The 54,850-nt window shown below is 65.3% G+C and carries 59 protein-coding genes and 1 riboswitch (2 of these 60 only partly in view); of the genes, 22 read left to right on the top strand and 37 right to left on the bottom strand.

Features of this window, described 5'->3' with window-relative positions; all coding sequences use genetic code 11:
* The 4 genes from ACODTA_RS21250 to ACODTA_RS21265 all read right to left on the bottom strand — a co-directional run.
* Positions 1 to 397, bottom strand: partial view of an RNA polymerase sigma factor gene (locus ACODTA_RS21250; protein WP_489068351.1) — the start only. The gene continues 824 nt to the left of window position 1, outside the view; 397 of the gene's 1,221 nt are visible here — the first part of the coding sequence; it begins with the start codon at positions 395 to 397; its stop codon lies off the left edge, out of view.
* Positions 382 to 723 carry a YciI family protein gene (locus tag ACODTA_RS21255; RefSeq protein ID WP_489068353.1) on the bottom strand — a complete coding sequence of 114 codons (342 nt, stop codon included), beginning with the start codon at positions 721 to 723 and terminating at the stop codon, positions 382 to 384. Before ACODTA_RS21255 ends, ACODTA_RS21250 begins: the two co-directional genes overlap by 16 nt.
* Before the next feature lie 110 nt (positions 724 to 833).
* The gene (locus ACODTA_RS21260; RefSeq protein WP_489068355.1) at positions 834 to 2,411 is read right to left on the bottom strand and encodes a cisplatin damage response ATP-dependent DNA ligase; all 1,578 of its coding nucleotides are present in this window, start codon (positions 2,409 to 2,411) and stop codon (positions 834 to 836) included.
* 56 nt (positions 2,412 to 2,467) lie between these two features.
* On the bottom strand, positions 2,468 to 2,641 hold the full coding sequence (locus tag ACODTA_RS21265; protein ID WP_489068357.1) for a DUF1328 family protein: 174 nt from the start codon (positions 2,639 to 2,641) through the stop codon (positions 2,468 to 2,470).
* Positions 2,642 to 2,714: 73 nt separating this feature from the next.
* Here ACODTA_RS21265 and ACODTA_RS21270 point away from each other — a divergent pair, with 73 nt between their 5' ends.
* Positions 2,715 to 3,536 (top strand): metallophosphoesterase, encoded by an 822-nt coding sequence (locus ACODTA_RS21270; protein ID WP_489068359.1) that lies wholly within the window; start codon positions 2,715 to 2,717, stop codon positions 3,534 to 3,536.
* A gap of 7 nt (positions 3,537 to 3,543) precedes the next feature.
* Here ACODTA_RS21270 and ACODTA_RS21275 read toward each other — a convergent pair whose 3' ends face one another.
* Positions 3,544 to 4,110, bottom strand: a complete 567-nt coding sequence (locus ACODTA_RS21275) for a TMEM165/GDT1 family protein (protein WP_489068361.1) — start codon at positions 4,108 to 4,110, stop codon at positions 3,544 to 3,546.
* 93 nt (positions 4,111 to 4,203) lie between these two features.
* Positions 4,204 to 4,322, bottom strand: a riboswitch (yybP-ykoY riboswitch).
* Between the two features lie 68 nt (positions 4,323 to 4,390).
* Entirely contained in the window at positions 4,391 to 4,888 is a 498-nt protein-coding gene (locus tag ACODTA_RS21280) for a Dps family protein (RefSeq protein WP_489068363.1), read from the bottom strand.
* Positions 4,889 to 5,075: 187 nt separating this feature from the next.
* Between ACODTA_RS21280 and ACODTA_RS21285 the strand changes: the two genes are divergently transcribed.
* Positions 5,076 to 6,335 (top strand): cysteine desulfurase-like protein, encoded by a 1,260-nt coding sequence (locus tag ACODTA_RS21285; RefSeq protein WP_489068365.1) that lies wholly within the window; start codon positions 5,076 to 5,078, stop codon positions 6,333 to 6,335.
* Here the strand turns inward: ACODTA_RS21285 and ACODTA_RS21290 are convergent.
* The 4 genes from ACODTA_RS21290 to ACODTA_RS21305 form a co-directional block, all read right to left on the bottom strand.
* Positions 6,313 to 6,882 carry a TMEM165/GDT1 family protein gene (locus ACODTA_RS21290; protein ID WP_489068366.1) on the bottom strand — a complete coding sequence of 190 codons (570 nt, stop codon included), beginning with the start codon at positions 6,880 to 6,882 and terminating at the stop codon, positions 6,313 to 6,315. The genes ACODTA_RS21285 and ACODTA_RS21290 overlap by 23 nt on opposite strands.
* A gap of 17 nt (positions 6,883 to 6,899) precedes the next feature.
* The gene (locus tag ACODTA_RS21295; protein ID WP_489068367.1) at positions 6,900 to 7,223 is read right to left on the bottom strand and encodes a hypothetical protein; all 324 of its coding nucleotides are present in this window, start codon (positions 7,221 to 7,223) and stop codon (positions 6,900 to 6,902) included.
* A 76-nt stretch (positions 7,224 to 7,299) separates the two neighbouring features.
* A complete protein-coding gene (locus ACODTA_RS21300) occupies positions 7,300 to 8,709 on the bottom strand; it encodes a M20/M25/M40 family metallo-hydrolase (protein ID WP_489068369.1) in 1,410 nt (469 codons plus the stop codon).
* Between the two features lie 60 nt (positions 8,710 to 8,769).
* Positions 8,770 to 11,157, bottom strand: coding sequence for a ligase-associated DNA damage response DEXH box helicase (locus ACODTA_RS21305; protein WP_489068524.1), 2,388 nt, complete (start codon positions 11,155 to 11,157; stop codon positions 8,770 to 8,772).
* 90 nt (positions 11,158 to 11,247) lie between these two features.
* On the opposite strand from ACODTA_RS21305, the gene ACODTA_RS21310 reads away from it, so the two are divergent.
* Positions 11,248 to 12,246 (top strand): ligase-associated DNA damage response exonuclease, encoded by a 999-nt coding sequence (locus tag ACODTA_RS21310; RefSeq protein WP_489068371.1) that lies wholly within the window; start codon positions 11,248 to 11,250, stop codon positions 12,244 to 12,246.
* A gap of 6 nt (positions 12,247 to 12,252) precedes the next feature.
* On the opposite strand, the gene ACODTA_RS21315 is transcribed toward ACODTA_RS21310, so the two are convergent.
* On the bottom strand, positions 12,253 to 14,616 hold the full coding sequence (locus ACODTA_RS21315; RefSeq protein ID WP_489068373.1) for a TonB-dependent receptor: 2,364 nt from the start codon (positions 14,614 to 14,616) through the stop codon (positions 12,253 to 12,255).
* Positions 14,617 to 14,820: 204 nt separating this feature from the next.
* Between ACODTA_RS21315 and ACODTA_RS21320 the strand changes: the two genes are divergently transcribed.
* Positions 14,821 to 15,723 (top strand): MurR/RpiR family transcriptional regulator, encoded by a 903-nt coding sequence (locus ACODTA_RS21320; protein WP_489068375.1) that lies wholly within the window; start codon positions 14,821 to 14,823, stop codon positions 15,721 to 15,723.
* Here ACODTA_RS21320 and ACODTA_RS21325 read toward each other — a convergent pair whose 3' ends face one another.
* Positions 15,724 to 17,163: an amino acid permease gene (locus tag ACODTA_RS21325; protein ID WP_489068377.1), complete on the bottom strand. Its 1,440-nt coding sequence runs from the start codon at positions 17,161 to 17,163 to the stop codon at positions 15,724 to 15,726.
* A 214-nt stretch (positions 17,164 to 17,377) separates the two neighbouring features.
* On the opposite strand from ACODTA_RS21325, the gene dgcN (ACODTA_RS21330) reads away from it, so the two are divergent.
* The 4 genes from dgcN (ACODTA_RS21330) to ACODTA_RS21345 are packed head-to-tail and all read left to right on the top strand — an operon-like array spanning position 17,378 to position 22,471.
* Positions 17,378 to 18,388: an N-acetyltransferase DgcN gene (dgcN, locus tag ACODTA_RS21330; RefSeq protein WP_489068379.1), complete on the top strand. Its 1,011-nt coding sequence runs from the start codon at positions 17,378 to 17,380 to the stop codon at positions 18,386 to 18,388.
* 8 nt (positions 18,389 to 18,396) lie between these two features.
* Positions 18,397 to 19,401 (top strand): dipeptide epimerase, encoded by a 1,005-nt coding sequence (locus ACODTA_RS21335; protein ID WP_489068381.1) that lies wholly within the window; start codon positions 18,397 to 18,399, stop codon positions 19,399 to 19,401.
* A 34-nt stretch (positions 19,402 to 19,435) separates the two neighbouring features.
* Entirely contained in the window at positions 19,436 to 20,845 is a 1,410-nt protein-coding gene (locus tag ACODTA_RS21340; protein ID WP_489068383.1) for a serine hydrolase domain-containing protein, read from the top strand.
* A gap of 27 nt (positions 20,846 to 20,872) precedes the next feature.
* A complete protein-coding gene (locus ACODTA_RS21345; protein WP_489068385.1) occupies positions 20,873 to 22,471 on the top strand; it encodes an N-acyl-D-amino-acid deacylase family protein in 1,599 nt (532 codons plus the stop codon).
* A 4-nt stretch (positions 22,472 to 22,475) separates the two neighbouring features.
* On the opposite strand, the gene ACODTA_RS21350 is transcribed toward ACODTA_RS21345, so the two are convergent.
* The 5 genes from ACODTA_RS21350 to ACODTA_RS21370 form a co-directional block, all read right to left on the bottom strand.
* Positions 22,476 to 23,144: a prolyl hydroxylase family protein gene (locus ACODTA_RS21350; RefSeq protein WP_489068387.1), complete on the bottom strand. Its 669-nt coding sequence runs from the start codon at positions 23,142 to 23,144 to the stop codon at positions 22,476 to 22,478.
* Between the two features lie 5 nt (positions 23,145 to 23,149).
* On the bottom strand, positions 23,150 to 25,648 hold the full coding sequence (gene gyrB, locus ACODTA_RS21355) for a DNA topoisomerase (ATP-hydrolyzing) subunit B (RefSeq protein ID WP_489068389.1): 2,499 nt from the start codon (positions 25,646 to 25,648) through the stop codon (positions 23,150 to 23,152).
* Positions 25,649 to 25,712: 64 nt separating this feature from the next.
* On the bottom strand, positions 25,713 to 26,792 hold the full coding sequence (gene recF, locus ACODTA_RS21360; protein ID WP_489068391.1) for a DNA replication/repair protein RecF: 1,080 nt from the start codon (positions 26,790 to 26,792) through the stop codon (positions 25,713 to 25,715).
* A gap of 37 nt (positions 26,793 to 26,829) precedes the next feature.
* Positions 26,830 to 27,942, bottom strand: coding sequence for a DNA polymerase III subunit beta (dnaN, locus tag ACODTA_RS21365; RefSeq protein ID WP_489068393.1), 1,113 nt, complete (start codon positions 27,940 to 27,942; stop codon positions 26,830 to 26,832).
* A gap of 135 nt (positions 27,943 to 28,077) precedes the next feature.
* Positions 28,078 to 28,647, bottom strand: coding sequence for an outer membrane protein (locus ACODTA_RS21370; RefSeq protein ID WP_489068395.1), 570 nt, complete (start codon positions 28,645 to 28,647; stop codon positions 28,078 to 28,080).
* A 134-nt stretch (positions 28,648 to 28,781) separates the two neighbouring features.
* On the opposite strand from ACODTA_RS21370, the gene ACODTA_RS21375 reads away from it, so the two are divergent.
* From ACODTA_RS21375 to ACODTA_RS21405, 7 genes are all read left to right on the top strand, one after another.
* Positions 28,782 to 29,423: a histidine phosphatase family protein gene (locus ACODTA_RS21375; RefSeq protein ID WP_489068397.1), complete on the top strand. Its 642-nt coding sequence runs from the start codon at positions 28,782 to 28,784 to the stop codon at positions 29,421 to 29,423.
* Positions 29,420 to 29,908 carry a hypothetical protein gene (locus ACODTA_RS21380; protein WP_489068399.1) on the top strand — a complete coding sequence of 163 codons (489 nt, stop codon included), beginning with the start codon at positions 29,420 to 29,422 and terminating at the stop codon, positions 29,906 to 29,908. Before ACODTA_RS21375 ends, ACODTA_RS21380 begins: the two co-directional genes overlap by 4 nt.
* 110 nt (positions 29,909 to 30,018) lie before the next feature.
* Positions 30,019 to 31,227, top strand: a complete 1,209-nt coding sequence (gene rlmN, locus ACODTA_RS21385; protein ID WP_489068401.1) for a dual-specificity RNA methyltransferase RlmN — start codon at positions 30,019 to 30,021, stop codon at positions 31,225 to 31,227.
* Positions 31,220 to 31,981, top strand: coding sequence for a sulfite exporter TauE/SafE family protein (locus tag ACODTA_RS21390; RefSeq protein WP_489068403.1), 762 nt, complete (start codon positions 31,220 to 31,222; stop codon positions 31,979 to 31,981). The genes rlmN and ACODTA_RS21390 overlap by 8 nt, the downstream gene beginning before the upstream one ends.
* A gap of 42 nt (positions 31,982 to 32,023) precedes the next feature.
* Positions 32,024 to 32,851, top strand: coding sequence for a cytochrome b/b6 domain-containing protein (locus ACODTA_RS21395; protein ID WP_489068405.1), 828 nt, complete (start codon positions 32,024 to 32,026; stop codon positions 32,849 to 32,851).
* Positions 32,848 to 33,612 carry a molybdopterin-binding protein gene (locus tag ACODTA_RS21400; protein ID WP_489068407.1) on the top strand — a complete coding sequence of 255 codons (765 nt, stop codon included), beginning with the start codon at positions 32,848 to 32,850 and terminating at the stop codon, positions 33,610 to 33,612. The genes ACODTA_RS21395 and ACODTA_RS21400 overlap by 4 nt, the downstream gene beginning before the upstream one ends.
* Before the next feature lie 90 nt (positions 33,613 to 33,702).
* The gene (locus ACODTA_RS21405) at positions 33,703 to 34,935 is read left to right on the top strand and encodes a class I SAM-dependent methyltransferase (protein WP_489068409.1); all 1,233 of its coding nucleotides are present in this window, start codon (positions 33,703 to 33,705) and stop codon (positions 34,933 to 34,935) included.
* Between the two features lie 57 nt (positions 34,936 to 34,992).
* Here ACODTA_RS21405 and bdcA read toward each other — a convergent pair whose 3' ends face one another.
* Positions 34,993 to 35,706 carry an SDR family oxidoreductase gene (gene bdcA, locus ACODTA_RS21410; protein WP_489068411.1) on the bottom strand — a complete coding sequence of 238 codons (714 nt, stop codon included), beginning with the start codon at positions 35,704 to 35,706 and terminating at the stop codon, positions 34,993 to 34,995.
* A gap of 164 nt (positions 35,707 to 35,870) precedes the next feature.
* Here bdcA and ACODTA_RS21415 point away from each other — a divergent pair, with 164 nt between their 5' ends.
* Positions 35,871 to 36,398, top strand: a complete 528-nt coding sequence (locus ACODTA_RS21415) for a TetR/AcrR family transcriptional regulator (protein ID WP_489068413.1) — start codon at positions 35,871 to 35,873, stop codon at positions 36,396 to 36,398.
* On the opposite strand, the gene ACODTA_RS21420 is transcribed toward ACODTA_RS21415, so the two are convergent.
* A complete protein-coding gene (locus tag ACODTA_RS21420) occupies positions 36,386 to 36,811 on the bottom strand; it encodes a DUF1801 domain-containing protein (protein WP_489068526.1) in 426 nt (141 codons plus the stop codon). The two genes, ACODTA_RS21415 and ACODTA_RS21420, sit on opposite strands and share 13 nt — an antisense overlap.
* An 86-nt stretch (positions 36,812 to 36,897) precedes the next feature.
* On the opposite strand from ACODTA_RS21420, the gene ACODTA_RS21425 reads away from it, so the two are divergent.
* On the top strand, positions 36,898 to 38,115 hold the full coding sequence (locus tag ACODTA_RS21425; RefSeq protein ID WP_489068415.1) for an argininosuccinate synthase: 1,218 nt from the start codon (positions 36,898 to 36,900) through the stop codon (positions 38,113 to 38,115).
* Positions 38,116 to 38,157: 42 nt separating this feature from the next.
* Here the strand turns inward: ACODTA_RS21425 and ACODTA_RS21430 are convergent, their stop codons facing one another.
* Genes ACODTA_RS21430 through ACODTA_RS21440 form a run of 3 tightly spaced genes read right to left on the bottom strand, consistent with a single transcriptional unit; the run spans position 38,158 to position 40,475 of the window.
* Entirely contained in the window at positions 38,158 to 38,559 is a 402-nt protein-coding gene (locus tag ACODTA_RS21430; RefSeq protein WP_489068417.1) for a GtrA family protein, read from the bottom strand.
* Positions 38,556 to 39,773, bottom strand: coding sequence for a glycosyltransferase family 87 protein (locus tag ACODTA_RS21435; RefSeq protein WP_489068419.1), 1,218 nt, complete (start codon positions 39,771 to 39,773; stop codon positions 38,556 to 38,558). Before ACODTA_RS21435 ends, ACODTA_RS21430 begins: the two co-directional genes overlap by 4 nt.
* Before the next feature lie 3 nt (positions 39,774 to 39,776).
* Positions 39,777 to 40,475, bottom strand: coding sequence for a class I SAM-dependent methyltransferase (locus ACODTA_RS21440; protein ID WP_489068421.1), 699 nt, complete (start codon positions 40,473 to 40,475; stop codon positions 39,777 to 39,779).
* Between the two features lie 198 nt (positions 40,476 to 40,673).
* Here ACODTA_RS21440 and ACODTA_RS21445 point away from each other — a divergent pair, with 198 nt between their 5' ends.
* The gene (locus ACODTA_RS21445; protein WP_489068423.1) at positions 40,674 to 42,464 is read left to right on the top strand and encodes an AcrB/AcrD/AcrF family protein; all 1,791 of its coding nucleotides are present in this window, start codon (positions 40,674 to 40,676) and stop codon (positions 42,462 to 42,464) included.
* A 10-nt stretch (positions 42,465 to 42,474) separates the two neighbouring features.
* On the opposite strand, the gene ACODTA_RS21450 is transcribed toward ACODTA_RS21445, so the two are convergent.
* From ACODTA_RS21450 to yfiR, 11 genes are all read right to left on the bottom strand, one after another.
* Positions 42,475 to 43,092, bottom strand: a complete 618-nt coding sequence (locus ACODTA_RS21450; RefSeq protein WP_489068425.1) for a MarC family protein — start codon at positions 43,090 to 43,092, stop codon at positions 42,475 to 42,477.
* Entirely contained in the window at positions 43,089 to 43,832 is a 744-nt protein-coding gene (locus tag ACODTA_RS21455; RefSeq protein WP_489068427.1) for a hypothetical protein, read from the bottom strand. The genes ACODTA_RS21450 and ACODTA_RS21455 overlap by 4 nt, the downstream gene beginning before the upstream one ends.
* On the bottom strand, positions 43,829 to 44,704 hold the full coding sequence (folD, locus tag ACODTA_RS21460) for a bifunctional methylenetetrahydrofolate dehydrogenase/methenyltetrahydrofolate cyclohydrolase FolD (protein WP_489068429.1): 876 nt from the start codon (positions 44,702 to 44,704) through the stop codon (positions 43,829 to 43,831). Before folD ends, ACODTA_RS21455 begins: the two co-directional genes overlap by 4 nt.
* 10 nt (positions 44,705 to 44,714) lie before the next feature.
* Positions 44,715 to 45,002 (bottom strand): DUF167 domain-containing protein, encoded by a 288-nt coding sequence (locus ACODTA_RS21465; protein ID WP_489068431.1) that lies wholly within the window; start codon positions 45,000 to 45,002, stop codon positions 44,715 to 44,717.
* The gene (locus ACODTA_RS21470) at positions 45,003 to 45,293 is read right to left on the bottom strand and encodes a YggT family protein (RefSeq protein WP_489068433.1); all 291 of its coding nucleotides are present in this window, start codon (positions 45,291 to 45,293) and stop codon (positions 45,003 to 45,005) included. It abuts the gene before it with no gap.
* 96 nt (positions 45,294 to 45,389) lie between these two features.
* The gene (gene argB, locus ACODTA_RS21475) at positions 45,390 to 46,292 is read right to left on the bottom strand and encodes an acetylglutamate kinase (RefSeq protein WP_489068435.1); all 903 of its coding nucleotides are present in this window, start codon (positions 46,290 to 46,292) and stop codon (positions 45,390 to 45,392) included.
* On the bottom strand, positions 46,289 to 46,924 hold the full coding sequence (locus ACODTA_RS21480) for a queuosine precursor transporter (protein WP_489068438.1): 636 nt from the start codon (positions 46,922 to 46,924) through the stop codon (positions 46,289 to 46,291). The genes argB and ACODTA_RS21480 overlap by 4 nt, the downstream gene beginning before the upstream one ends.
* Positions 46,925 to 47,112: 188 nt before the next feature.
* Entirely contained in the window at positions 47,113 to 47,982 is an 870-nt protein-coding gene (locus tag ACODTA_RS21485) for a 3-hydroxyacyl-CoA dehydrogenase NAD-binding domain-containing protein (RefSeq protein ID WP_489068440.1), read from the bottom strand.
* A 162-nt stretch (positions 47,983 to 48,144) separates the two neighbouring features.
* A complete protein-coding gene (gene yfiB / locus ACODTA_RS21490; RefSeq protein WP_489068442.1) occupies positions 48,145 to 48,648 on the bottom strand; it encodes an outer membrane lipoprotein YfiB in 504 nt (167 codons plus the stop codon).
* A 22-nt stretch (positions 48,649 to 48,670) separates the two neighbouring features.
* Entirely contained in the window at positions 48,671 to 49,933 is a 1,263-nt protein-coding gene (gene dgcN, locus ACODTA_RS21495) for a diguanylate cyclase DgcN/YfiN (protein ID WP_489068444.1), read from the bottom strand.
* Entirely contained in the window at positions 49,930 to 50,502 is a 573-nt protein-coding gene (yfiR, locus tag ACODTA_RS21500; RefSeq protein ID WP_489068446.1) for a regulatory sequestration protein YfiR, read from the bottom strand. The genes dgcN (ACODTA_RS21495) and yfiR overlap by 4 nt, the downstream gene beginning before the upstream one ends.
* 138 nt (positions 50,503 to 50,640) lie before the next feature.
* Here yfiR and ACODTA_RS21505 point away from each other — a divergent pair, with 138 nt between their 5' ends.
* The gene (locus ACODTA_RS21505) at positions 50,641 to 50,865 is read left to right on the top strand and encodes a hypothetical protein (protein WP_489068448.1); all 225 of its coding nucleotides are present in this window, start codon (positions 50,641 to 50,643) and stop codon (positions 50,863 to 50,865) included.
* A gap of 7 nt (positions 50,866 to 50,872) precedes the next feature.
* On the opposite strand, the gene ACODTA_RS21510 is transcribed toward ACODTA_RS21505, so the two are convergent.
* From ACODTA_RS21510 to ACODTA_RS21520, 3 genes are read right to left on the bottom strand one after another with little or no spacing between them, the layout of a single operon-like run.
* A complete protein-coding gene (locus tag ACODTA_RS21510) occupies positions 50,873 to 51,841 on the bottom strand; it encodes a cation diffusion facilitator family transporter (RefSeq protein WP_489068450.1) in 969 nt (322 codons plus the stop codon).
* Between the two features lie 54 nt (positions 51,842 to 51,895).
* Complete coding sequence (locus tag ACODTA_RS21515; protein ID WP_489068452.1) at positions 51,896 to 52,471, bottom strand: DUF2585 domain-containing protein; 576 nt, start codon at positions 52,469 to 52,471, stop codon at positions 51,896 to 51,898.
* A complete protein-coding gene (locus tag ACODTA_RS21520) occupies positions 52,468 to 53,013 on the bottom strand; it encodes a DUF1697 domain-containing protein (protein ID WP_489068454.1) in 546 nt (181 codons plus the stop codon). Before ACODTA_RS21520 ends, ACODTA_RS21515 begins: the two co-directional genes overlap by 4 nt.
* Before the next feature lie 62 nt (positions 53,014 to 53,075).
* On the opposite strand from ACODTA_RS21520, the gene gmk reads away from it, so the two are divergent.
* The 3 genes from gmk to ACODTA_RS21535 all read left to right on the top strand — a co-directional run bounded on the left by gmk (position 53,076) and on the right by ACODTA_RS21535 (position 54,619).
* A complete protein-coding gene (gene gmk, locus ACODTA_RS21525) occupies positions 53,076 to 53,726 on the top strand; it encodes a guanylate kinase (RefSeq protein WP_489068456.1) in 651 nt (216 codons plus the stop codon).
* 108 nt (positions 53,727 to 53,834) lie between these two features.
* Complete coding sequence (locus tag ACODTA_RS21530) at positions 53,835 to 54,398, top strand: hypothetical protein (RefSeq protein ID WP_489068458.1); 564 nt, start codon at positions 53,835 to 53,837, stop codon at positions 54,396 to 54,398.
* Complete coding sequence (locus ACODTA_RS21535) at positions 54,398 to 54,619, top strand: hypothetical protein (RefSeq protein WP_489068460.1); 222 nt, start codon at positions 54,398 to 54,400, stop codon at positions 54,617 to 54,619. Before ACODTA_RS21530 ends, ACODTA_RS21535 begins: the two co-directional genes overlap by 1 nt.
* Before the next feature lies 1 nt (position 54,620).
* Here ACODTA_RS21535 and ACODTA_RS21540 read toward each other — a convergent pair whose 3' ends face one another.
* Positions 54,621 to 54,850, bottom strand: the 3' portion of a protein-coding gene (locus ACODTA_RS21540) for an extensin-like domain-containing protein (protein WP_489068462.1). The gene runs 433 nt beyond the window's last position; the window shows 230 of its 663 coding nt (coding positions 434-663); its start codon lies beyond the right edge, outside the window — the gene reads right to left on this strand; it ends in the stop codon at positions 54,621 to 54,623.

The following is a 54,850-nucleotide window of genomic DNA, read 5'->3' on the forward strand; positions in this document are numbered from 1 at the left end:
GCAGCGTCAACGCCACCTGCGCTTCCCGCGCCAATGCGGGATGGCAGCAGGTGAAGATCAGCGCCAGCCGCTCGTCGGGCAGAGTGTCGGGATCCACGGTATCCATGCATCCGTCCTCTGCGTCGATCACCAGCCGCCGCCGGGCATCGCTGGCGGTGGCGCGACGGCGCAGCCGGTCGATCGCCTTGCGGATCGCCGCGCGCATCAGCCATGCGGAGGGGCGCTCGGGAACGCCGCCAACGCCCCAGGCCCGCGCCGCCGAAGCGAAGGCATCCGCCAGCGCGTCCTCTGCCAGATCGAGATCGTCGAAGCGGCGCGCAAGCAATGCGAGCAAACGTGCCCAGTCCGCCCGATAGGCCGCTTCGATTTCCCGCGCGGCGTTCAGGGCGTGCCGCAATGGTTGACGACCGGCCGAACCTCGACCGTGCCCGACAGCATCCTGGCGAAGCCCAGCGCCTCGTCGAGATCCGCGGCCTCGATCAGGTAGAAGCCGCCCAGATGTTCGACAGTTTCAGCAAAGGGGCCGTCAGTGACGATGCTCTGGCCGTTCGTCGTGCGCACCGTCGTCGCGGTCGCGGTGAGATCGAGTTCCTCTCCGGCGAGATGGCGTGAACCCAGCGCCTCACCGAGTCGGCCATGCTCGGCGAAGATCGCGGTCATCTCGTCCGGGCTGGCATTCGCCCAGTCCGATTCCTTGCCGTAGATCAGCAGCGCATATTTCATCGTCGGTCCTCCTCATGGATCATGAAACCGTATCGCCGTGTGCGCGGCAATCCGGTTTCACGCCCCATGACGCGCGGCATTTCACCGAATCGACAGGCTGGCCGAAAAAATCATGTGATCATCGCCGTCAGCGTGCTGATCCGGTCGGCTTCCTCGGCGGGCTTGTCGGTGCGGATGCGCGCGATCCGGGGAAAACGCATCGCGACCCCGGATTTGTGCCGCTTGGAGGCGTGGATCGAATCGAACGCCACTTCCAGCACCAGCGTCTTCTCCACCTCGCGCACCGGGCCGAAGCGGTTGACGGTGTGCTGGCGGACGAAGCGGTCCAGCCATTTCAGCTCCTCATCTGTGAAACCGAAATAGGCCTTGCCGACCGGCAGCAATTCGCCCGCATCGGTCCAGCAGCCGAACGTATAGTCGGAATAGAAGCTGGATCGTTTGCCCGAGCCGCGCTGGGCATACATCATCACGCAATCGGCGATCAGCGGGTCGCGCTTCCATTTGTACCACAGCCCCACGCGGCGGCCGGCGACATAGGCGCTGTCGCGGCGCTTGAGCATCACCCCTTCGATCGCGGCATCGCGGGCGCCGGCACGGATCTGCGCGAGCGCCTCGAAACTGTCGGCGTCTATCACGCGCGAAAGGTCGAACCTGCCGGGCGCGAGCCTTGCCACAAAGGCTTCGAGACGGATGCGGCGATCCTGCCAGGGCAAGGCGCGTATGTCCTCGGTTCCGTCGATCAACATGTCGTAGAGGCGGACAAAGGCGGGATAATCGGCCAGCATCCGCGCGGAAACCTGCTTGCGCCCGAGCCGCTGCTGGAGCGCATTGAAGCTTGCCGCTTCCCCGCCCTGGGCATCGCCCTTCACCAACAGTTCGCCGTCGAGCACGCCGTCCGCATCGAAATCGGCCGCCACCTCGGGAAAGCTGTGGGTGATGTCGTCGCCCGCGCGGCTGTAGAGCCGGATCTGGCCCGCGACGCGGACGATCTGCACGCGGATGCCGTCCCATTTCCATTCGGCTGCATAGTCATCGAGCGAGACCGCCGTGTCGTCCAGCGGATGAGCCAGCATGAAGGGGCGGAAGACCGGAACGTCCGCAGCGGTCGGTTGCTCGCCTCGGCCCTCCGCCCAGTCGAACAGTGGGGCATAGGGCGGGCGGATGCCGTGCCACACTTCCTCTACCGCATCGACGTCGAGGCCGAAGCCCTGCGCGAGCGCGGTCTTGGCCAATCGGGCGGACACGCCGATGCGCAATGCGCCGGTCGCCATTTTGAGCAGAGCGAAGCGCTCCTCGGGATTCAACCGGTCGAGCAGATCGGCGAGTACCGCCGGCGCATCCGATCGCGACAATGTGGAGAGCTGATCGACGATGCCACTCAGGCTGAGATCGACCTCGCCCGCAGGCGATGCCGGCGGATCGGGCCAGATCAGCGAGACCGTCTCCGCCGAATCACCGACATAGTCCCGGCTCATCCGGAACAGCACCGGATCGACGCGAGCATCGACCATCGCGCGGATGATTGCCGGCTTCACCGCAGGCAGATCGAGATCGCCGGTGAGCGCCGCCATCGCCCAACCGCGGTCGGGGTCGGGCGTAGCGATCAGATAGTCGGCGATAAGCTTGAGCTTGGCGTTGCGCGAACGCGTGTAGATCAAGCGATCGAGGAGCGCGGCGAAGGCGTGCATTATCGCTCAGACTAGGCGGGATCGTCCGGCGGCGCCATCACCTCGCGCGCGCCGGTTCAGGTAACTTTCTTCACGGCCGTGAGGCCGAGGACCAGGAAGATCAGGAAGACGGCAATGGCGACGAAGAACAGGATTTTGGCGATTCCGACGAACGCGCCGCCGACCCCGCCGAAGCCGAGCGCGCCGAGAACGAGGCCCGCGATGAGGAATATTAGGGCAGCCTTGAGCATTTTCCGTCTCCTTTCGGTGCAGACATGATCAACAAATTGCCTCGGCCGGCGGTTCCGTTAGGACGCGGCGGTGATGAAACTCCGTCTTGCCCTGATCTTGTCGTCCCTGGTCGGAATCGGGTTGATCGCGTCCGGCTATTGGCAGGCGACACGCGATCCGATCATGCGCTCCACCTATGTGTCGCTGCCTGGCTGGCCGGTGGGGCAGCCGCCTATCCGGGCCGTGCTGATGTCGGATCTCCATGTCGCCGGGCCGGACATGCCACCCGAACGGCTCGCGCGGATCGTTGGGCAGGTGAACGCGCTTTCCCCCGATATCGTGATGATCGCGGGCGATCTGGTGAGCGACAAACCCTTCGCCACGCGGCACTATGCCGTCGAAGCGGCGGTGGCGCCGTTTCGCGGGTTGCGTGCGCCGCTGGGCGCGATCGCCGTGCTCGGGAATCACGATCATGCACGCGACACCGCCGCCTTCCGCCGCGCGATACCCGCAACGGGCGTCACCTTGCTCACCAACCAGGCCGTCCGGCGCGGGCCGTTGACGATCGGCGGGATCGACGATGAGATCACGCGCAATGCCGATGTGGCGAAGACGATGCGCGCGATGGACGCGTTGTCCGGACCACGACTGGTGCTCAGCCATAGCCCGGACATTGTTCCGCTACTCCCCGAGCGTATCCCCCTGGTGCTGGCCGGGCACACCCATTGCGGACAGATTCGCTTGCCGTTGATCGGCCGCATCTCCACGGCATCGCGCCATGGTGAACGCTATGCCTGCGGCCGGATCGAGGAAGCAGGGCGCACGATCATGGTGACGGCTGGCCTCGGCACCAGCGTCGTGCCGCTACGCTACGGCGTGCCTCCCGATCTCTGGATCGTCACGCTCGGCCCATGAAGGTGAGTCAGCCGAACAGATCGAGCAGCGCCCAGATGCCGAGGATCGCGAAGATCGTGGCGGCGGCGATGCGGATAGCGGCCATCGGCAGGACGCGGGTGATGCGATCGCCCAGGAAGACGGCGGGCACATTCGCGATCATCATACCCAATGTCGTGCCCATCGCGACCAGGGTCACCGCCTGATATTGCGCGCCGAGCGCGACGGTCGCGATCTGCGTCTTATCGCCCATCTCGGCGAAGAAGAAGGCGATGGTGGTGGTCAGGAACGCGCCATAGCCGGATTTGGGCTCGGCTTCCTCCTCGTCGATCGAATCGGGCACCAGTGTCCATGCCGCCATTGCGATGAATCCGAGCGCCACCGCCATGCGGAACCAATAGCCATCGAGCAGGCCGGCGATGGCGGCGCCGGCCCATGCCGCCAGCGCATGATTGATGATGGTAGCGGCCAGGATGCCGGCGACGATCGGCCATGGCCGGCGGAACCGGCAGGCGAGCACGATGGCGAGCAGCATGGTCTTGTCGCCGATCTCGGCAAAGGCGACCAGCAGCGTCGAGGAAAGCAGGACTTCCATGGAAACGAGACTCCGGCCGGACGGAAGGCACTACCAACGACGCATGACCACCCCGCCCGGCATGTGCGGAGGTCAGGCGTCATCGGTCTTGCCGATCCCAGCCCAGGCTGGGATTCGCCGCGCCATGGCCTCTCGGCCAAGTATGTTGACACGGCATCCGCGCTTTCGCCCGATGGGCTGGCGCGGCCGGCTACTCCCCGGATGACCGGGAGGCTCTATAATGAGACGGGCGGACCGTCAACGGCCCGCCCCATCTGGTGCTTCAATCGGAAGTGCGGAATCAGGTCCGGCTGGCTTCGAACAGGAACCAGGCGCGCTGCTCGGCCTGGTCGGTCCAGTCGTCGAGAATGCCCGAGGTCGCGTTGTCCTTGGCCTCGTCAACAATGTCCTTGGCCTCGCGCAGGCTGGCGACCAGGGCCAGATTGTCCTCGCGAAGTTCGGCCAGCATGTTCGCGGCCGAAACGAACTCCGCGTCATTGTCCTTGATCGACTGGCGACGGGCAATGTCGCCGATCGAACGCAACGTGGTGTTGCCGGTCTTGCGCACGCGTTCAGCGATCTCGTCGGTGGTGGCCAGGATCTGCGTCGCCTGTTCATCGAGCATCAGGTGATAGTCGCGGAAATGCGGACCCGAGACGTGCCAGTGGAAATTCTTGGTCTTGATATACAACGCATAGCTGTCGGCGAGGATACCGTTCAGCGCGTCCGCGACGGTCTTCGCGGCGTTGCTGCCGATGTCGGTGGGTGTCTTGAGTTTCGCTTTGCCGCCCTTGGCCATGATATCCTCCTTGGATGTCCAATTTCGAGTCGGAAGCATAACGAAAGAGCGGACAAAAAGTCGCAGCTCTTTTGGTATAAGCGCCCGGAAAAATTCGCTTTCGGTGATCGATTATATCGATCGATGGCGAATCTTTATGGCGTGCGGTTGCTGAGGTAGAGGCTGTCGTTCCAGGCCGGAGAACCCCATGACCGATTTTCCCATCGACGATGTGCGTGCCCAGTTTCCCGCACTGGCGGCGCAAGAGCCCGGTGATGCACGCATCTATCTGGACGGACCCGGCGGAACGCAGATCTGCGCACCCGCGCTCGCGGCGATGGTGCGGCATCTGGAGGCGGGAACGGCGAATAGCGGTGGCGCTTTTCGAACCTCGGTCGAAACCGATGCGATGAGCGAGGCGGCGCACGCCGCGATGGCCGACCTGCTCGGCGGTTCGCCCGACGAGATCGCCTTCGGCCCCAATATGACGTCGCTGACCTTCTCCGTATCGCGGGCCTTGTCGCGCGATTGGCGTGAAGGCGACGAACTCGTCGTCACGCGGCTCGATCACGACGCCAATGTCTCGCCATGGCTGATGGTCGCACAGGATCGCGGAATGACGGTGCGCTGGATCGATTTCGATCCGGAAACGGGGCAGCTCGAGATAGATGCGCTGCCAGAGATGTTGGGGCCGCGCACGCGGCTCGTGGCGATTGGCGGCGCAAGCAACGCCATCGGCACGCTCAACGATGTCGGCGCGATCGTAAGGATCGTGCGTGCGCATTGCGAAGCGCTGGTCTTCGTCGATGCGGTCCAGTCGGTGCCGCATATCGCGACCGACGTGCGCGCGCTCGACTGCGATCTGCTTGTCTGCTCGCCCTATAAATTCTTCGGGCCGCATCAGGGTGTGCTGTGGGGCAAGGACGACGTTCTCGAGCGCCTCCACGCCTATAAGGTGCGCCCGGCGTCGATCCGGCCGTCGGCGCGGCGCTTCGAGACCGGAACACCCTCGTTCGAGGGGCAGGCGGCGGTGTCGGGGACCATCGACTATCTCGAAGCGCTGGGCGCCCGCTTCGCGCCGGACGCCACCACGCGCGGCGCGCGCCTGCGTGCCGCGATGCTCGGCTGCCATGCCTATGAGGACATGTTGGGCGAGCGCCTGTTGGCCGGGCTCGGCACGATCGACGGGTTGAAACTGTGGGGGCCGCAGACCGTGAAGGGGCGCGTGCCGACCTTCGGCGTCACCATCGCCGGCCATGATCCGCATGCGCTGTCCGAAGCCCTGGCCCAGTGCAATATTTTCGCGTGGGCGGGCAATTTCTACGCGGTGGAAGCGGTGGCCCGGTTCGGCCTCGCCGAAAGCGGTGGTCTGCTTCGCCTTGGGCTATGCCACTATAATACGGCTGACGAGGTCGATCGTGTCATCGACATGTTGGCGCATATCGTCAGACCAGCTGGAGCGCGTTGACCGCAGCGATCGCGCCCAGCAGCAGGAACAGCGCGGCGCCAACGCGGCGGAGCACGCCAAGCGGTAGCGCGTCGAGCGCGGTGCGTCCTCCAGCCACCGCGAGCGCGCTCATCGCGAACACGCCAGCCGCCGTGCCCGCCGCGGTCAGCACCGGCATGCCGGTGCGCGTCGCGATCGCGAAGGTGAGGAACTGCGTCTTGTCCCCCAGTTCGGCGATGCCGAAGGCGGCGAAACTGGTCAGGAAGGCGCCGATCCGCCAGCCTTCGAGCCCCGGTGCGGGCCTGGCCTTGAGCATCATGGTGACGCCGGCTGAAACCAGCGCGAATGCCAGCATCAATGTCGTCGCCTCGCGGGTGAGCATCGCGCTGACCGCGATGCCGGCAGCACTGGCGATCGCGGCGTTGACGATCGCCGCCAGCGCGATCCCCGCGAGCACGGCACCGCCCTGATCGCGAAATCGGAGCGCCAGCGCGAGCGCGAGCCACTGGGTCTTGTCGCCCAGCTCGGCCAGCGCGGCCGCGAGCAAGGCGGACAGCAGGGCTTCCATCGATCAGCCGATTGGGTTCAGCCGGCCATGCGGACGTTGATCGCGGCGAGATAGATCGCGCCGGCCTCGGCATCGAGCCGTTCGCAGCCGACGGCATCGCGCATGGTGTCGAGCCAGGGCAGCACCATCGCGCCACGCCCGGCATCGGCCAGCGCCGCTTCCAGTCCGCGCGCGAGCTGCACCAGCGGATCGAGGCCGTGGTCGAGAGCGGTACGGCGGATATCGTCCACCCCGTTGCAGAGTTGATCGAGCGTCAGATGCGGAAGCTCATTCGCGATCCGGTCTATCCGGTCGCACAATCCTCCGCGCACCTGCATCATGGCTTCGACGGCGATGCCCATTTTGGCCCCCTGTTCCCGCTTTGGAAACAGGATGCGCCAGCATGGTTAAATATTGGTTGCAGTCGTTTCTCGCGGGTTATTTCCCATCTGCATAGGCCATCACCAGATCGTGGAGATAGTCGCGGCCAACCATCACCGACTTCACTTCCATCCGCTCGTTCAGGCCGTGCGCGCCATTGCCGTCCGGGTCGCCCCAGGGGCCGGGCACGCCATAGACGGGAATGCCGATCGCGCCGAGGAAGATGCCGTCGGTTCCGCCCGTGGACATCACGGGCACGACGGGCACGCCGGGGAAATATTTGGCGGCGAGCTTCGTCGCCGGCCCCATGATCTTCGGATCGAGCGGCGGCGGCACGGCGGCGGGCCGGATCGGCGGAACCACGGTGACCGTCATCTTGGGATTCCCGATCACGGAAACGAGCGCGGCCCGCGTCTCCTCGATCGAACGGCCGGGGAAGATGCGGCAGTTGATGTTCGCGCCGGCGCGTTGCGGCAGCGCGTTGTTGGCATGGCCGCCATCGATCAGCGTCGCGACGCACGTGGTGCGCAGCATCGAATGATAGACGCGGTCCTTCGATACGATGGCGTCAGCCGCCTTGTCGTCGGGATTGGCGGCGATCGCGAGCAGCGCAGCCCCTTCCTCGCCGCCCTTCGCCTTGCCGACCGCCTGGAAATAGGCGCGGGTGGTGTCGGTCAACTGCGCCGGGAATTCATAGGCGCGGATCTTCGCCAGCGCGTCCGCCAGATCGTAGATCGCATTGTCGCGTACCGGGATCGAGCTGTGGCCGCCGGGATTGGTTGCCTCGATGCGGAAATTCTGCACTGCCTTTTCGCCGACCTGCATCGATTGGCTGACGAGCTTGCCCTTGCCGTCGCTGTCGCCGCCGCCGCCTTCGTTCAGCGCGAACTCGGCCGCGATCAGCTCGGGTCGGTTCTGCGCCAGCCATTGCGCGCCGTTGAATGCGTAGGTGGTTTCCTCGCCGCAGGTGAGCGCGACCTTGATCGTGCGTTTCGGCTTATATCCGCTTTCCTTGAAGCGGATCATGCTGTCGGTCCACATCGCCGCCATCGCCTTGTCGTCGGCGGTGCCGCGTGCGTAATAATAGCCGTTCTCCTCGACCATCACGAAGGGATCGCGCGTCCAGTCCTCGCGCTTGGCCTCCACCACGTCGATATGCGCGAGCAGCAGCATCGGCTTCAGTCTGGGATCGCTGCCTTTCAGCACGGCGACCAGCCCACCCTCCTTGGGATGCTCGGGTGTCGCGAACAGCGTGATGTCCTGATCGGTGTAACCCGCCGCCTTGAGCCGCGCCGCCATCTTCTCCGCCGCGAGCGTGCAGCTTCCCACGGACAGCGTCGTATTGGTCTCGACCAGCTCCTTGTAGAGGTCGCGGAACTTCACCTGATCGGGGCGAAGCGTGCCCTGTGCGGCGAGTGGCTGGGTGGAAAGGGCAAGACCAAGGCAGGACAGGACAAAAGCGCGCATCGCGGACCCCCGTGAACGGAAGGCGCGACTAGATCGCAGATTCGCGGGTAGCGCAATCGTTCAATCGGGGCGCATCGCCTGCGCCGCCAGCGCTTCGGCTTCGACCAGCAATTCGTCGTCGACGGTGCCTTGCGGCACATGTTCGCGCCCGATCATGACGAGCACGGGCACCGCCAGCGGCGTCACGCGCGGCAGGTCGATATGGACCATCGCGTCCTCCGCGCCCTCAAGCAGATCGGCCAGCCGCCCGACATCGGTAACGCGCGCGCGCGCGTCCTCCCAAGCGGCGCGCAGCAGCAGATGATCGGGCTCATAGCGGCGCAGCACGTCGTAGATCAGGTCGGTGGAGAAGGTGACCTGCTTGCCCGTCTTCTTCTTGCCGGGATGCTGGCGTTCGACGAGTCCCCCGATCACCGCAACCTCGCGAAAGGCGCGTTTCAGCAGGTGCGATCCCTGCACCCATTCGACGAACTCGTCCTCCAATATGTCGGGGGAGAAAAGCGGCGCGGGGTCGGTGACGGGCTCGAGTCCGAAGGTGGCGAAGGCATAGTCGTTGGCGACGAAACCGATCGGCTTGAGCCCCAGCGTCTCCATGCGTTTGGTGACGAGCATGCCCAGCGACTGGTGGGCGTTCCAGCCCGCGAAGCTGTAGGCGACCATGTAATGCCGCCCTTCATGCGGGAAGGTTTCGATCAGCAGTTGATCGGGGCCGGGCAGGATCGATCGATGATCCTGCACCTCCAGCCATTCGCGGACATCGTCGGGAAAGCGGCTCCATGCGCCGCGATCATGCAGGAAACCGCGCACGCGGCGCGCGAGATTGGTCGACAGCGCCATGCGTGCGCCCATATAGCTCGGCACCCGCGCCGATCTGGTGGTCGCGCGGACGATCAGGTCGGTTGTGTCCATGCGCTCGACTTGCAGGCTGAGGCCCGCGAAGAAGAAGGTGTCGCCGGGCGAGAGGGTCGAGGCGAAATATTCCTCGACCGAGCCCAGCTTGCGACCGTTCTTGAAGCGGACGTCCAGCGTTTCGGCATCGACGATGATGCCGGCGTTCAAGCGATGTTGCTTGACGAAATTGGGATGTGAGACCCGCCACAGCCCGTCATGGCCATGCGTCAGACGCTTGAATCGGTCATAGGCGCGTAGCGCATAGCCGCCGTCCGCGATGAAGCCGAGCACGCGCGTGAAGGTCGCTTCGTCGAGCGCCGAATAGGGGAGGGCTGAACGGACTTCGTCGAGCATCGCAGCCTGGTCGAACGGCGCGGCGCAGGCGCAGGCCATGATGTGCTGGGCCAGCACGTCGAGCGCGCCGGGGCGGAAGATGTCGGGATCGAGCTCACCGGCGTCGACCGCGTCAAGCGCCGCGCGCGCCTCCAGATATTCGAAGCGATTGCCGGGCACGAGCACTGCTTCAGACGGTTCGTCGAGCCGGTGGTTGGCGCGGCCGATCCGCTGGAGCAGCCGCGACGACCCCTTGGGCGCACCCATCTGGACGACGCAATCGACATCGCCCCAGTCGACGCCGAGGTCGAGGCTGGCGGTGGCCACCAGCGCGCGCAGCTTGCCGTCGGCCATCGCCGCTTCCACCTTGCGCCGCGCTTCGCGGGCCAGGCTGCCGTGATGGATGCCGATCGGCAGCTTCAGCTCATTGGCCTTCCACAGATCCTGGAAGATCAGTTCGGCCAGGCTGCGCGTGTTGCAGAAGACGAGCGTGGTCTTGTGCGTCTCGATCTCCGCCATCACCTGCGGCGCCGCATAGCGCCCCGAATGGCCGGACCATGGCACGCGGCCCTCCGGCAGCAGGATCGAGATGTCGGGTTCGGCGCCGGGTTCGCCGATCACCTTCTCGACCATGTCGATATCGCCATGCGGCGCCAGCCAGGCGCGATAGCCGTCGGGATCCGCGACCGTCGCGGACAGGGCGACACGGCGGAAACCCGGCGCCAACCTTTGCAGTCGCGACAGCGAGAGCGAGAGCAGGTCGCCGCGCTTGGTGGTGGCGAAGGCGTGGACCTCGTCGATCACCACCGTCTTCAGCCCTTCGAACATCAGCATGCTGTCCGGGTAGGACAGTAACAGGCTCAGCGATTCGGGCGTGGTCAGCAGGATCTGGGGCGGGCGCACGCGCTGACGCGCCTTGCGGTCCGATGGGGTGTCGCCGGTCCGCGTCTCGACGCGGATATCGAGTCCCATTTCCGCTATCGGCGTCAGCAGATTGCGCTGTACGTCCACCGCAAGTGCCTTGAGCGGCGAGATGTAAAGCGTGTGCAGCCCGTCGACCGGCGCCTCGATCAGATCGGCCAGGGTCGGCAGAAAGCCGGACAAGGTCTTGCCCGCGCCGGTCGGCGCGACGAGCATCGCGTGGCGGCCGGCCCGGGCGGCTTCCAGCATGTCGCGCTGGTGGCGGCGCGGGGCCCAGCCCCGTTCGGCGAACCAGCGCTCCAGGATGGCGGGCAGGCGCGTCACGCCGCGTGCCGTTCGGGGCCGGCGGCAAAGGGGCGGGAACTTTCGGCCATCCCGTCCTATATAGGGCGCATGGCCAGACTCGGTAGCTGGATCGCGCCGCACCCACACGGCATACATATCCCGGCGGCGGATGTCTGGGTCGATCCGTCACGTCCGGTCGCGCATGCGCTGATCACCCATGGCCATGCCGATCATGCGCGCGGCGGTCATGGCCAGGTCTGGGCGACGCCGGAGACGCTGGCGATCATGGAATGCCGCTATGGCCCGCAACATGGCATTCCCGTGCAATATGGCGAGACGCTGATCCTGGGCGATATCGGGGTCGGCTTCGTACCGGCGGGCCATGTGCTGGGGTCGGCCCAGATCGTCCTCGATCATGCCGGGGAACGCATCGTGGTCTCGGGTGATTACAAGCGCCGCCCAGATCCGACCTGCGCGCGTTTCGAGCCCGTGGCATGCGACGTCTTCATCACCGAGGCTACCTTCGGCCTGCCGGTGTTCCGGCATCCTGAAACCCATGACGAGATCGACAAGCTGCTTGCGGCGCTCCGCACCAATCCCGATCGCTGCGTACTGGTGGGCGCCTATGCGCTGGGCAAGGCGCAGCGCGTGATCGCCGAGCTAAGGGCATTGGGGCATGCTGATCCGATTTACATCCATGGCGCGCTCCAGCGGCTGTGCGACCTTTACGTCGAACATGGCGTGGAACTGGGCGACCTGCGCCCCTCGACCGACGCGACGAAGGACGAGATGAAGGGAGCGATCGTGCTGGCGCCGCCCTCGGCGCTCAACGATCGCTGGTCGCGGCGCCTACCCGATCCGATCACCGCGATGGCCTCGGGCTGGATGCGCGTGCGTCAGCGCGCGGTGCAGCGCAATGTCGAGTTGCCGATCATCCTGTCCGACCATGCCGATTGGGACGAACTGACCCAGACTCTGATCGAGATCGCGCCGAAGGAAGTGTGGGTGACGCACGGCCGGGAGGATGCGCTCGTCCATTGGTGCGAAACCCGCCAGATCAAGGCGCGGGCGCTCGATCTGGCGGGCTATGAAGACGAGGATGATTGACGGGGATCAGAAGCGCTTGTTCAGCCCGATGCCGATCGTGCGGGGGCGATTGGCGTAATAATTCACGTCCGACGTCGCGAAATTGCTGTTGGCGAAAACAAAGCTTCGCGATGTCTTGAAGCGCGCATCGAACAGATTGTCCGCGAAGATCCGGGCGCTCCAGCTCTCCCCTTCCAGGCGCAGCGAAAGGCTGGACAGCCAATAGCCGGCGATCGGCAGATATTGCCGATTGACGCTTGTCGACGGAACCAGCGAGCCGGCTGTTGTGCCGCGCACGGGCTGGAAGCGGCCGAAATCGGCATAGCTGCCGCTGGTATAGCTGGTCAGCCAGTTCATTCCGGCTTTCAGGCCATCACCGAGTTCTGCGCTGTAGTCCGCCATCAATGACAGCGCGTGGCGCGGCACCAGCGGCATCCGTTCGCCCTTGAAGCCGATCCGTTCGATCGACTCGGTCAATTTGGCGTCGGTATAGCTATAGCCCAGGTTGAACGAGAGGCCGCGCATCAGGACGTCGCGCGCATTCAGTTCGATCTCGACGCCCTGCGAGACCGCCTTGCCGGCATTGCCCTGATAGGAGAAGCCGATCGGGGTGCGGACCGTGGTCTGGATGTCGGACCAGTCGATCCTGAACAGCGCCGAACTCACATAGATCCGGTTCTGCGCGAAGGAGAATTTGCCACCCAGTTCATAGCTGATCAGGTCGTCCGAGTTGAACTGATATCCTTCGGGTGGAACGCCGGTATTGGGGGTCAGGCGGTTGAAGCCGCCGGGCCGGAATCCTTGCGCGATCGTCGCGTAGATCAAGCCGGCGCCGAGCTTGTATGAGGTGTTGAAGCGCCAGACGGTGCCCTTCTCATGGTTGCTGCCATAGGAGAATTCGTCCGCATAGGGCACGGTGCGCGCCAGCCCGTTCGCGTCGCGCGCATTGCGGCCGAACCATTGGTCGATCGCGTAGAATTCGCCATTGCCGCGCACGTCGAAATAGCGCCCGCCGACGGAAGCCTGCCAGGCGTCGGTGAACTGGTATTTGAGTTCTCCGAACACCGCATATTGCCGCGAACGATCGGTATAGGCGTAGTTATATTCCTTGTCGTCGTTGATCCTGGCGCCGATGATGTTCTGCTCGAACGCAGCTTGTCCCGGGAACGGGATGGGCACGAATTCCTGGTCGTTCTCGCCGGTGCGTTCCTTGTTGTAATAGCCGCCGATGATCCAGTTGAACGGGCCGTCCGACGCCGAGACCAGCCGGATTTCCTGCGTGAAGGCGTGCGATCGTGCACGGCGCACCGAATATTCGGTGAATTCGGGGATGTCGCCGGGATCCAGGAAGCTGCCGAAGATCGAATCGCGGATGCCGAAAGTGCCATCGTTCGAGGAATCGTGCTTCTCGTCGATATAGGATGAGCTCGACGTCAGCTTGGCCCAGCCGAAATCATAAGCGAGCGTGAGATTGGCGAGCTGCGCCCGATAGCGGGTGATGCCCGGGTGGATATAGTCGACGGTCAGCCGGGGCTGGCTTTCACGCTGCAGGACGGATTCGCCGTAGCGCGCGGTCTGGCGATAATAGGTGAGGCTGACTTCCAGGTCGTCGACCGGCTTCATGAGCACGGCGATGCGGCCGGATGTCGTCCGGTCGTCGTTCACGTTCTTGGCCCCCGTCCGGACATTGTCGATAAAGCCGTCATTGTCGAAGCGGCCGAGGTTCGCGCGGATCGCGATCCAGTCGTTGACGGGCACATTGATCATGCCGGTCAGATTGTAATTGGCGCCGCCATGGCGCGTCGTCGAGAGCTCGCCGCCGACGCTGCCCTCGAATTTCGTGGTGTCGGGCTTTTTCGAGATGTAGCGGAGCGTGCCGCCGATCGCGCCGCCGCCGAACAGCGTGCCCTGGGGGCCGCGCAACACCTCGACGCGCTCGATGTCGAGCAGCTTCAGGTCCAGCGGGGTGCCGCGATAGGGCATGTCGACCTGCACTTCGTCGACATAGACCGTCGTTGTCGGCGCGAGGCCCGCCTCACTGCCCGTCCTGAGGCCGCGCAGCACCAGCTTGGCGCCGCCCGAGGGGCCGTAATCGTTCATCGAGAGACCGGGCACGGTGCGCGCGAAATCGGTGAGATCGATCGCGCCGGTCTTCTCCAGCGTGTCCGCCGAGATCGCCTGGATATTGAACGGCACGTCGCGCACCGTTTCGGATCTGCGGGTCGCGGTGACGACGATCTCGTCGACGGCCTGAGCTGCGTCGTTCGTCGCGCCGCTCTGGCCGGGGTTGGCGCGTTCCTGCGCGAATCCCGGGCTCGCCGTCACGACGATCGACGCCGCCGATGCCAGTGCCGCCGCGATCGCCCGCTGAATGTTCCGCCCGTTTCTCATGCTCTCTCCCCTTTTTCGCTGCCGGGGCCTGCCCGGTCTGTTCGAATCCTGTCAGCGCGGATAATTAGGGTATAAATATACCATCATGTCAATATGTGATAGTTATGTAACATTGAGCTCACGGGCGCCGGGCAGGCGGGCTTCCTCCCCAACCAATCAGGCTCTAGGACTCGTGAAGATCAGAAATCCGGGGAGAGACGATCCGTGGAAGGTGAAACCGATACGTCCCGCGATCTGTTGCAGCGGCTTGAAGACAGCCTGGACGGCTTCACGCCCGCCGAACGGACGATCGCCAATTTCATCCTCACCAATCGCGGCGGCATCGCGTTCGAAACCGCCAATTCGATCGCCGACAAGCTGGAGGTGAGCGCGATCACCGTCGGGCGGTTCTCACGGAAGATGGGCTATCGCCACTTCAAGGATCTGAAGGCGGGGCTGCGCACCACCATGTCGGGCGTGCCCTGGCTGGTCGGCGATCAGGTGACCGAGTTCGTCGGCGCGCGCGGCGAGAGCAACCGCACCAAGCGCAGCCTGGAGCTTGAGTTGGCCGGCATCATCGAAGCTTATGGCCTGGCTGAAAGCGAGACCTGGAAGGAGATCGTGAAATTGTTGGCGCACAGCCGGCACGTGCACGTCGCCGGCTTCCAGACCGAGCGCGGCGTCGCGATCACGCTGGCGCATCTGCTGCAATATGCGCGCGACGGCGTCAGCATCGTCGACATGACCGCTGGAAATTATCACGAGATCTTCGCGGGCGATCCCGATGGCCGCTGTCTCGTGCTGGTCGATATGCGCCGCTATTCCGAACAGGCCTATGACCTGGCAGCCAGGGCGGACCGCGACGGCATTCCCGTCGTGATGCTCACCGACAAATTCTGCGACTGGATCCGCAAGTTCACAAGCCACGTCATCGCGGTGTCGACCGAGGTCGAGCTGTTCTGGAGCTCTCAGGTCTCGCTCGGCTGCGTCGTCAACCTGCTCGTCAACGACGTGATCGGCGAACTGGGCGCGCCGGTGGAGGAGCGGCTGGAACGTCTGTCGGAACTCTACCAATCCTATACCGGCCATGTCGGCAGCCCGGCGGCGCGCAGGGCTGGCAAGTCCTGATCACGCTCGTGCCTTCCGCCTCTGGCCGTAGAGCCAATAGACCGCGACTCCTATCGCCAGCCATATGACGAGCCGGACCCAGGTATCCAGCGGCAGGCTCCACATCAGATACAGGCAGGCGACGATGCTGAGCAGCGGCGTCCAGGGGTAGAAGGGCACCCGGAACGGGCGCGCAACATCCGGCTCGCGCCGTCGCAGGACGATCACGCTTGCCGCCACCATCACGAACGCGAACAACGTGCCCATCGAGATAAGCTCGCTGAGCAGGCTCAGCGGCAACACGCCCGCTGCGATCGAAGCGATCGCGCCGGTCACCAGCGTTCCGGCGAAGGGAATGTGCGATCGCGCGCGCACCCGCGTGAACGCCGCCGGCAACAGGCCGTCACGCCCCATCGCATAGAAGATGCGGACCTGGCCGAGGATGCTGACGAGCAGCACCGAGACCAATCCGGCGATCGCGACGAAACCCACGATCACCTTGGTCCAGGCGAGCCCCGGCCCGGCGGCGTTGAGCGCGACATAGACGGGATCGGGAACGTCGAGCAGGCGATAGCTGACCAGCCCGGTGATCACGAGCCCGACCAGCGCGTAGAGTAAAGTCGTGATGCCGACCGAGGCGAGCAGGGCACGGGGAACGGTGCGCTGCGGATCGCGAACATCCTGGGCCAGCGTGGAAACCGCGTCGAAACCGACATAGGCGAAGAACAGCACGCCCGCGCCCTGCATGACGCCCGACCAGCCGAACCGGCCGAACACGCCTTCATTGGGCGGAACGAAGGGCGACCAGTTGGCCTGATCGACGAACGCGAAGCCGGTCAGCACGACGAGCAGCATCGCGCCGATCTTGGCGACGACGATCAGCGTGTTGATCCGCGCCGAGAATTCGGTGCCGCGCAGTAGCAGCGCGGTGCAGAAGATCGTCAACAGCACCGCCGGCAGATCGACGATCGCTCCCGTCGCCACCAGATGACGGTCGGCCGAGATCGTGAAAGGCGCCTGCGCGAACACCGCCGGAATCCCCAGCCCGATATCGTGCAGCACCGACTGGGTATAGGCCGACCAGCCGATCGCGACGAGCGCGCCGGCGAAGAGATATTCGAGCACCAGGCACCAGCCCACCGACCAGGCGGCCGCCTCCCCCATCGAGGCATAGGTGTAGGAATAGGCGCTGCCCGCCACCGGCATCATCGCAGCGAGTTCGGCATAGCATAGCCCGGCAAGCAGGCAGACGCCGCTCGCGATCAGGAAGGACAGCGCGACCGCCGGCCCAGAATGCTGCGCGGCGACCGTGCCCGTCAGGATGAAGATGCCCGCGCCGACGGTGCTGCCGACGCCGAAGCAGATCAGCGCGAACAGCCCGATATCGGATGACAGCTTTGTATCTTTTCTGTCCGTGCTCGCCTGAAGGGCGGCGACGGTCTTGCGTGCGAACGGAGTCATGCGCGTTTCGCCCCGCAATCGCAGGCATGTGATCGGCGGGGCGGGGGTGGGTTGGGCAGGCTTTTCAAGCTCGGTCTCCAGCGCGTCGACACCAGTCGATCAGTGATGTTAATTTTATGTCAGTTGACTTCTAGAGTGATATTTATAACTATCAAGCCGTTCGCTGAAGTGCGGACGATTTGTGCCCATTCGCAGCAGGAAAGACCGCATCGAGATGATCATCCCCGGAAAATATCTGTTGTTCCTGGGCGATGTCGCCGATCGGCTCGACGCGAAGACGGCGTGCGGGCTGCTCGATTGGGCGCCGGAGCGGTGCGCCGGCCAGTGGCGGCTGCCTTCCTGCGGCGTCGATCTGGGCCTGGAGGACATGGGCTTCGATCAGGCGCGCGCTGCCGGGGCGCAAACGCTGGTGATCGGCGTGACACCTTTTGGCGGCGCCATCGCGGATACATGGATCGCCCCGATCACGGCCGCGCTCGATGCCGGTCTCAATGTCGCAAGCGGCATGCACAGGCGGCTCGGCAGCGTTCCGGAGATCGCCGCCGCAGCGGAGCGATCGGGCGCGTCGCTGTTCGACGTCCGCGTTCCGGGCCGCTCCTTTCCCGTCGGCACCGGCCGGAAGCGCACCGGCCGGCGGATGCTGATGGTCGGCACCGATTGCGCGGTGGGCAAGAAATATACGGCACTCGCCATCGCGCGCGCGATGGCGGAAAGCGGCAGGAAGGCCACCTTCCGCGCCACCGGACAGACCGGCATATTGATCGCGGGCGAGGGTGTTCCGATCGACGCGATCGTGTCCGATTTCATCGCGGGCGCGGCGGAGAGCCTGTCGCCCGACAATGATGCCGATCATTGGGACGTGATCGAGGGCCAGGGCTCGCTGTTCCATCCCGCCTATGCGGGCGTGGCGCTTGGCCTGCTCCACGGTTCGCAGCCCGACGCGATCATCCTCTGCCACGCGGCGGGCCGCACGCATGTTGACGGCTATCCCGATTTCCTGTTGCCTGAACTGGCCGAATGCATCGAAGCCAATCTGGATCTGGCGCGGCGCACCAATCCGGCGGTCCGTTGCGCGGGCATCAGCGTCAATACCTCGGCGCTGCCTGCGGAAGCCCGGGCCGGCCATTTACAGGCCATCGCCGATCGTTTCGGGCTACCCTGTTTCGATCCCGTGGCGACCGGGGCTGACGCGCTCGTCGCGCATGTCGCCGCCACCTTCGACTAGGCGTTTCCATGGACATCGCGGTTCGCGTCGAAACCTGGCCTCTGATCCATCCGTTCCGCATCACGGGATGGACCTATGACGCGCTCGACCTCGTCGTCGTGACCGTTCGGGATGGGGAGCATGAGGGTCGTGGTGAAGCCGCCGGGGTCGATTATCTCGGCGAAACACCGGCAGGCATCGCCGACACGATCGCGTCGATACGCGACGTCTTTCGCGAGGGCGTGGATCGCTTGCGTCTGCAATCGCTGCTGCCGATCGGCGGCGCACGCAATGCACTCGATTGTGCGCTATGGGATCTGGAGGCCGCGCGCTCGGGACGGTCCGCCTGGCAGATGGCCGGCATCACCACACCCACGCCTTGCCTCACCACCTGGACGATCGGCGCGGAACCGCCGGATGTCGTGGCCGAGCGGGCATCGGCCTATGCTCACGCGCGCGCGCTGAAACTCAAGCTGACGGGCGATGGGCTCGATGCCGATCGTGTCCGCGCCGCTCGTGCGGTGCGCTCCGACGTCTGGCTGGGCGTAGACGGCAATCAGGGTTTTTCACGCGAAGCGCTCGAACGCCTGATGCCGGTGCTGCTCGACGCCGAAGTCGCCTTGATCGAGCAACCGCTGCCGATCGATCGAGACGTCGATCTCGATGACTTCGTTTCGCCCATCCCGATCGCGGCCGACGAAAGCGTTCAGGGGCTGAGCGACATCCCGACGCTCTCGCCCGGCTTTTCCGTGATCAACATCAAGCTCGACAAATGCGGCGGACTGACCGAGGCGCTGGCGATGGTGGAAGTGGCGCGCGCGCGCGGGCTGCAGGTGATGGTCGGCAACATGCTCGGCACCTCGCTCGCCATGGCGCCCGCCTTCATCGTTGGCCAGCTTTGCGACATCGTCGACCTCGACGGGCCGGTGCTGTTCACCGCCGATCGTGAGCCGCGCGCCGATTATCGCGACGGCATGATCTGGTGTTCCGACGACATATGGGGCGGCGTCCGCAACCAAGAGCCGGCGGCATGACGCACGGCAATCGCATCGACGATATGAAAACATCATGAGGGGAGAGACGATGTTCAGCCTGGCCAAGACCTTCTGCGCGATGGCGGCGCTTTGCACGGCGGCGCCGGCGCTCGCCGCGCCCGATCCGGTAACCTTCAGGAAACAGCTCGATACGTTCATCGAGCAGGAGATGCGCCAGGAAAAAGTGCCCGGCGTCTCGATCGCGGTGTTGCGCAAGGGCGAGGTCGTCGTGGCCAAGGGCTATGGCCAGGCCGATGTCGAGAATAATGTTCCGGTGACCACCGAAACCATCTTCCAGTCGGGATCGGTCGGCAAGATGTTCACCGCCGCGGCGGTGATGACGCAGGTCGAGCAGGGCAGGATGAGCCTGGACGACCTTGTCTCCAAATATCTGCCCGATGTGCCGGCAAGCTGGGGGGCTATGACCATCCGCCATCTCCTGACGCACACTTCGGGCGTGGCCAATTACGGCCGCGATTTCGATTACCGGCGCGATTATAGCGATGACGAACTGGTCAAGATCGCCGCCGCCATGCCGCTCGATTTCGCGCCCGGCGCGCGCTGGAACTACAGCAACACCGGCTATGCGCTGCTCGGCATTCTCGTGAAGAAGGCGACGGGCAAATCCTATCTGGAGGTTCTCGACACCGAAGTCTTCAAGCCGCTCGGAATGAAGACGGCGCGGGGGATCAGCGACGGCGATATCGTGATGCATCGCGCCTCAGGCTACCAGTTGGACGGCGGCGTCCTGAAGAATCAGGATTTCGTGTCGCCGACGATGAATTCGACGGCGGACGGATCGCTCTATTTCTCGCTCGACGACATGATCGCCTGGGCGCGCGGCGTCGAACAGGGCAAGGTGCTGAGCGCGGCAAGCTGGAAGCAGGTCTATACGCCCGCGCGGCTCAACAGCGGCAAGCCTTACCCCTATGGTTTCGCGTGGCGCCTGGATAGCGCCGCCGGCAAGCCGCGCTATCATCATGGCGGCGCCTGGCAGGGATTCCGCACCTATTATTCGCGTTATCTGGGGGACGATCTGTCGATCGTGCTGCTGACCAATTCGGCCGAAACCGACCTCGACGCCTTTGTGGACGGTATCGCGAAACTCTGGGATCCGGCGCTGGTGGCGCCCGCTCCACGCCCCAAGGCCGAACCCGACACCGCCCGCCGCGTCACCGCGCTGATCGAAACCGCGCGCACGGGTGCGCTGCGTCAGCAGGATGTTCCGCTTGTCGGGGGCGAAATGCTCGCGATGATGAATCCGCATTTCGCCAAGCTGATGAAGCCGCTTGGGGCGCTGACGAAGCTCGAACTGGTGGAGCGCGAGGAGCTGGGTGACGATATCAGCTACACCTTCGATGCCGGTTTCGGCGATCGCAGGATGAAGGTGCGGTACGCCGTGGCGCCGGGCAACCAGGTGTCATCCTTCTTCATCTCCGAATAACCCGCGCGACAAAAGGACGGAATGGCCATGGCTATCGAACAGACTCAGGCGCCCCGATCTTTCCGGACGGGCGGTTGGCGGACATTGTTGCGCGGCGCATGCGGCCCGATCCTGGCCGCCGCCGCGATGACGGTCTCGACGGCCGCGATCGCGCAATCGACGCTGATCACCGGTGCGCAGGTCGTCGACGGCACCGGTGCGCCGGCGCGTTCCGCGTCGGTCCGCATCGAAGGCGGCAGGATCGTCGCGGTGGGCGATCTCGCGCCGCGCAAGGGTGAGCAGGTGGTCGATGGCGTCGGGCAGGTGCTGTCGCCGGGCTTTATCGATACACACAGCCATCATGATCACGGGCTGTTCGAGCAACCGGATGCGGTGCCGGTGACCAGCCAGGGCGTCACGACGATCATCGTCGGGCAGGACGGCGGATCGGAACTGCCGCTGACCCCGCTGTTCGACAAGATGAAGAAGACGCCGGTCGCGGTGAATATCGGCACCTATATCGGCCATAACTCCGTTCGTGCCGCCGTGCTGGGCAAGGATTTCAAGCGCGTCGCCACCCCGGCGGAGATCGAGCGCATGCGCGCGCAGGTGCGTCAGGGCATGGAGGCCGGCGCGATCGGCCTGTCGACCGGGCTCGAATATGATCCGGGCATCTATGCCAGCAAGGACGAGGTGCTGACGCTCGCCAAGGAAGCCGCGCGTTTCGGCGGGCGCTATATCAGCCACATGCGCAGCGAGGATCAGTTCATCTGGGCCGCGCTCGACGAGATCATCAATATCGGCCGCGTCACCGGCATGCCCGTGCAGGTCTCGCACATGAAGCTCGCGATGACCGATTGGTGGGGGCAGGCGGATCGTTTCCTTGGCATCATGGATCGCGCGCGCGCCACGGGCGTCGATATCACCGGCGACGTCTATCCCTATGAATATTGGCAATCGACGCTGACGGTCATGTTCCCCAAACGCGATTTCACCAATCGAGAAAGCGCCGAATTCGCGCTGAAGCATCTGGCGCCGCCGGAAGGGCTGATGCTCTCCGAATTCAGCCCGGACCGAAGCCTGGTCGGCAAGACGGTCGCCCAGATCGCGGCGCAGCGCGGCGTGGATCCGGCCGTCGCGCTGATGCAGTTGATCGCAGAATCGCAGGTGCCGGGTGCGCGCGAGATGGTGATCGGCACCAGCATGCGTGGCGACGATATCGCGAAGCTCATCGCCTGGCCGCATGCCAATATCTGCAGCGACGGCATGCTGGGGGATCTCCACCCGCGCGGCATCGGATCATTTCCCCGTGTGCTGCGCCGCTATGTGCGCGAGGAGAAGATCCTGACGCTGGAACAGGCGATCAATCGGATGACCGGGGCGACGGCCCAGCATATGGGCATCACCGATCGCGGCGTCATCCGCCCCGGCGCGCGTGCCGACCTCGTCCTGTTCGATGCCGCCCGGATCGCCGATCGTGCGACCAGCGAGACTCCGTCCGCGCTGTCGGTCGGCATATCGCGCGTCTGGGTCAATGGCGGCCTGGTGCTGAAGGACGGTCAGGCGACGGGCGTCCATTCCGGGCAACCCGTTCTAAGGAGCGGCGCACCGGCGAAGAAAGCGGCGCGCGCGCGATCGGGGCGGTAATCCGTTAGACCCAGGGGCGTTCGCGGAACCATTTGGTGACGATATGCTTGACGCCCGCGGTCACGGGCAGTCCGGCATGGATGCTGTCCATATTGGGGGCGCCGTCCGCTCCCATATTGTTCCAGGCGAGCAGCATGCCCTTGCGCGGCGAGACGGCGATGCCGGCCATCGGGAACTGCGTCTCGCCGCCGCCCTCGGGCTCGTTGAGATAGATCATCGCGGTCCAGCTCCGCTGTCCGCCATGCTTTTCCTGTTCCGGCCAATAGGGCTGGCTGACATGGAAGAAGTCGTGATGCGCCTTGAACTGCTGACCCGGTTCATAACGCTGGCCTTGCAGCGTTTCGCCATGGCTGGGGTCGATTCCCAGCAATGCGCAGATGCGGTTGTCGATGGCGATGACGCCGGGGTCCCAGCGATAGAGATCGCCGCTCGAACTCGTGCGGTTGCCGGCCTCCTGCCCATAGAGGAATTGGGAGGAGGGCCGGCTGCTCGCGTCGATCAGGCCGATCAGGAAGCCGCATTCGGCATCGTCGAGGAAGTTCTGCCGGGCGAACAGCTCCACGCCGGAGACCGGAATCTTCTGGACCTCCGGCGTCGCGGCGAGCCGCGCGCCCGCTGCAACGCCGATCGCGGCCAGCGCGGGCGAGGCGGGGCCGCCGAACGTGGTGCGCATTGCGCTCAGACGTCGAGATTGGCGACGTTGAGCGCGTTCTCCTGGATGAACTCGCGCCGTGGCTCGACGACGTCGCCCATCAGTCGCGTGAAGATCTCGTCGGCCATGTCGGCCTGCGCGATCTCGACCTTCAGAAGCGAACGGTTCTGCGGATCCAGTGTCGTTTCCCAGAGTTGTTCCGCGTTCATTTCGCCCAGCCCCTTGTAGCGCTGGATCGAAAGCCCCTTGCGGCCGGCGGCCAGGATCGCTTCGAGCAGGTCGGACGGCCGCGTGACCGCCACACCCTTCGTGTCGGCGACGGGCGTTTCCTCCTCGCCCTCGCCTTCGCCCGCTTCCTGCTGAGCGGCAGCGCCCTTGGGCAGCGTCACCAGCTTGGCGATACCGGCGTAGCTCTCCCGCTGCTCTTCGATCAGTGCGTGGAGACGGCGCGCCTCCTGACTGGAAAGGAAGGCGGCCTCGATGATGTGATGATCTGTGACGCCGCGCCACATGCGCTGCAGGTGATAGCCGCCTTCGGCGCTGAGGCCGGCCGACCAGCGCGCTTCGGGATCGGCGCGATCCAGCCATTGCGCGACGCGGTTGAGCGCTTCGCTGCGCTGGCCCGGCTCAAGCGCTGGATCGAGCGCGCCGACCAGCGCCAGCGCCTCGATAATGCTCGAATCATAGCGGCGCGGCACATAGCGCATCAGGCTGCGCATCCGCCGTGCATGATCGGCCAGCGACTTGAGATCCTCGCCGAAGCGCACGCCGCCCGACGTTTCAAGCCGGGTCGAGCCCACGCCGGCCTCGACCAGATAATTGTCGAGCGCGGTATCGTCCTTCACATAGACTTCGCTGCGGCCGCGCGCGACCTTGTACAGCGGCGGCTGTGCGATGAAGAGGTGCCCGGCTTCGATGATCTCGGGCATCTGGCGGTAGAAGAAGGTCAGCAGCAGCGTGCGGATATGCGCGCCATCGACGTCTGCGTCGGTCATGATGACGATCTTGTGGTAGCGCAGCTTCTCGAGGTTGAAGTCGTCGCGCCCGATGCCCGTGCCCAGCGCCTGGATCATCGTGCCGATCTCCTTGGAGGAGAGCATGCGATCGAAGCGTGCGCGCTCGACATTCAGGATCTTGCCCTTGAGCGGCAGGATCGCCTGGACGTTGCGGTCGCGGCCCTGCTTGGCCGATCCGCCTGCCGAGTCACCCTCGACCAGGAACAGTTCGGACTTGGCGGGATCGCGCTCCTGGCAGTCGGCGAGCTTGCCGGGCAGCGATGCGATGTCCATCACGCCCTTGCGCCGGGTCAGCTCGCGCGCGCGCTTGGCGGCCTCGCGCGCGGCGGCGGCGTCGATCACCTTCTGGACGATCGAGCGGGCGTTGGCAGGGTTCTCCTCCAGCCACTCGGCCATCTTGTCGGCGAGCAGGCTTTCGAGCGGCTGGCGCACTTCGGAGGAAACCAGCTTGTCCTTGGTCTGCGAGCTGAACTTGGGATCGGGCAGCTTGACCGAGACGATCGCGGTCAGCCCCTCGCGCATGTCGTCGCCGGTCAGCGAGACCTTTTCCTTCTTCAGCAGGCCGGACTTCTCCGCATAGCCGTTGAGTGTGCGCGTCAGCGCCGCACGGAAGGCGGCAAGGTGCGTGCCGCCATCGCGCTGCGGGATGTTGTTGGTGAAGCAGAGGACGTTTTCGTAATAGCTGTCGTTCCACTCCAGCGCGACATCGATGCCGATATCGTCGCGCTGGCCGGTGATCGCGATCGGCTCCGGGAACAGCGCGGTCTTGGCGCGGTCGAGATATTTGACGAAGGCGGCGATGCCGCCCTCATAATAGAGCTCGTGCTCCACCCGCTCCTCGTGTCGTGCATCGGCCAGGATCAGCCGGACGCCCGAATTGAGGAAAGCGAGCTCGCGATAGCGATGTTCGAGCTTCTCGAAATCGAATTCGGTGATCTTGAAGGTGGCGGGGCTCGGGAAGAAGGTGACCTTGGTGCCCTTCTTCCCGTTCGCCGGGCCGACAACCTTGAGCGGCGCCACGGCATCGCCGAACGCGAAGCGCATGTAATGTTCTTCATTGTCGCGCCAGATGGTGAGATCGAGCCATTCGGAAAGCGCGTTCACCACCGAGACGCCCACGCCGTGCAGGCCGCCGGAGACCTTGTAGGCATTGTCGTCCGACGTGTTCTCGAACTTTCCGCCGGCATGGAGCTGGGTCATGATGACCTCGGCCGCCGACACGCCTTCCTCCGGGTGGATGCCCGTCGGAATGCCGCGGCCATTATCCTCGACCGATACCGAGCCGTCGGCGTTGAGGGTGATGCGGATCAGGTCGCAATGGCCGGCCAGCGCCTCGTCGATCGCGTTATCGGAAACCTCGAACACCATGTGGTGAAGGCCCGATCCATCGTCGGTATCGCCGATATACATGCCCGGCCGCTTGCGGACCGCATCCAGCCCTTTCAGGACCTTGATGGAGTCGGCGCCATAGGCGTTCTGATTGCTGGTCTGGGAAGGTTCTTCGTTCATGCCGATTCTATAGCGAAGGGTCGGGCGAAGCCCAAGGAAAAGCGACTGCCGATGATGTTGGGAGCTAGATGGATATAATCATTCCATCAGCGATTTTGAAGGCCGAAGCGGAGTTCGGGAGCCCGGTGAACAATGCATCCTCGGTCCCCGTCATCCAGACTTGCCCGCCGGCATCCGCCAGCCTTTCGAACAGCGCGGCGCGGCGGCTCGGGTCGAGGTGCGCGGCCACCTCGTCGAGCAGCAACACCGGGCGCCGGCCGGCGCGTTCCGCGACAAGATCGGCATGGGCTAGCACGATGCCCAGCAGCAGCGCCTTCTGCTCGCCGGTCGAGCAGCGTTCGGCCGGCTGGTTCTTGCCGAGATGGGTGACGATCAGGTCCTGGCGATGCGGCCCGGTCAGCGCGCGGCCGGCTGCCGCGTCGCGCGCGCGCCATGCCGCGAGGTCGCCGGGCACGCCGCCTTCGATGGCGAGTCCCGCGCGCGCGAATGGTCCTTCGGGCACATCCGCCAGCCGCATGCCAAGCGCGGCCACGGTCTCGATCCTGGCCTCAGCCACGGCGGCGCCATGTTCGGCCATCTGCGCCTCGAGCGCGGTGAGCCAGCCGGTATCGGGCCGTGTCTCGCCGGTCAGCAGCTTGGTGCGCGCGCGCATCGCCGCTTCGTAACGCGTGGTCTGAACGGCGTGACCCGGATGAAGGGCAAGCACCAGCCGGTCGAGAAAGCGACGGCGATTGCCAGCGCCTTCGACGAACAGCCGGTCCATGGCCGGGGTCAGCCACAAGACCGAGAGCCAGTCAGACAAGGCAGTTGCGGCTGCCTGCGCGCCGTTGATGCGCACCTGCCGACGCTCTGGTGTCGTAGCCAGGGTGCCTGTGCCGATCGAGATCGGGTCCTGGTCGTCCGGTGATGATTCGGCGACTTGCGCCGCGACCGCGAAGCCGCCAGAGCCGCCGTCGCGCGCGATTTCTGACAGCGCCGCGCGCCGCAGGCCCCGGCCGGGCGCCAGCAGCGAGACAGCCTCCAGAATATTGGTCTTGCCCGCGCCATTTTCGCCGGTCAGCACGACGAAACCCGGTCCGGGCGTGATCAGCGCATCGGCATATGAGCGGAAGTCGCTCAGCGACAATCGGGTCAGCAGGCTCATGAGAATCCGATCAAAGCAGCACCTTGATCGGCCCCGATTACACCCGCATCGGCATGAGCACGTAGAGCGCGGGCGACTTGTCGTTCTCGCGGATCAGCGTGGGTGCCGCCGCATCGGCCAGGTGGACCTCGACGATATCGCCTTCGATCTGGCCGAGAATGTCGAGCAGATAACGGGCGTTGAAGCCGATCTCGAAACCTTCCGAGACGTAATCGCCCGGAACTTCTTCCGCCGCCGTGCCATTTTCGGGGCTGGTGACCGACAGGGTGATCTTGTCGCGTTCCAGCGCCATCTTGACCGCGCGGGTCTTTTCGGTGGCGATGGTCGCGACGCGATCGACGCCTTCCTCGAAGCTGCGCGGATCGATCTTGAGCATCTTGTCGTTGCCCGTCGGGATCACGCGGCTGTAATCAGGGAAGGTGCCGTCGATCAGCTTGGAGGTCAGCACCGCGCTGCCCAGTCCGAAGCGGATCTTGGTCGGCGACAACGTCACCTCGACCGATCCGTCGACCTCGTCGAGCAGCTTGCGGAGTTCGCCGACGCATTTGCGTGGCACGATCACGTCAGGCATGCCCTCCGCGCCGTCGGGGCGCGCCACGGTGACGCGTGCCAGACGGTGGCCGTCGGTCGCCGCCGCCTTCAGCACCGGCTGTGCCTCGTCGGAGACGTGCAGGAAGATGCCGTTGAGATAATAGCGCGTCTCTTCGGTCGAGATCGCGAAGCGGGTCTTGTCGATGATCTGGCGCAGCGTTTGCGCGGGCAGCTCGAACTTGGTCGGCAGCTCGCCCTCGGCGATCACCGGGAAATCGTCGCGCGGCAGCGTCGAGAGATTGAAGCGTGCGCGGCCGGCGTTGATCTGCATCTTGCCGTCGGCGGCAGCGAGCTCGACCTGGCTGCCCTCGGGCAGCTTGCGTGCGATGTCGAACAGGGTGTGCGCGGACACCGTCGTCGCACCGGCCTGGTCCACCGCGGCCTCGACCGATTCGACGATCTGCAGGTCGAGATCGGTCGCCATCAGCCGGATCGTGCCGTCCGCGCTCGCTTCGAGCAGGACGTTGGACAGAATCGGGATGGTGTTGCGCCGCTCGACCACCGACTGAACGTGGCTGAGGCTTTTCAGCAGCGTTGCGCGTTCGATCGTCGCCTTCATGTCCGTGTTCCCCCGGGCGTACCACTATGGCTGGAGCCGGAGCGCGGAACCGGCTCGGCCAGTCTCCCTCATTAGCAAGAAAAAGGGCCGGAGCAAGCGCCCCGACCCTCTTTTCTCAGGCATGTCGCCGCCGGTTCAGAACCGGACGCCGACACCCGCGAGCGCCTGGTGGCGCTCGACGCCCTGCTCATAGTTCGAGTAGCGATACTCGCCCTTCAGATAGACCCGGTTGCCGAGCGACTGCTCGACGCCCGCACCGACACGGATGCCGTCCAGGTGATTCTTGGCCAGCGTGGTTTCGGTGGTGCCGTTGTCCGAGGTGAACTTGGCATCGGCATTGGTATAGCCTGCCTTCGCATAGAGCAGCGTGCGGCCGCCCACGACGGTGCCGACGCGCGCGCCGGCATAGAGATCACGGCCGGCCTTCAGGCACAGGCGCGGATCGGCGACGGTCTTCGCACCTGAACAGGCGCGGTTGCTCGAATCGCTATACTCGACTTCGGCGCCGATCACGGCGCCACCCATCTGGGCGTCGTAGCCGGCATTGATGCCGTACATGACGTCGTCGCTCTTGCTGCCGCCGCCCTGAACGCGGTCCCAGCCGACTACGCCTTCCACGCGCGGGCCGGTGAACGGTGCATCCTGGGCCATGGCGGGGGTGGCGAAGGCGATCGCGACGAGCGAGGCCAGAACAAGTTTACGCATAATTTCACTCCACTCACTTTGCCCCGAAAGGGCGGGGCAGGTGCTCAGTGCACTATTCCGGGAGAGGTTGCATGAACCTCACATAAACAGCGCCAAGCGTTGCATTTTTGCCACGAACGCGCGATGGCCCTGCCATGGACCGGACGGCACGCTTCTTCATCGCGCGGCATGGCGAAACCGTTTTCAACGCCGCGGCGCGGATGCAGGGCGATCATGTCCATACGCCGCTCACGCGCGCGGGTTTCGCCCAGGCGGACGAGATGGGCGAGGCGCTGAAAGCCTATCTGGATCGGCATCCTGGCTCGCCGCCGACGCTCTGGGCATCGGACGCCGGCCGCGCGCTGCAGACGCTGGCGGTGGTTGCCGAACATATCGGCGCGGACTGGCACCGGACGCGCGTCGATACCCGGTTGCGGGAAATCGATCTCGCCGCATGGGGTGGCCGCGGCTATGCCGATGTGATCGCGGAAGGCGGGCCGTTGCTCGATCCGGCGACGGGGCTGTTCAGCCGCACCGCGCCCGGCGGCGAATGGTATGATCAGATCGCGGCGCGGCTGTCGGCCTGGCTCGCCGATACGCGCGACGAGCCAGGCGATCGGCTGATCATCATGCATGGCCTGTCGTCGCGCGTGCTGCGCGGGGTGATGACCGGGATCGCGCATGATCCCGTGCTCAAGGCTGGCGTCGCTGCTGGTCTCCCCCAGGGATCGATGGTGATGATCGCGGATGGCGCGGAAACTGTGATCCATCGTGGCCGGGGCAGGGCTCCGGCGTGATCCGGGGGGCTGCCGCGCTGGCCGTGATCGCCATCGCGGCGCCGGCGATGGCGCGCGATTCGCTCGGCATCTTCGAAGGCTGGGGCGCCTTCAGGGATGATCGTCCCGCACGCTGCTACGCGATCTCCGAACCTGCGGCGCGCAGCACCGGCGGGCGCTGGCGGCCATTCGCCAGCGTGGCGCACTGGCCGGGCCGCAATGTGCGCGGCCAGCTCCACATCCGGATGAGCCGGACCCGCGCCGCCGATGCGGTCGTGATCCTGACGGTCGGTGATCGCCGCTTCCGCCTGGCATCGGGCGGTGCCGACGCCTGGGCGCCCGATGCGCGCGCCGATGCCGCCATCGTCGCGGCCATGCGCAACGCCACCAGCATGGCGGTCGCCAGCCGAGACGGAAATGGCCGTGCCTTCACCGATGCCTATCGTCTGCGCGGGGCCGCCACCGCGATCGATGCCGCCGCATTGGGCTGCGCCCGCCGCCGCTAGAGCGCTTCCCGAAAAAGTGGGAACCGGTTTTTCGGCCGGGGAGCGCTCAAAATATAGGCATTGCGCAGCTTGCAGTGGAAAATATCGGCGTTTTTCCCTACATGGCGCCGATGAACGCCCCCCAGACCATCACCATGCCGATCCCCGGCCATATCGATCCCGTGCCCGTGCCGCGCCCGAATGTGCCGCGCACCGATGGACGGATCGACCTGGTCGGCCTGTCGCGCGACCAGATCCGGGCCACGCTCGCCGACGCGGGGCTTGATCCCAAACAGGCGAAGCTGCGCGCCAAGCAGCTCTGGCACTGGATCTACAATCGCGGCGCGACCGACTTTTCGGTGATGACCGATATTGCCAAGGCCCAGCATCCCTGGCTTGCCGAACGCTTCGTGATCAGCCGCCCCGAAGTGGTGGAGGCGCAGGTCTCGACCGACGGCACGCGCAAATGGCTGCTCCGCTCGGATGACGGTCAGGACTATGAAATGGTCTTCATCCCCGATGCGGATCGCGGGACGTTGTGCGTGTCGAGCCAGGTCGGCTGTACGCTCAACTGCCGCTTCTGCCATACGGGCACGATGCGGCTGGTGCGTAACCTGATGCCGGGCGAAATCGTCGGGCAGGTGATGCTGGCCCGCGATTCGCTTGGCGAATGGCCGTCGCAGCCCGAAGGGCGAATGCTTACCAACATCGTCATGATGGGTATGGGCGAGCCGCTCTATAATTTCGACGCGGTGCGCGATGCGCTGAAGATCGTCATGGATGGTGACGGTCTGGCGCTGTCGAAGCGGCGGATCACACTGTCCACATCGGGTGTGGTGCCGATGATGGCGCGCGCCGGCGAGGAGATCGGCGTGAACCTGGCGGTATCGCTCCATGCCGTCACCAAGGAGATCCGCGACGAGATCGTGCCGCTCAACCGCAAATACGGGATCGAGGAACTGCTCCAGGCCTGTGCCGACTATCCCGGCGCCAACAATGCGCGGCGGATCACCTTCGAATATGTGATGCTCAAGGACAAGAATGACAGCGACGAGGATGCGCGCGAGCTTGTCCGGCTGATCCGGAAGTTCAAGCTGCCCGCAAAGGTGAACCTGATCCCGTTCAATCCCTGGCCGGGCGCGGCCTATGAATGCTCGACGCCCGAACGGGTGCGGCGCTTCTCCGACATCGTGTTCGAGGCGGGCATTTCCGCGCCGGTGCGCACGCCGCGCGGGCGCGACATCGATGCCGCCTGCGGTCAGCTCAAGACCGCCGCCGAGAAGAAGAGCCGCGCCGAGCTGGACCGGCTGGCAGAGGAAAAGCAGGCGGCGCTTGGCTGATCCCGCCGCCGCGGCGGGGCTTGCACTGTTGGCCGGCCTCGTGGGCGGCGCGATGAACGCGCTCGCCGGCGGCGGCACGTTCGCGACGATGCCGACGCTTATCGCGCTCGGCCTGCCTTCGCCGATCGCCAACGCGACGAGCAATGTCGCGCTCCAGCCCGGGGCGATCGCCAGCGCCTGGGCCTATCGCGACGGACTGGAACCGTTGGGCGGCATCAGCGTCCGCACGCTTGTCGCAATCACCTTTTTCGGTGGGCTGGCCGGCAGCCTGTTGCTGGTCGCCACGCCGACGCGGACCTTCGATATCGTCATACCCTGGCTGTTGCTGCTGGCGACATTGGCCATGGCGTTCGGCAAGCGTGCCTCCAACGCGCTGCACAGCCGCGTCAGGATCGGCACGGGCACGCTGATCGGGGTGCAACTCGCGCTCGGCATCTATGGCGGCTATTTCGGCGGTGGCGTCGGGTTGATGATGATGGCGGCCTGGGGCCTGCTTGCCGGCGTCGAGCCACACCATCTGGCGGCGCCGCGCACGCTGATGCTCGCCATAGCCAACGCCGCCGCGACCGCGATCTTCGTCGTCGCGTCGATGGTCGTGTGGCAGCTCGCCGTGCCGATGCTGATCGGGGCCGTCGTGGGGGGCTATCTCGGCGCGCGCGTCGGGCGGATCCTGCCGCCGCATGTCATTCGCGCCGTCACCCTGTTCGTGACCGCTGCGATGACGGCCGTCTTCTTCTGGCGCGCCTATAGTTGAGCCGGGTTTACAGCCGGATCGTCGGATGGGATTGTCCAACGCATGGCGAGCCTGGCGGAGAGCGAGCGAGATGCGACGGTGCGGCCACCGGCTCCGCATGTGCTTCGCCATCGCCTGTCCACGCGAATCTGGCATTGGACCAATGCGCTTGCCGTCTTCACGCTGCTGATGAGCGGACTGATGATCTTCAATGCGCATCCCCGCCTCTATTGGGGCCAATATGGCGCCAATTGGGATCGCGCCTGGCTGCTGATCGGATCGGACGACACGCGCGGCTATCTCCAGATCGGCAATCGTCGCTGGGATACCACCGGGGTGCTGGGGCGCTGGGAAGACGGGCAGGGCCGGGTGCAGCGCCGTGCCTTTCCGCACTGGGCGACGATTCCCTCCACCTATAATCTCGCCCTGGCGCGCCGCTGGCACCTGAGCTTCGCCTGGCTGTTCGCGTTCGGGCTGCTGGGCTTCATGGTGCGCGCGTTCTGGAACGGCCATGTCCGCCGCGATCTCAGCTTCACGCGCGCGGAGATTGCACCATCGGCGGTCTGGCGCGACGTGAAGGACCATCTGAAGCTGCGCTTCGATCATGGCGGCGGCTATAATATGCTGCAAAAGGCCAGCTATATCGGTGTCATCTTCATGCTGCTGCCGCTGATGATCCTGACCGGGCTCACCATGTCTCCGGGAATGGATGCGGCCTGGCCCTGGCTGCTCGACCTGTTCGGCGGTCGCCAGTCGGCGCGATCGATCCATTTCATCGCGGCGGCGGCACTGGTATTGTTCGTCCTTGTTCATCTGCTGCTGGTGGTGCTCGCGGGACCGCTGCGCGGCATCGCTGGGATGATCACCGGGCGCGTGAGGGCGCGCGGATGAGCGGCATCGTCAGCCGGCGGCGATTGCTGACGAGCGCGGCGCTCGGCGCGGGTGGACTGCTCGCCGGCTGCGATCGGCTCGGCGAGAGCCCGGCGGTCCGCAAGATCCTGTTCTCCGCCGACGCGATGAATCGCCATGCGCAACGGCTGATCACCGATCGCCATGCGCTGGCCCGCGAGTTCGAGGCGGCGGACCTGTCGCCTTTTTTCCGCGGCAACGGCACGCAGAACCCGCAGGGTATCGACTATCGTGCGCATGCGGCCGACAATTTCGCGCGCTGGCGGCTCGAGATTCGCGGATTGGTCGCTCGACCGCAAAGCCTGTCGATGGCGCAAATCCGATCGATGCCGGCGCGCACCCAGATCACGCGCCACGACTGCGTCGAGGGCTGGAGTGCGATCGGCAAATGGACGGGGGTGCCGCTTCACCGGCTGCTCGATCTGGCGGGGTTGCGCGAATCGGCGCGTTACTTGGTCTTCCGCTGCGCGGACGAGATGGGCGGCGGCATCGCCTATTATGAATCGATCGACCTGATCGACGCCTTCCATCCCCAGACGATTCTCGCCTGGGTGCTCAACGACAAGATCCTGCCGATCCGCAACGGCGCTCCACTGCGGCTGCGGGTCGAGCGCCAGCTCGGTTACAAGCACGCCAAATATGTCCAGGCGATCGACGCGGTTTCCAACCTCGACGGAATCGGGCTGGGCAAGGGCGGTTTCTGGGAGGATCGCGCCCAATATGAATGGTATGCCGGCATCTGACCCGCACTTGGCTCGATCACCGCATCGGCCTTGACCCTTCACGCCGCTTTCAGCATTCGGGTTTTCGGGGGATCGACAGCAGGAGGCTTGATGGCTCTGATCGACGTTTTCCTGTCGCGACTGGTGACGCGCGGCACGCTCACCCTCACCGACCATGCCGGACGTAGCCGCAGTTTCGGCTCGCCTGATCCCGATTATGGCGAAGTCTCGATTCGCTTCACCGATGCGGGCGCAGCCGGCTATGTCGCCAGCCATCCCCGCTTGGGCGCGGCTGAAGCCTATATGGACGGCCGGCTGGTCGTCGAGCAGGGCGATATCCTCGATCTCATCACGCTGGTGCGCAAGAACCAGCCCTGGGAACGCGGCGGCCAGCTCAAGATCCGCAATCCGCTGCGCCGCGCGCTCAGCAATGCCGGCAGCCGGCTGTCGCGGCTCAACTGGCAGGCGCGATCGAAGCGCAACGTCGCGCATCACTACGATCTCGGCAACGATTTCTACCGGCTCTTCCTCGATGCTGACATGCAATATAGCTGTGCCTACTTCACTGATCCGGCGAACAGCCTGGAACAGGCGCAGATCGACAAGAAGGCGCATATCGCCGCCAAGCTTCATCTGAAGCCGGGCCAGCGCGTACTCGATATCGGCTGCGGCTGGGGCGGCATGGCGCTTTATCTGCATCGCACCTGCGGCGTCGACGTGCTCGGCGTCACCCTGTCGGAGGAACAGCTCAAGATCGCACGTGAGCGGGCGGCGGCGGCGGGCGTTTCGGATCATGTGAAGTTTGAGCTGATCGACTATCGCAATGTCGAGGGGCAGTTCGACCGGATCGTGTCGGTCGGCATGTTCGAGCATGTTGGCCCGCCGCATTTCCGCGAATTCTTTCGCAAATGCCGCAACCTGTTGGCCGAGGACGGCGCGATGCTGATCCACACCATCGGTCGCTTCGGCGTTCCCGGCACCACCGACGCCTTTACGCGCAAATATATCTTTCCCGGCGGCTATATCCCGGCACTCTCCGAAACGTTGGCGGCGAGCGAGAAAAGCCGGTTGATCGCAGCCGATGTCGAGACGCTCCGGCTGCACTATGGGCTCACCATCCGCCGCTGGTATCAGCGCACCGTCGACAATCGCGAGGCCATCGTTGCCATGTATGACGAGCGCTTCTACCGGATGTGGCTGTTCTATCTGGCCGGCGCGATCTCGACTTTCGAATATGGCGGCATGGGCAATTACCAGATCCTCTACACCCGCCGCCGCGAAGCGCTGCCCATCACCCGCGACTGGATCGCGGCGGAGGAGAAGCGCCTCGCGGCACTGGGTTGAGAGCGGGCCGGTGCCGCCTCTGGAAAGCGCTCTTCCGCGCTTTCCTCAAACAAGTCCTCAAGCGCCGAAGCCGCCGTCGATCGTCTGCATCGATCCGGTGATCATCCCGGCTTCCGGCCCGGCGAGATAGGCGGCGAGGCCGGCCACCTCGTCGGCATGGACATGGCGCTTGATCGCCATGAAGCTGTGCATCGTGTCGGCCATCGGTCCTGCGGCCGGGTTCATGTCGGTATCGGTCGGGCCCGGCTGGATGTTGTTGACGGTGATGCCGCGCGCGCCGAAATCGCGTGCCAACCCGCGCACCATGCCCTGGATCGCCGATTTTGTGAGTGCATAGGCGGCACCCCCAGCAAAGGGCATGCGGTCGCCATTCGTCGATCCGATCACGATGATGCGGCCACCCTCGGGCATGGTCCGCGCCGCTTCGACAGCGGCATGATATGGGGCGCGGACGTTGACGTCGATCATCCGGTCGATCGCATCGGCATCCAGGGTCAGCGGATCGCCCATCACCAGCGCGCCGGCATTGATCACCAGTACGTCCAGCGGACCGCGCTCCGCCACCGTCGCGGTCAGCGCGTCGCGATCCGCGCTGTCGGTACGAACGGCTTCGGCGCCGGTTTCGGCGGACAGGGCTTCGGCGGCGGCCAGCGCGCCGGCATAGGTGAAGGCGACCCGTGCACCGTCGCGCGAGAAACGGCGGACGATCGCGGCGCCGATGCCGCGGCTGCCGCCGAGGACGAGGACATTCTTGTCGGTGAAATCGGTCATGGGAAGGTTCCTTGCGATCTTGTGTAGTGATCGCTACATATTATCGCGAAAGAGTTCCGGCAAGGATTATTTTAGTGAACGCTACACAAAATCGGAAACCCAGTGTTTCGGGCGGGAGGGGCAGGCCCCGCGCGTTCGATGCCGACCGCGCCGTGGAGACGGCGATGACGTTGTTCCATCACAAGGGGTATGACGGTGTGGGTGTCGCCGAGATCGGCGAGGCACTGGGCATCCGTCCACCGAGCTTCTACGCCGCGTTCGGCAGCAAGGCCGGCCTGTTCCGGCGTGTGCTGGCACTCTATGCGAGCGGTGAGGCCAATGTGTTCGCGACCGCGCTGGCCGAGGGCGGCGATGTCGCTACCGTGATCGCGCGGATGTTCAGGGTTGCGGCCCGGATCTATGCGGTTCCCGGATGCGCGGCGGGTTGCCTTGTGCTCGACGGCACCCGCAACAGCGCCGATGTCGAAGCACGCGCCATCGCGGGCGAAGCCAAGGCTGCCAGCCGCGCCGCGATTCGCGATTTCATCGCCGGCGAATATCCCGATCGCGCCGACGAACTTGCCGAGTTCGCGACGGTCGTGCTCGCCGGCATGTCGGCCAGCGCCCGCGACGGGGACGACGGGGCGATGCTGGCGCGCTTCGCCGAAAAGGCGGCGCGCGCCTTTGCCCGGGAAGCCAATCAATCCGGGTGATGCGCGTCCATATAGGCGAGTGATTCGGCAGCCAGCCTTTCGAGCACCGCCATATCCACATCGGCGAGGCGCTTGATGTAGAGGCAGCCCTTGCCGCTTTCATGTTTCCCGAGCATGGCGAGCAGGGTTTCGAAGGCCGGTGTCCGTCCGTTGAAATAGAGGACGAGCGCCGCCTTGCGTGGGCTGAAGCCGATCCGGCACATCTCGCCTTCACGTCCGCTTTGGTAGCGATAGTGATAGCGGCCATAGCCGATGATGCTCGGCCCCCACATCGCCGGAGCCATGCCGGTAATCCGGCGCAGCAGCGTGTCGAGCGTGCGGACATCCTCGCGGCGGGCATCGGGTTCGACCGAATCGATGAACGCCGCCACGTCGTTTCCGGTGAGCCTGGTCTTGTTTTCCGCCACTGCGATCACGCCTTTCTTACGGGGAATGTTGCACAGGCGCGGCTTTGCGCATAGGCGCACTCGCGCGATTCCCGGCATGAGAAGGATCCCTGATGAGCGACAAGATCAACCGCGTGGTACTGGCCTATTCCGGCGGTCTCGACACCAGCGTGATCCTGAAATGGCTCCAGCAGACCTATCAGTGTGAGGTGGTCACCTTCACCGCTGATCTCGGCCAGGGCGAGGAACTGGAGCCCGCGCGCCGCAAGGCGGAGATGGCCGGCGTCAAGCCCGAGCATATCTTCATCGATGATCTGCGCGAGGAGTTCGTTGGCGATTTCGTCTATCCGATGATGCGCGCCAATGCGTTGTACGAGGGGCTCTATCTGCTCGGCACCTCGATCGCGCGGCCGTTGATCGCCAAGCGCCAGATCGAGATCGCCCGCCAGGTGAATGCCGATGCGGTCAGCCATGGCGCGACCGGCAAGGGCAACGACCAGGTCCGTTTCGAGCTCGGTTATTACGCGCTCGCGCCCGACATCAAGGTGATCGCGCCGTGGCGCGAATGGGATTTGACCAGCCGCACCCGGCTGATCGAATTCGCCGAGGCGCACCAGATTCCGGTTTCCAAGGACAAGCGCGGCGAGGCGCCGTTCTCGACCGACGCCAACCTTCTCCACACCTCGTCAGAGGGCAAGGTGCTCGAGGATCCGTGGGAGGAAGTGCCCGACTATGTCTTCTCGCGCACCGTCAATCCCGAGGACGCGCCCGACACGCCGGAGGTCATCACGATCGATTTCGAGCGTGGCGATGCCGTGGCGATCAATGGTGAGGGCCTGTCGCCGGCCAGCCTGCTGACCAAGCTCAACGAGCTGGGCCGCGTTCATGGCATCGGCCGGCTCGATCTGGTCGAGAACCGCTTCGTCGGCATGAAGTCGCGCGGCATGTACGAAACGCCGGGCGGCACGATCCTGCATCTGGCGCATCGCGGCATCGAGCAGGTGACGCTCGATCGCGGCGCCGCGCATCTGAAGGACGAGCTGATGCCGCGCTATGCGGAGCTGATCTACAACGGCTTCTGGTTCAGCCCGGAGCGCGAGATGCTGCAGGCGGCGATCGATCATAGCCAGGAAAAGGTGACGGGCACCGTTCGCCTGAAGCTCTACAAGGGCGCGGCGCACATCATCGGCCGCAAGTCGCCCTATTCGCTCTATTCGGAGAAGGTCGTGACCTTCGAAGACGATCAGGGCGCCTACGACCAGCGCGACGCCGAAGGCTTCATCAAGCTGAACGCGCTGCGACTGCGGTTGCTCGGCCGCCGCGACCGCTGATTTCCAGTGCAGGTGATCCGCTTCGGCGGATCGCCGCATGCGCTAGCTTCTGAACGTCCAGAAGCGGTTGAGCGCGAAGCCGAACCAGGGCGTCACGAGAATCATCGGAACGATGGATAGCGTGACGCCCAGCGACAGCTTCTGGACGAACAGCCAGACCCAGAAGCTGTTGAGGAAATAGGCCAGCAGCGAGACGATGACGAAGCGCCCGGGCGCGCCCAGGCCTTTCGCGGCGGTGTTGGTGTGGCCGAAGGTCCACCGGCTGTGCAGCAGATAGCCGGTGATGCCCGCGACGATCGCTGCGATGGTGTTGGCGAGATAGGCATCGACGCGAACCGGCTCCGCGAGCAGCCAGTAAACCCCCGAATGCAGCAGGGTGATCGCGCCGCCGCCCACTGCATAAGCGGCGATCTGGCCGAACATGGTCTTGGGTGCGCGGATCATGCCGGATGCTCCCTCCAGTCCCGGCCCGACCGCCATGCGGCGAACGCGAATGCGGCGAGGATCGCGACCGGGGACAGCCAGACGCCATCGCGGGCCAGCGGCACCTGGGCGACGGGCGCCACGAACATCGCGCCATAGGCCAGCCTCTCCGGCGACCACCAGCGCGCGGGCGAGCGCGCCGCCCAGACCAGCGCGATCAGCGAAAGCGCGACAAGGTCATAATTGAACGAATAGGGTAGGATCAGCATCGTGCCAGCGATCGAAAGCAGGCCGATATCGGCAAGCTTCGCGCCGCGCCGATCGGCCCAGACGAGCAGCGCCATCGTGATCAGGCCGAACAGGATCTGGCCCAGCAGGATGGGGCCATCGCGGTCGATCGCCATCAGCATCCGGCCGACCGTGGGCATCATGTAATAATATTCGCGTTGCGCGCCGGGGTCGATCAGCCCGACCTGAAAGCTGAGGGTCGAGGTGAGCCAGGTCGTCCAGGCATCGATGCCGAAGAACAGCGTCGATGCGAGCACCAGCGCGAGCGTGCCGAAGGTCGCCCAGGCGATGGTGGACCATTGGCGCTTGGCCGCCAGGATGAAGGGGACGATGATTCCCATATGGGGCTTCACGCTCATCAGCGCGAAGCTTGCGCCCGATAACCCAGGCCGGCGCCCGGCGTTCCACCAGCCGAGCAGCGCCAGCCCGCCGATCAGATAGCCAAAATGGCCGGCCCACAGGTTCACCAGCGCGCCGGGCAGCAGCAGCACCGACCAGATCGGCAATCCTGCTTCCTTGAGCCAGGGGCGGGCCGCCCAGGTGAAGATCGCGAAAGTGCCGATCAGCCACAGCGCCAGCGACCAGAGATAGGACGGGAAACCGAACGGCACCGACAGCATCAGCATATGCGGCGGATAGGAGAATGCGTAGATGCCATAGACGTCGGCCGCCGCGCGCAGGGTGCGGCGATATTCGGCGCGGTCGTAGATACCCTCGGCGCCCTTCAGCGCTTCATGGCCGCCATGCCAGATGTTGACGAAATCGCGCCCGACGATCGCGGACGGGGTGACGTGCAGGCCGGGAAGCGCCTGGAACCGCTCATATTCGTCGGAGACCAGATCATAGCCATACCAGCCGGCCGCCGGCCAGATCACCAGTCCGAACAGCCCGAACGCCATGATCAGGCGTTTGAGCTTCGGCCATTGCCGTCGCAGCGCTGCCGTCATCGGTCAGGCTATCCGCTCTCGATAGAAGATGTCGCGCCCGATGCTTTCGATCGCGTGATCCTCGGGGATCGGCGGCAGCCAGCGCAGGAAGCTGTGCGGATAGGGGAAGAAATGGAGATGCGGGTTGAAGGTGAAGCGATATTCGCGCTCCTGCGGCACCACCAGGATCAGCGTGCCGCGCGTGACGCGGCGGAGCTCGGTGAGCGCCTGGCGGAAATCAAGGATATGTTCGAGCACATGGGTGCAGATCACCGTGTCGAAGCTGGCATCGGCGAAGGGCAAGGCCTCGATCGGCCCCTCGACGAAGCTGATCTCCGGGTGGCGGGTGCGTGTGCCATCCTCGATGATGAAATCGGTGCCGGTGATGTCGAGTTCCGGCCGGCGATGCTTGATCCAGTCGACGAGATAGCCGGTGCCGCAACCGACATCGAGCACCGTGGCGCCGCGAATCTCCGAAAGGATGCGATCGAGGCAGGCGGCGCTGTTGTCGGTTTCGTGTTGGACACGCGGCAACCGCTCGTAGATCTCCCGATATTCCTCCGCCGTCACGAACGGAATGCGTTCGCGGAAGCGCTCGATATCGTCGACCAGAGTTCCCCAATGGCGGCGAAACAGCCAGCGCATGGGGCCGGAATCGCGGATGAAGGGTGGGATCACCTCTTCGAGCACGGTGCGGATGGCGTTGGTTGTCTCGCGCTTCATCGAGTGCGGCTCGTCTGATCCCTTGGCACCGTCGCCGGCGCATCTACAATTTCGCGGCGACGCAATACGGTTTGTCCTCGCTTCCCGCAATGCTTCTCGCTCGTCGCGGAATGTGGTGATGGCGGGATCTTGCGAGGGGCGTTGCGGGAAGGCGGGACTGGGCCTAAGCAGGGGGGACGGGCAAACAGGCGGTGAGCAATGACGACGAATGATCCGGTCCGCCCGGGCCGGCGCGACGACCGTTGGCGGCTCGCGACGCTCATCATCTGGCTGGCTTTCGCCATCGGCCTGATTTCCTGGTATTGGGGCCGCGTCCACTGGTTCGCGCTCGGCGATACCGACGACAATATGCGGATGATGGAGGTTCGCGCCTGGCTGAACGGCCAGGGCTGGTACGACCTCCGCCAATATCGGCTGAGCCCGCCCGAGGGCTTCAACATCCATTGGTCACGCCTCGTCGATCTGCCGATCGCCGCGATCATCCTGGCGGTGAAGCCGTTCTTCGGCGCCGCCATCGCCGAACGCGCCGCGATCGCGATCGCGCCGGTCCTGCCGCTTTATGTCGTGCTGATCAGCCTGGCTCTGGCGGCGCGGCGCCTGATCGCACCCTGGGGCTTCGTGCTTTCCGCCTTCGTGCTGCTCGGTGCCGCCTCGACCCTCAGCATGTTCACGCCCGCCCGGATCGATCACCATGGCTGGCAGCTCGCCACGGTCGCGCTGATCGTCGCCGGTCTCGCCGATCCGCAAGCGCGGCGCGGCGGGGCGACCGTCGGTGTGGCGAGCGCGCTGTCGCTCGTCATCGGTTTCGAGATGATGCCGTATCTGGCGCTCGCCGGCGCCGCGATCGTGCTGCGCTGGGTGATCGACGCGGGGCAGGCGCGGCGATTGCAGACCCATGGCATCGCGCTTGCCGGCGGTTGCGCGCTGGGTTTCGCGGTCTTCGCGTCGAACGACAATTGGCGGCCGGTCTGCGACGTGCTGTCACCCCCCTGGATGTCGACGATGGTCTTGGCGGGCGGCCTGCTTTTTGTGCTTGGCCGGATTCCGTTGCACAGCCCGGTCGCGCGGCTGGGGGCGGCCATCGTCGCGGCGGCGCTGCTCGGCGGCTTCATGGCGCTGGCCTGGCCGCAATGCCTGGGCCGGCCCGAAGGCGTGTCGGACGAATTGCAGCGCGACTGGCTCGACAATATCCGCGAGGCACGCCCGATCACCGTCCAGGAATGGCGGACGGCGGCGATCATGATCACGCTGCCGGCGGTGGGGCTGATCGGCAGCATCCTGGCGCTGTTGAATGCCCGCCATGCGCGCGATACCGATCGGCTGGCGACCTGGGGATCGATCGCCTTGCTCTCGACCTGCGGGCTGGCGCTGCTGTTCTTCCAGATCCGCGCGGCGGCGGCGGCGCAACTGCTGGCGGTGCCCGCCGCGACCTATCTGATCTGGACGGTTGTGCCGCGGTTGCGCGCCAGCGGCAATATCGTGGTCCGCGTCGTCGGTGTCGCCGCGCTGGTGCTCGCCGGATCGGGACTGCTTGTGCCCTTCATGATCCGGATGGTGCCCAAGGCGCCGGACAAGCCCGCCTATGCGGCGGTGCGCAAGGCGGGCGCTTCGTGCTCGACGATCCCGTCGATGGCGCCGCTGAACAAGGTGCCGCGCGCGACCGTGCTGACCATGGTCGATCTGGGCCCGAGGCTGATCACGCTGACCCATCATGATGCGATCGCCGGTCCCTATCATCGCAATGGCACCCAGATCCTAGACGTCCATCGCGCCTTCAATGGAGACGAGGTGAAGGCGCGGCAGATCGCGCGTAAATATGGGGCGACATTGCTGCTGATCTGCCCCAATTTCGCCGAGGCGACGGTCTATCGCGCGAAATCGCCCAAGGGCTTTTACGCGAAGCTGGAGCGCGGGATCGTGCCGGCCTGGCTGGAGCCGGTGACGCTGCCGGCTAAATCGCCGTTCAAGCTATGGCGGATCAAGCCCTGAGTCGCACGGTTCAGGTGAAGCTGGCCCGGATACCGTCGATCACGAACTGAGCCGCGAGCGCGGCCAGGATGACGCCCAACAGGCGCGTGACCACCGTTTCGACGCGATGACCGAGCAGCCGCATCAGTGGCCCGGCAAGCAGCAGCGCGACCAAGGTGAGCAGCAGGATGAGGCCCAGCGCGCTCAGCACGACGATGCTCGCCTCAAGGCCCTGGCTGCGCGCCATCAGCAGCATGGTGGAGGCGATCGAGCCGGGTCCAGCGATCATCGGGATCGCCATCGGGAAGATCGAAACGTCCTCGACCGGCGCTTCCATCACTTCCTTGGCGCGTTCCTCGCGGCGCTGGGTGCGTTTCTCGAACACCATCTCCAGCGCGATCAGGAACAGCATGATCCCGCCGGCGATGCGGAAACTGTCAAGGCTGATGCCGAGCGCGCCGAGCAGCTTCTCGCCGAACAGCGCGAAGACCAGCAGGATCAGCGCCGCCACCACGACCGCGCGGATCGCCATGGAACGCCTATGCGCGGCGTCGGCGCCCGTGGTCAGGCTGGCATAGATCGGCGCGCAGCCCGGTGGATCGATCACGACAAAGAACGTGACCAGAGCCGAGACGAAAAGTTCGATCATCTTATGCCCACCGTTTCGTAAAGCACGAGCTTCCAGCCCTCGCTGCCGCGCCATTGCCACACTTGCAGATCATGCGCGCCGGGCTTGCCGGCGATGGCATGAATCCTGACAGCCATGCTGGTGTCGTCGGATCGGATCTCGCGGATAAGGCCGGTCGTCGTGAAGGCTGGCAGGACTGTCGCGCCGCTCTGCGGCATCGCACCTTCAAGCTGGACGAGAATGTCCTTCGCGAGATGTGGTTTCAGCGCCTCGGCCTCGGAAGCGGGGCGGGTGACATTCGATGGCGGCGCCTTCCGGTCCGCGTTCGAGCAGTCAGCCACGATCTCCTGCGTCTTCGCGCCGGCGGGCATGAAGCCCGGCGTGTCGCGGCCGTGATCCATCTGCCAGCGCCATTGCGGCCGGCCGTCGACGATATCGCGGCGCCAGATGGTGGTGAAGCTGCCCGTCGCACCGCCGGCCGCGCGAATCCATGGCCCGGTGTTCACCGCCAATGCCCCGTCGCACGAACGGAAAGACAGGCGCGGCCACCACATGACGGGCACGGGCGGCTCCGCCCGGTCCTTGAGCCAGGGCCCGGCGGGCACCGGTTCGGGCGTGAAGAGAATCGCCTTGTCGTCCGCGAAGGCCCGGAAAGCGGACCATTGGCCGTCGGCCTGGGCGGTGGCGGCGAAAGCGCGTTCGGCCTCGACCGCAGTCTGCGGTGTCCCCGCCGCAAGCAGCGCGAGGACGGCAGCGATCACAGCGTGCCTGCCTCGAAAGCGATTCCCGCATTCCGATGCGCGGCCACCAGCGTGTTGCGGAGCAGGACGGCGATGGTCATCGGCCCGACACCGCCGGGCACGGGCGTGATCGCCCCCGCCACCGATGCAGCCGATGCGAAGTCGACGTCACCCACCAGCTTGCCGTCGACGCGATTGATGCCGACATCGATCACGGCGGCGCCCGGCTTCAGCCAGTCGCCCTTCACCATTTCCGGCCGACCGACGGCGGCGACGACGATATCGGCGCGGCGGACCAGTGCCGGCAGGTCGCGCGTGCGCGAATGCGCGACGGTGACGGTGCAGCTTTCGCGGATCAGCAATTGCGCCATCGGTTTGCCGACGATGTTCGACCGGCCGATCACCACGGCGTCAAGGCCCGTCAGATCGCCGAGCCGGTCCTTGAGCAGCATCACGCAGCCGAGCGGCGTGCAGGGTACAAAGCCCTCCAGCCCCGTCGCCAGGCGCCCGGCATTGACGGGATGGAACCCATCGACATCCTTGTCGGGCGAAATCGCGGCGATGATCGCATTCTCGTCGATATGCGCGGGCAGCGGCAACTGTACCAGGATGCCGTCGACGGCGTCGTCGGCATTGAGCGACGCGACCAGTGCGAGCAGCGCGTCCTGCGTGGTCTCGACCGGCAGGCGATGCTCGAAGCTTTCCATGCCGGCCGCCACTGTCGCCTTGTGCTTGGAGCGGACATAGACTTGGCTGGCGGGATCCTCGCCCACCAGCACGACAGCAAGGCCTGGCGCACGGCCGGCGCGGTCGCGAAACGTGGCGGTGTGCTGGGCGACGCGGTCGCGCAACCCGGCTGCGAAGGCTTTGCCGTCGATGATCTGAGCGTTCATGCGCGCCCCCCTACAATGTCTCCAGCAGCGAGGCCAGATGCGCCGGGTCGCCCGACAGGCGAACGCGCTTCAGCCGCGCGCTTTCCCCCGACAGGATGGTGACGCTGCGTTTGGGCAGGCCGAAATGGCGCGCCAGATAGTCGATCAGCGCCGTGTTCGCTGCCCCGTCGACCGGCGACGCGCGCAGGCGCACCGCCATGCGTTCGGCGTCGCCGGGGCCGATCGAATCCTTCGACGCGCGCGGCGTCACTTTCAGCGAAAGGATCGCGCCCTCGCCGTCGATGCGCCAGCCCGTCAATCAGGCCAGCGACGCGGCGACGTTGGGAATGATGATGTTCCTCAGAATGTAGAGGATGAGGATCACGACGAGCGGAGAAAGGTCGAGCGCGCCGAGATCCGGCATCAGCCGCCTGATCGGCCGATAGAGCGGCTCGGTGAGGCGCTGGAGGGCATAGAGCAGCGAGCGGACAAAATCGTTGCTGGTGTTGATGACGTTGAAGGCCACGAGCCAGGACAGCACGGCTTGGACGATGATGATCCAAGTGAGCACATCCAGAAGGAAGGCGACGATCGAAAGCAGCGTGTACATGCGTGTCCTCTTGTGAGCCGCGGCGAACCTATCGCAAGCCGCGCGGAATGTGAATCGCGCAGCGTGCCCGCTTTGGCGTGATCCTATCGTTTCGGCTCAGCGATGCACCAGGGTGCCGGCGCCCTGCTTCGTGAAAATCTCGATCAGCATCGCATGTGGCACGCGACCATCGAGGATGACGGCGGCATCGACACCCCCTTCGACCGCTGTCACGCAGGTTTCCAGCTTGGGGATCATGCCGCCGCTGATCGTGCCGTCGGCGCGCAGACCCTGGATCGCGGCCGGATCGAGATCGGTCAGCAACTGGCCCTGCTTGTCGAGCACGCCGGCGACGTCGGTGAGCAGGAACAGGCGCGCCGCGCCCAGCGCCGCGGCGATCGCGCCCGCCATCGTGTCCGCATTGATATTATAGGTGTGGCCGTCGGCGCCGACGCCGATTGGCGCGATGACCGGGATCATCCCGGCATTGGAGATGGTGTCGAGCACCGAGCGGTCGATCGTGGCCGGTTCGCCGACAAAGCCCAGATCGACGACACTCTCGATATTGCTGCCGGGATCGCGCGCCGTGCGCGTCACCTTCTCGGCGCGGACGAAGCCGCCATCCTTGCCGGAGATGCCGACCGCGCGGCCGCCAGCGCCGCCGATCCACGAGACGATCTCCTTGTTGATCGCGCCCGAGAGCACCATTTCGGCGACCTTTGCGGTCTCGGCGTCGGTCACGCGCAGTCCGTCGACGAACTGGCTTTCGACGCCCAGCTTCTTCAGCATCGCGCCGATCTGCGGCCCGCCGCCATGGACGACCACCGGATTGATGCCGACCGCCTTCAGCAACACGACATCCTCGGCGAAGTCGCGCGCCAGTTCGGGATCGCCCATCGCATGGCCGCCATATTTCACCACGAAGGTCTGGCCCGCATAACGCTGCATATAGGGCAGCGCCTCGGTCAGCGTTTCCGCCTTGGCGAGCAATGCGGGATCGGGGGCGTGGTTACGGGTCATTCGGCAGTCTTTCCATCGAGCCGCCGTCCGATGGCGACGAACAGGGTGATGAGAAGGGGCACCAGCAGGATCGACAGCACCACCTTGGTAAGCATCTGTCCCGCCATCAGCCCCAGGATCGGGCGCTCTCCCAGAAAGGAGATCGAAATGAACAGTAGCGTGTCGATCACCTGGGAGACGACGCTCGCGATGATTCCACGCAGCCACACGAGCTTGCCCTCGCCGCGCGACAGGCGGGAGAAAATCAGCACGTTCAGCGTCTGCGAAATACCATAGGCGATCAGCCCGGCGATCATCATGCGCGCGCTCTGGCCCACGACGATCGGGAACGCCTCGATCGCCGGCGGATACATGTCGGCGTCATGCGGCAGCGCCATGACGATCTGGATCAGCGCGGCCGAGACCAGCAACGGGATGAAGCCCAGACGCACCAATGACGTGGCGATCTTCTGGCCGTGCAGTTCGGCGATCGTGCTGCTGATCACCACAAGCAGTAGAAAGGCAAAGATGCCGGCTTCAACGGCGAGCGGTCCAAGCGCCACCTGCTTGACGCCCAGCACGCCGGCCACGGTGACCATGCCGCCATAGAGCACCGAGAAAACGAACAGCGAACGCGATATCGAAACGGTCATGTCCTTCCGGCCCCCCGAGAGCGATTGGCCCGCATAGCGCGTGGAAACCGGACGCAAAACGAAAAAGAGGGCCTGAAGTCGGGGCCGTGCCGGGCAATGCCAGGCAAGAACGAATGCCGGGCGCTCCATCCATCGCCGTCAAGGATGAAGATGACGATGGATGAAGGCCGAGCTTGGCGGGGCTCGCTTCAGCGAGTCGGAACGGGCTCGTCGCCCGAATAATCGTAGAAACCCCGGCCGGTCTTGCGGCCCAGCCAGCCGGCCTCGACATATTTGACGAGCAATGGCGCCGGGCGGAACTTGGGATCGCCGGTGCCGGAATGGAGCACGCGGCAGATCTCCAGGCAGGTGTCGAGCCCGATGAAGTCGGCCAGCGTCAGCGGCCCCATCGGATGATTGAGGCCGAGCTGCACGGCGGTGTCGATGTCGCGGATATTGGCTACGCCCTCGCCCAGTGCGAAACAGGCTTCGTTGAGCATAGGCAGCAGGATGCGGTTGACGATGAAGCCTGGCGCGTCATTGGCGTGCACCACCTTCTTGCCGAGCGCCTGCGCATAGCGCTCGACGATGCCGACCGTCTCGTCCGACGTGGCGAGGCCACGGATCAGTTCGATCAGCCCCATCAGCGGCACCGGATTGAAGAAATGCACGCCGACGAAGCGCTTCGGATCGGGCGACGCCTGGGCGAGCCGGGTGATCGGGATCGACGAGGTGTTGGATGCCAGCACCGCCTGGTGGCCGAGGATCTTGCCCACCGCTTCGAAGATCGTGCGCTTCACCTCTTCGCGTTCGGTGGCGGCCTCGATCACCAGCCCGGCGGACGCCATGGGCGTGAAATCGGCCACGGGCTCGATCCGGGCGAGAATCTGGTCGCGCGTCTGCGCGTCGATCTTTTCCTTCTCGACCAGCCGGCCAAGCTGCTTCTCGATTCCCGCCTTGCCCCTCTGCGCGAGCTCAAGTTTCGCATCGGCCAGATAGACATGATAGCCGGCCTGCGCCGAAACCTGGGCGATGCCCGCCCCCATCTGTCCCGCGCCGATCACGCCAATCGCCTGCATCGAAAATCTCCCGTTTCGGATTCGGGATGCTCCTAGAGCATCGCGCGGAAAAGTGGGAACCGGTTTTCCGCATCGGCGATGCGACGACCAACAACCTGCATCGCGCGGAAAAGTGGGAACCGGTTTTCCGCATCGGCGATGCGAACCGGTTCGCCGTCTTCGTCAGGAGGAGGGGACGATGATCACCACGCGCCGGTTCTCGGCGCGGCCGGCGGCGGTGCGGTTGCTTTCCAGCGGCTGGCTCTTGCCCAGTCCAATCACGGTGATGCCGTCGCGGGGTAGCCCGCCGACGGCCAGCGCGCGGGCGACGGCCTCGGCGCGTTGTTGCGACAGACGCTGATTATGGGCGACGGTGCCAGTCGCATCGGTATGCCCTTCGACGCGCAGGCGCATGATATCGACCGCGACGAGCGCACGGGCGATGGCGGCGATGCGTTCTGCCTGGGCAGGCACGAGGCGACTGCGGTCGGTGGCGAACAGCAGTCTGTCGGCCATGCCGAACTGCCATCCGTCATCGGCTTCGGAAAAGCCCTGTTCGCGCAACACGGCCACCTGCGCCGGGGTCAGTCCGGCGGGCTGGGCCGCGGGCGCGGGGCGCGCGGGCGGCTGGCATGCCGCGAGCGGCACGAGCATCAGGGTGGTCAACGGAGCAAGGGTCTTACGCATACTTTCCCTCGGTTGATGGGCTTCAGCCGGGTTGGTTCTGGATCGGCCGGATCGGGATCGGCGCGTTGCGGACGGGTTCTGCCTGGCCGGTCTGCTTCTGGCCGTACATGGCGGCATCGGCATGGTGCATCAGCGCTTCGACGGTGCGGCCATTTTCCGGGAACACCGCGATGCCGATGCTCAGGCCGGCATCGACCGAGCCGCCGCCGGGCAGTTGGACGGGATCGGCCATGGTGATCGCGATCGCGGCGGCGGCGCGTTCCGCTTCGCTGCGTCCGGCGCACGAGGCAAGCAGGATCGCGAACTCGTCGCCGCCGAGCCGCGCGGCGGCATCGCCGGGGCGTAGCCGGCGCTTGATTCGCGCCGCCACCTCGACCAGCACGGCATCGCCGCCGGCATGGCCATGGGTGTCGTTGATTTCCTTGAACCGGTCGAAATCGAGATAGAGGATCGCGAACCAGCCTTCGTTGGCGGTCGCGTCGGCGGCCGCGCGCGCGACCTGCGCCTCGAACGAGGCGCGATTGGCGAGTCCGGTCAGCGCGTCATGTGTCGCGCGGTGCGCAAGGCTTTCATGCTCCGAGCGGATATGCGCCTGCCAGGTTTCGAGCTCCTCGAGCAGGGCGTTGAAATCCTGCCCCAGCGAATCGATCTCGTCGATCTCGGCGCGCGGCGCGCGCAGTCCGAAAGCGCGGCGCGCGCGTACCGCATGCGCGGTTTCCGCGATCGCGCGCAGCGGATTGACGATCTTCTGCTGGAAACGGCGCGCCAGGAAATAGGAGAGAGCCGCCGTGACCAGTAGGCAGATGATCATGCCGGCCAGTCCTTGCCCGATGAAGCGGACCAGCCCGCGCGCATCGGCGCGCAGGCGGATCTGCCCGATCACGCCGCCCTGATGACGGACTTCGGCGGCGATCGGTTTGGAAAAGAGCATCGCCGCCACGACATGTTCGATCAGCCGGGTCGGCCCCTGATCGTTCCGTCGCCACCCGGCCATCAGCCGCCCGTTCGCATCATGGACCGTCAGCTCGGCGACATCCTCGTTCGCGGCGAGCGGCGCGATACCCTCCGCGGCGGCGACAGTATCGCCGAACACCAGCGCCGCCTCGACGGTGTAGCTCGCCGATTTCGCGACAAGCTCCAGATTGTGCTGCGCATAGCCGCGCACCGCGACGATGCCGGTCAGCAGCACCGTGATTCCGGCCAGGCCGACCGCGATCAGCGTGACGCGGAAATGGACATTGGCCAGGACCTGGCGGATCGTGGGCAGGGTGCGGTCAAGGCTCATGTCCGCTCTCCCCGACGCGAGAGCAGCAATACCTTGGGATCGATCCGCACCGTCGACCGCGAAACCGCGTCGAGATTGAGTTCGAACGCGACGCTGTTCGCCGCGACGTGCAGGCAGAACATCGCGCCGGCCCGGCACGGCGGATCGTCCTCGTCGATGGTGACGACCGCCTGCCCGCGCGCCGAGGCGATCAGGCGGCGGCGCTCGTCCGCTTCCAGCCGGCCCAGATAGAGCGCCTTGCATCCTTCGCTGGCGGCGGACGTGCCGGTGATCCGCAGCACTTCCATCCGGCGCGGCGATCGCGCCGGCAATGTCGTGAGGCCGCCGGCGAAACGCGGCGCGCCGGCGACGCACAGCCTGAGCGGCGCGGGCTCGGTCGGCCAGCGCGCATAGCTCAGGATTCCGCTGACGACACGCGTGACCGCGACCGTTTGCCCCGCCGCGCCCTCCGGCACCGGCGTCTGCAGAAAGCCGATCGGCGTGGCATGGACGGACGCCGGCAAAGCCGACGACAACACCATCATCAGGAACAGCAAAGCACGCAAAACCAACCCCTGGCGGAGCAGCACCAGCTCCGTGTGGCAACCCCGAACATCGTCCCCACGCATCTTCCGTCTAGCCCGATGATGCGTGCAAAGCCATAGCCGAGACGAAAAGGTGGAACCTGATGGTGGTTCGGTGCTTTGGTTCAGGGAAGGGAGACTTGCATGATCGGTAAAGTCATCGGTGCGCTGGTGGGGCGCGAGATCGACCGGCGGAACGGGAACAGCGGCTTGAAGGGCGCCGCGATCGGTGCGATCGCGATGGGCGGGCTGCGCCGGCTGGGGCCGCTGGGCCTGGCGATCGGCGGCGCCTATGTCGCCAAGAAGGCGTTCGATCGTCGCCGTGCGGCGAAGCAGGGGGATGCGCCCTCACCAGATACCCCGGCATGAGCCGTCGTCAGGCGCAGCGCGTTTCCTGACAATCCTTATGCTGCCCCGTCTCAATCTGGATGGTGACGTGGTGGATGCCGAACTTGCGGCTGAGCCGCTGGCGGACCTCGTCGAGGAACTCGTCGCCGGGATGGCCGCGCGGGATCACGATATGCGCGGTCAGCGCCACCTCCGTGGTGCTCATCGGCCAGATGTGGAGATCGTGAACCTTGGTCACGCCGGGTGAGATCAGCAGTTCGATCTCCACCTTGTCGCGGTCGATCTCGCCGGGCACGCCGGCCAGCGACATCGTCACCGAATCGCGCAACAGTCCCCAGGTGCCCCAGAAGATGACGAAACAGATCGCGACGCTGACGAGCGGATCGATCCAGGCGGCGCCGGTGAGCAGGATCGCGGCGCCGGCGATGACCACGCCCGCCGATACCGCGGCGTCCGCCGCCATGTGGAGATAGGCGCCGCGGATATTGAGATCGCCGTGGCGGCCGCTCATGAACAGCATCGCGGTGCCGCCGTTCACGAGGATGCCGATGCCGGCGATCAGCATCACCGTCGTGCCCGGCACGGGTTGCGGATGCGCGAAGCGCTGCACGGCTTCGAGTGCGATCGCCCCGATCGCGATCAGCAGCAGCAGCGCGTTGATCATCGCGGCCAATATGGTCGATCCGCGCAGGCCATAAGTGAAGCGCTTGCTTGGCGGCCGCTTGGCGAGCGTGGCGCCGCCCCAGGCGACGAGCAGGCCGATCACGTCCGACAGATTGTGTCCCGCGTCCGCGAGCAGTGCCATCGATCCGGTGGTCAGCCCGGCGATCGCCTCCGCCGCGACGAACAGGATGTTGAGCGCGATGCCGATCGCGAAGGCTCGGCCGAAATCCGCGGGGGCGTGAACATGGCCGGGGCCGTGCGAATGGCCGGCATGCGCATGGGCATGGTCGTCATGCGAATGTCCGTCATGCGAATGCGCGTGATCGTGAGCCATCGAATCGAGCTTAAACCGGATTTGTCAGGATATGCTAGGACATGCGTGGCGGATTCAGCCCGCGCCCTGCCATGCCTTGATGGCCTCGATCGGCCAAGCCAGCATCAATATGTTGAGCGTCAGATTGTCGCGGATGATCCAGAGCGTCAGCAGTTCGAATCCGATGGCGAGCGTCACGGTCACCCAGACGGGCGCGCGGCGGGCAAAGGCGAAGCCCAATGCCATCCATGCGACATCGGCGACCGAATTGATCATCGCGTCGCCGGTATAGCCCAGCGCCATTGTCGCATCGCGATACCGGTTGATGATGATCGGTGAATTCTCGAGCACTTCCCATGCCGCTTCGATCGCGACCGCGAGGATCAGTCGTTCGCCGGGCGGTCGGCTGCGCATCACCAACCAGCCCAGGCCATAGAACAGGAAGCCGTGGATGATATGGCTCGGTGTATACCAGTCGGCGATATGCTGGCTGTTGCCTGCATCCAGCGCGCCATGCCACAGTTCGACGGTTCCGCACGTGCAGATCGGATTGCGCCCCATCCACAGCAGCACGCCGGCGGTGACCGCCAGAATCAGGGCGACCGCCGCCCAGTTGCGCGCGCCGATGTCGCGGATCGACGGCGCGTTCATGCCCGGGCCTCGATCATGTCCTGCAGCTTCTGCACGGTGTTCCAGTTGCGCGCCGTGACCGTGGAACCCGCCAGCCTGTCGAATACAGCGGGCGTCAGTTTCGATCTGGCCACGCCGCCGCTGCCGAAATCCACCCACAGGCCGTCGCCGACCAATTCGATGCGCTCGCCATCCTGCGCACGTTCGCGCAGCCCTTCGACCAGGCCGGATTTCAGCGGCGCGCGCGCCAGGCAGAGATGGACCATCTTCGGAATTGATGCGGTATCGTCAGCGAACGGATTGGCGTCGCGATAGGTTTTCCAGTGCCGCGCGTCGCGCAGGATCACGTCGGCGAAGAAGCCGAAACGATCCTCGATCGCATTTTCGAGTTCGGCCATGACCGAGTCCGCCGCGCCTTTCGCGCCGAAGATCAGGTTGCCGCTCGCCACATAGGTTTCGGGGGCTTCATATCCCAGCGTCTCCGCCAGTGCGCGCAGATCCTTCATCGGCATCTGGCGCTTGCCGACATTGATCGCGCGCATCAGCCCAACGAATATCGGCATCTGGCCCCCTTTTGCGACGCGCGCATTGTTGACGCGGCGCGCTCCCCACGTCACTAGCGGCCATGGCCGATCCCATCCAGTCCGACCCGCACGGCTTCAAGCGCCGCGGCGTGCTCTTCGTCCTTTCCTCGCCGTCGGGCGCGGGCAAATCGACGATCGCGCGCAAGCTGCTGGCGGCCGATTCCGGCCTTGCCATGTCGGTTTCGGCGACGACGCGTCCGATGCGCCCGGGCGAGAAGGACGGCGTCGATTATCACTTCGTCGATGTCGCGAAGTTCAAGGACATGGTGTCGAACCACGAGTTCCTCGAATGGGCGCATGTCTTCGGCCATCGCTACGGCACGCCGCACGCACCGGTCGAGGAGATGCTGGCCAATGGCCGCGACGTGCTGTTCGATATCGACTGGCAGGGCGCGCAACAGCTTCATCAGATCGCGGGTGGCGACGTCGTCCGCGTCTTCATCTTCCCGCCATCGCTCCAGGAGCTCGAACGGCGGCTGCGCGGCCGCGCGACCGACAGCGAGGAGGTGATCGAGGCGCGGATGTCGCGCGCGGCGGCGGAAATCGCGCACTGGGACGGCTATGATTATGTCCTGGTCAATGACGATGCCGAAAGCTGCTTCCAGTCGGTGAAGACGATCCTGGAGGCCGAGCGGCTGAAGCGCAGCCGCCAGACCGGTCTGATCGGTTTCGTCCGTTCGTTGACGCGCTAGGCTGCGGCGCAACCACAAATTCGGGAACGTCCGACCGCACTGATTGGTTGAACTAGCCAAGCCGCGCGGGGCAACCTAGTCTCGCTCGATCGACTAGGGGAGGCCGATATGCCCAGGATGCTGATTGGCTCGTTCGCGGCGGCGATCGCGATGTTCGTCGCCGGCTTCATCTTCTTCGCCACGCCGCTTTCCTATCTCGCTTATGGCTCGGCGGATGTTCAACAACAGGCGACGGTGCAGCAGGTGCTTGCCGCCAACCTGAAGCAGACCGGCACCTATACCATTCCGTCGGCCGCGACGGCGGCCGGCGCGGTCATGTATGGCAAGGGGCCGATCGCGACGATCCATTATAATTCGGGCGGTTTCGGTGTGGCCGATCCCGCAGTGCTGATCACCGGTTTCGTCCATGAACTGATCGTCGCGCTGCTGATGGGGTTCGCGCTGCTGACCGTTGCCGCGCGCGTTCCCGATTTCGTGTCGCGCGCGAAGCTGGTCGTGCTGTTTTCGGTGGCCGGCGGGGTACTCGCGCATCTCGGCGAACCGATCTGGTATCATCACGACTGGGGGCATTTCATCTATCTCTTCGTCGGCGACACCGCGATGCTGGTGGTCGGCGGCCTTATCATCGCGCGCTGGTTCCTGCCGCGCGCCGAACCGGGAGTTTCCACCTGATGCTCAATATCGTCTCGCTTGTGATCGGCGTCGTCGCCCTGATCCTGGCGGTGTTCGCGTTCATCCCGCTGCTGGGCTGGGCGAACTGGTTCATCATTCCGGTCGCGGTGATCGGCGCAGGGATCGGCGTGCTTTCACGGAGCACGGCCGGTCGCAATCTCAATCTGGTCGTGATCGGGATCGGCGTGATCCGTTTGATGCTGGGCGGCGGGCTCTTCTGAATTAACGGCAGGGACGCCGGCTCATCGCGCCGCGCCGCGCCTGATCGATATGCAGGTGATCGGCATGCGCGGCGTTATAGTCGGGTGAGAGGACCGTCGAGAACAGCTCGCACGCGCCGTCGCGGACGGTGCGCAGGAATTCGGCCTTTTTCGCATCGCCCTTCCAGTCGCGCAGCACGTTGATCACGGTGCCGTCGGCCAGCCGGAATCCGGCCACGTCGATCGCATCGG

The organism is Sphingomonas sp. FG14, assembly GCF_057809675.1.

Coding starts and splice junctions, on each gene's coding strand:
- ACODTA_RS21370 (WP_489068395.1), bottom strand. CDS start 28,647: ATGCGTAAACTTGTTCTGGCCTCGCTCGTCGCGATCGCCTTCGCCACC.
- dgcN (WP_489068444.1), bottom strand. CDS start 49,933: ATGAGCCTTGACCGCACCCTGCCCACGATCCGCCAGGTCCTGGCCAAT.
- gmk (WP_489068456.1), top strand. CDS start 53,076: ATGGCCGATCCCATCCAGTCCGACCCGCACGGCTTCAAGCGCCGCGGC.
- ACODTA_RS21340 (WP_489068383.1), top strand. CDS start 19,436: ATGAGGGGAGAGACGATGTTCAGCCTGGCCAAGACCTTCTGCGCGATG.
- ACODTA_RS21285 (WP_489068365.1), top strand. CDS start 5,076: ATGACCGATTTTCCCATCGACGATGTGCGTGCCCAGTTTCCCGCACTG.
- argB (WP_489068435.1), bottom strand. CDS start 46,292: ATGACCCGTAACCACGCCCCCGATCCCGCATTGCTCGCCAAGGCGGAA.
- ACODTA_RS21275 (WP_489068361.1), bottom strand. CDS start 4,110: ATGGAAGTCCTGCTTTCCTCGACGCTGCTGGTCGCCTTTGCCGAGATC.
- ACODTA_RS21480 (WP_489068438.1), bottom strand. CDS start 46,924: ATGACCGTTTCGATATCGCGTTCGCTGTTCGTTTTCTCGGTGCTCTAT.
- ACODTA_RS21450 (WP_489068425.1), bottom strand. CDS start 43,092: ATGATCGAACTTTTCGTCTCGGCTCTGGTCACGTTCTTTGTCGTGATC.
- ACODTA_RS21515 (WP_489068452.1), bottom strand. CDS start 52,471: ATGAACGCGCCGTCGATCCGCGACATCGGCGCGCGCAACTGGGCGGCG.
- ACODTA_RS21375 (WP_489068397.1), top strand. CDS start 28,782: ATGGACCGGACGGCACGCTTCTTCATCGCGCGGCATGGCGAAACCGTT.
- ACODTA_RS21310 (WP_489068371.1), top strand. CDS start 11,248: ATGGCCAGACTCGGTAGCTGGATCGCGCCGCACCCACACGGCATACAT.
- ACODTA_RS21350 (WP_489068387.1), bottom strand. CDS start 23,144: ATGCGCACCACGTTCGGCGGCCCCGCCTCGCCCGCGCTGGCCGCGATC.
- ACODTA_RS21400 (WP_489068407.1), top strand. CDS start 32,848: ATGAGCGGCATCGTCAGCCGGCGGCGATTGCTGACGAGCGCGGCGCTC.
- ACODTA_RS21265 (WP_489068357.1), bottom strand. CDS start 2,641: ATGCTCAAGGCTGCCCTAATATTCCTCATCGCGGGCCTCGTTCTCGGC.
- ACODTA_RS21505 (WP_489068448.1), top strand. CDS start 50,641: ATGATCGGTAAAGTCATCGGTGCGCTGGTGGGGCGCGAGATCGACCGG.
- bdcA (WP_489068411.1), bottom strand. CDS start 35,706: ATGACCGATTTCACCGACAAGAATGTCCTCGTCCTCGGCGGCAGCCGC.
- dnaN (WP_489068393.1), bottom strand. CDS start 27,942: ATGAAGGCGACGATCGAACGCGCAACGCTGCTGAAAAGCCTCAGCCAC.
- rlmN (WP_489068401.1), top strand. CDS start 30,019: ATGAACGCCCCCCAGACCATCACCATGCCGATCCCCGGCCATATCGAT.
- ACODTA_RS21290 (WP_489068366.1), bottom strand. CDS start 6,882: ATGGAAGCCCTGCTGTCCGCCTTGCTCGCGGCCGCGCTGGCCGAGCTG.
- ACODTA_RS21485 (WP_489068440.1), bottom strand. CDS start 47,982: ATGCAGGCGATTGGCGTGATCGGCGCGGGACAGATGGGGGCGGGCATC.
- ACODTA_RS21510 (WP_489068450.1), bottom strand. CDS start 51,841: ATGGCTCACGATCACGCGCATTCGCATGACGGACATTCGCATGACGAC.
- ACODTA_RS21470 (WP_489068433.1), bottom strand. CDS start 45,293: ATGTACACGCTGCTTTCGATCGTCGCCTTCCTTCTGGATGTGCTCACT.
- ACODTA_RS21325 (WP_489068377.1), bottom strand. CDS start 17,163: ATGACTCCGTTCGCACGCAAGACCGTCGCCGCCCTTCAGGCGAGCACG.
- ACODTA_RS21425 (WP_489068415.1), top strand. CDS start 36,898: ATGAGCGACAAGATCAACCGCGTGGTACTGGCCTATTCCGGCGGTCTC.
- ACODTA_RS21415 (WP_489068413.1), top strand. CDS start 35,871: ATGACGTTGTTCCATCACAAGGGGTATGACGGTGTGGGTGTCGCCGAG.
- ACODTA_RS21260 (WP_489068355.1), bottom strand. CDS start 2,411: ATGCACGCCTTCGCCGCGCTCCTCGATCGCTTGATCTACACGCGTTCG.
- ACODTA_RS21295 (WP_489068367.1), bottom strand. CDS start 7,223: ATGGGCATCGCCGTCGAAGCCATGATGCAGGTGCGCGGAGGATTGTGC.
- ACODTA_RS21345 (WP_489068385.1), top strand. CDS start 20,873: ATGGCTATCGAACAGACTCAGGCGCCCCGATCTTTCCGGACGGGCGGT.
- ACODTA_RS21405 (WP_489068409.1), top strand. CDS start 33,703: ATGGCTCTGATCGACGTTTTCCTGTCGCGACTGGTGACGCGCGGCACG.
- ACODTA_RS21280 (WP_489068363.1), bottom strand. CDS start 4,888: ATGGCCAAGGGCGGCAAAGCGAAACTCAAGACACCCACCGACATCGGC.
- ACODTA_RS21530 (WP_489068458.1), top strand. CDS start 53,835: ATGCCCAGGATGCTGATTGGCTCGTTCGCGGCGGCGATCGCGATGTTC.
- ACODTA_RS21395 (WP_489068405.1), top strand. CDS start 32,024: ATGGCGAGCCTGGCGGAGAGCGAGCGAGATGCGACGGTGCGGCCACCG.
- ACODTA_RS21315 (WP_489068373.1), bottom strand. CDS start 14,616: ATGAGAAACGGGCGGAACATTCAGCGGGCGATCGCGGCGGCACTGGCA.
- ACODTA_RS21335 (WP_489068381.1), top strand. CDS start 18,397: ATGGACATCGCGGTTCGCGTCGAAACCTGGCCTCTGATCCATCCGTTC.
- recF (WP_489068391.1), bottom strand. CDS start 26,792: ATGAGCCTGCTGACCCGATTGTCGCTGAGCGACTTCCGCTCATATGCC.
- ACODTA_RS21255 (WP_489068353.1), bottom strand. CDS start 723: ATGAAATATGCGCTGCTGATCTACGGCAAGGAATCGGACTGGGCGAAT.
- ACODTA_RS21445 (WP_489068423.1), top strand. CDS start 40,674: ATGACGACGAATGATCCGGTCCGCCCGGGCCGGCGCGACGACCGTTGG.
- ACODTA_RS21430 (WP_489068417.1), bottom strand. CDS start 38,559: ATGATCCGCGCACCCAAGACCATGTTCGGCCAGATCGCCGCTTATGCA.
- ACODTA_RS21300 (WP_489068369.1), bottom strand. CDS start 8,709: ATGCGCGCTTTTGTCCTGTCCTGCCTTGGTCTTGCCCTTTCCACCCAG.
- ACODTA_RS21440 (WP_489068421.1), bottom strand. CDS start 40,475: ATGAAGCGCGAGACAACCAACGCCATCCGCACCGTGCTCGAAGAGGTG.
- ACODTA_RS21270 (WP_489068359.1), top strand. CDS start 2,715: ATGAAACTCCGTCTTGCCCTGATCTTGTCGTCCCTGGTCGGAATCGGG.
- ACODTA_RS21435 (WP_489068419.1), bottom strand. CDS start 39,773: ATGACGGCAGCGCTGCGACGGCAATGGCCGAAGCTCAAACGCCTGATC.
- ACODTA_RS21520 (WP_489068454.1), bottom strand. CDS start 53,013: ATGCCGATATTCGTTGGGCTGATGCGCGCGATCAATGTCGGCAAGCGC.
- ACODTA_RS21535 (WP_489068460.1), top strand. CDS start 54,398: ATGCTCAATATCGTCTCGCTTGTGATCGGCGTCGTCGCCCTGATCCTG.
- gyrB (WP_489068389.1), bottom strand. CDS start 25,648: ATGAACGAAGAACCTTCCCAGACCAGCAATCAGAACGCCTATGGCGCC.
- folD (WP_489068429.1), bottom strand. CDS start 44,704: ATGAACGCTCAGATCATCGACGGCAAAGCCTTCGCAGCCGGGTTGCGC.
- dgcN (WP_489068379.1), top strand. CDS start 17,378: ATGATCATCCCCGGAAAATATCTGTTGTTCCTGGGCGATGTCGCCGAT.
- yfiB (WP_489068442.1), bottom strand. CDS start 48,648: ATGCGTAAGACCCTTGCTCCGTTGACCACCCTGATGCTCGTGCCGCTC.